Source organism: Arcicella rigui (genome assembly GCF_034929435.1).
In the GTDB taxonomy this organism is placed as follows: Bacteria; Bacteroidota; Bacteroidia; order Cytophagales; family Spirosomataceae; genus Arcicella; species Arcicella rigui.
Genome location: NZ_JAYFUM010000022.1, coordinates 57,672 through 115,342, shown reverse-complemented (window position 1 = coordinate 115,342; position 57,671 = coordinate 57,672). Strand labels below are relative to the sequence as shown.

Sequence of the window (57,671 nt, the reverse complement as noted above, 5' to 3'; positions counted from 1 at the left end):
AGCCAAATTAGGTTTCAAAGCATTAATTTGTGGTACTTTGGCAAGTTATCTTTCCGCTACTTTAGCAGGATTACTTTTGTAAAAATACGTACTACGCATAAAAGCCTGACGATTCTTGATTTCGTCAGGCTTTTTTTATGGACTTGAATAGAGTTTTCTACTCCTTGATATTATCTAAATTATAATGTAAACCACGATTTTCTTTTCTGGCTCTGGCATCTTTGATAATGAGGTAAGCTACATTAATCATATTGCGGAGTTCGTTGATTTGAACAGAAATTTTTGATTGACGATACAATTCTTCGTGTTCAAGATAAATCAATTCCAGACGGTCGTAAGCTCTTTTTAGTCTTCGGTCTGTTCTTACGATACCGACATAATTACTCATGATAGATTCTAATTCACGAGCCATTTCTGTTACCAATACTAATTCTTCAGGATGCGTCGTTCCTTCGTCATTCCAATCTGGAATATTGGTAGGAAGTATATTGTCTTCAAAAATTTCAATGGATTTCAAAAATGCTCGATGTGCATATACAATGGCTTCTAAAAGTGAATTAGATGCCAAACGATTTGCCCCATGCAAACCTGTTGACGAACATTCGCCAGCGGCAAACAAGAAATTAATATTCGTTTGCGAGTACTCATTTACTTTGATACCTCCACACAAATAATGCTGGGCTGGCACAACGGGAATCATGTCTTTTCCTGTAATATCCAAACCGAGATTATCTTTACAGTACTGGTAAATCATCGGGAAATGATGTGTAAAATCCTCATGGTCGAGATGGCGAGTGTCTAAATACACATGGTCCACGCCATTTTTCTTCATTTCAGAGTCGATGGCTCTTGCTACAATATCACGTGGAGCTAATGACAGGCGTTCGTCGTACTTTTCCATAAAAGTACTTTCGTCCATATTTTTCAAAATACCGCCATGTCCACGCACAGCTTCTGAAATCAAAAATGAAGGTTTTTTGCCGGGTTGATACAAAGAAGTAGGATGAAACTGAATAAACTCCATGCCTTCTACTAATCCTTTGGCACGGTATGCCATCGCAATTCCGTCGCCAGTGGCAATGGTTGGGTTGGTTGTACTTTGGTAAATCTGCCCGATTCCGCCCGTAGCCAACAGCGTAGTTTTAGCTAAAAATGTTTCGGTTTTTCCAGTAATAGTATTAAAAATATAAGCTCCGAAACACTTTTTATCGGGTGTATCTTTGGTTACTTTTTCGCCCAAATGATGCTGCGTAATTAGGTCGATGGCAAAGTAATGCGTAAAAAAATCTACACTTTTAAAAGATTTTACTTTTTCTAATAAAGCTCTTTCGATTTCGTTGCCTGTTGAATCTTTATGATGCAAAATTCTTTGGTCGGAATGTCCTCCTTCTTTCACTAAATCATAAGAGCCGTCCTCTTTTTTATCAAAGTTTGTTCCGTAGGCAATCAGTTCTTTTAGGCGTTCGGGGGCTTCTGTTACTACAATTTCTACTGCTCTTTTATCCGACATAAAATCGCCCGCCACCATTGTATCTTCTATGTGTTTTTCAAAAGAATCTTCATCTTTCCAAACCGTAGCAATGCCACCTTGTGCATATTTCGTATTACTTTCTTCGGCGATGGTTTTTGTGATGATTGCTATTTTTACATTTTTGCGTTTTTCTTCAAAGTATGTAGCAATTTTGGCTGTATAAGAAAGCCCAGCGATACCTGAGCCGATAACTAAAAAGTCGTATTGGGGCATAATGATGAAAACGGCTTGCCGCCCGCATTTAATGATTAAATTAAAAATACAATGTCACGAATGAACAAAGTTATTTTAAAAACTTCTTTATTAATATTTTATAATGATTTAATAGCTTTATTTCTACCAAAAACAAAGGTAATTTTGCTTATTCTAATAAAATGTTTCAGATAATTGTTATAAAATTGACATTACATTAGGCAAAATGTTTCATTTTTTATGCAAAAAATATCATTCAGATTGCTATAAATCAGCATAAACAATTCATAAATATTGGAGAAATTTATGAAAATTTAATGAAGTAAGTTTACTTTAATAATTTCAAATTCCAGTCGTAATGATTAAATTCGGCTAAAAAAAATGGAAATAGCGAATCACTTGTAAATACCCTAAATAAAAATAGTATATGGAAGAGACAACACAAAGTAGTGGTATTTGGAAGATTACGACAGGTTTTTTGGCAGTAACAGTGTGTGTACTTGGTTATTATTTAAAGAATGCAAATACAGTAAAAGAAGAACAAAAAATTGAAATTACGAATAAAGTACAGGCTTTAACCCTCACAAAAATTCGCTTAGATTCATTGAGTTTACAATTAGACACCAAAATCGCCCAGATAAAATCATTGGGCGGACAAGTGGATGATTTACTGGCAGCAAAAAAACAATTAGAACTCGACAGAATTCAGCTGAAAAAAGACAGTATTTTTTCAACCACTCGTTACGAAAATAAAATTGCAGAATATCTTCGCTTGATTCAAGCTAAAAATACTGAGCTTTCGCATTTAAAAAAGGAAAATGTAAGACTGGCAGATAACACTAAATTATTGGCTTCTGAAAATGCCAGTCTATTGACTGAAAATGCACAACTAAAATACTTTAGACAAGTACTCAGCGATTCGCTTGATAATTATTACCAGAAAAACCTTGAACTTACGGCTACCGTGAACAAAGGTGCGGCTTTGCAGGCTCAAATGGTACAAGCTATTGCTGTTTCAAGTAAAAATAAGGAGCGAAAAGGTGGTTTATTTCGTGTGGCAAAAGTAGATAAAATGAAAATTGCTTTTCAACTTTTGCCGAACGCCATTGCTAAAGAAGATAATAAATCTATTTTTATAAGAGTAATTGACCCAAAAGGAAGTATTCTGTACGACTCGAATGTTGGCTCTGGCAATTTTGATTTGATGGGAAAAGAATCCGTTTATACCATTAAAAAAGACATTACTTTTCAGCGAAAAGGACAAAGTGTAGAGATCGTTTACGCCAAAGGCACGGGAATTCAATACCAAGTCGGGCAGTATGAAATTGAATTGTACTGCGAAGGTTTTAAAATTGGAGAAGGACATTTTGCCATCAAATAATATTCAAATTGAAAATTTACCCTTTCTCTATGAAAGGGTTTTTTTATGGAGAAATCATTCAAAACATTCGCATTTAAGCCTAATGAAGTAGTAGCGTCTATTGGTGCGAGTGGTGGCGTTTGGGAAATTTACTTCGCCTCTCAGGTCGAAAACCTTACATTTTATTTACAAGACATCGACGAAAATCTGTGTAATCAAGAAGAAATTGAGGCAGGAATTACTTTTTATGAAAAATTCCTCAAGAGAGCAATTTCAGGAAAATTTTTCTCCGTCATCGGCACAGAATACCAAACCAAACTCCCCTATCATACTTTCGACAAAGTACTTATCCTCAATAGTTTTCATGAATTTTCATTTCCTGATGCTATGCTTCAAGACATTGCCAACATCTTGAAACCACAAGGCATACTTTTTATAGAAGAACAATTGGCAAGCTACGAAGGCGAAATTCATGAAGGTTGTTTAAAAGCACTCTATCGTGAACCTGTACTGATAGATTTTGTTATACAATTCGGTTTTACTCTTCTGAAAATTGTTGATAAAGGTAACGCCGTAAAGATTTTTAGTTTTCAAAAAAAATAAGGCTGAAAACCGAATTTTCAGCCTTATGAAAAACAAAAAGAACTTCTCTAAAACCATTATTTAAGCATCAAGGCTGAATTGCGAATTAGGATTATTAAAGGATTTTTTTCAGTTTTTAGCTTTACAAAAACGTTTTTAGTGAAAGTATTCATCCAAATTCCCAAATACAAAATTGCCTTAACCCTTTCGTTCACAATTAATTCAGCATTCATAATTCGGCACTCATACTTATCTCCCCATCCAACCACCATCAACTGTTAAGATTGTGCCATGCACATAATTTGAAGCTTCGGAAGCTAAGAAAACCACTGGGCCTTTGAAGTCTTGTGGCTCACCCCAACGATTAGCAGGAATACGACTCAAAATAGCAGTACTTCTTTCGGGGTCGTTGCGTAAAGCTTCGGTGTTGTCTGTGGCAATATAACCGGGAGCAATTCCATTTACATTTACACCTTTGCCAGCCCATTCGTTTGCCAAGGCTTTTACTAAACTCGCCAAAGCACCTTTCGAGGCAGCGTAGCCCGGCACGTTGATACCTCCTTGAAAACTTAATAATGAACAAGTAAAAATGATTTTCCCACTTCCTTGTGCAATCATGTCTTTTCCGAATTCACGTGCCAAAAGAAATGGCGTATCTAAATTGATGCTCAAAACACTGTCCCAGTACTCATCTGAATGTTCGGCAGCAGGATTTCTTTTGATAATTCCTGCATTATTCAGCAAAATATCTACTTTAGGATTTTCGGCTTTTACTTGTTGAATAAATTCATAAACCTTCTCACGATTGGATAAATCAGCCTGATAGGCTTTAAAATTTCGTCCTAAAGCCTTCACTTCTTGTTCGATGATACTTCCTGAAAGTTCCAAAGAGCCAGCAACTCCAATAATATCTGCACCAGCTTCAGCCAAACCAAGAGCCATCCCTCGCCCAATACCTTTGTTACAACCTGTCACCAAAGCGATTTTTCCACTAAGGTCAAAATTTTTAAAATTATTCATTTGATGGATTTTTTCGTTTAAATCAAATTTTTAGAAGCCTATATGATTCAGTGCATTTTGTACAAACAATTCATTTTTATCAGTCATAAGCAGACTACTTCATAAAGTAAGTTTGATTGATTTTTTACTTCATGTCGCTGGTATTTTAATTTCGTTTTGGCTTACCCAATAGCTATACAATTACAATCCACGTTTATAAAATACAATCACCGATTATGTCGAACTATCGGCAATTTCATCCAATCATTTTAGCAAATGTGTTAAGCAAACAGCCCATGATTAACTCAAGGAAATACTTTTGCTCGAAGCCAATTGATAAAAATGAATTGAGTGATTTTGCCCGATTTTTTAAAGCCCAAACAGGTATAAAACCCTCAGAGTATCGGCACTCCTTTTAAGTTTAACATTTGCTTTCGTTCCCATTCCAAGAGAGTTGTTCGTATTGAACAACTCTTTTTTTGTAGATTATTTTAGGATAATATTTTATCAATTAAGTATGAATGATTGATTATGTATAACATTGATACAATATTGATAAAAAATTATACTATACCAATATTAATTTTGTTTAACAAATTATTGCAATTATTCAATAAAAAAGCCAACTCTACTGGTAATAGAGTCGGCTTTGGATGATTTTCAAACTCGCTAAAATTCAAAAACAGCCCAAACTATGAAAAAAAATTTTATTTTTAGCTATCCGAGAGCTAAAACTTTTTATTCGGTCATCATAATACTGCTTTCATTTGCTCAGTCATTTGCCCAGAGTATTAGTGGAAGCGTCAGAACAACAAATGGTGAAAAACTATCGGGGGTAAGCATTGCCATCAAAGGCACAACCAAAGGAACAACAACCGATAAAGACGGAAAATATGTGATTGAGGCACGAAAAAACCAAACGCTTATTTTCTCTTTTGTAGGCTACGAATTACAAGAAGTAGCTGTTGGCGATAAAAAGCAATTAGATATTACCTTGAAAGAAGCAACCGAAAGCCTCGAAGAAGTAGTCGTAACGGCAGAAAACCGTTCGGTTTCGGCACAGCGAGTACCTATTACCCTCGACTTGGTTACGGGCAAGGCTATACAAAAACAGGGTATTACAGATTTAGTTCAACTGCAAGCCATTGCTCCGAGTTTGAATATTGTCACGAATACCATTTTTAATCAAATTAATGTTCGTGGTGTGGGAAGTAACCAAGGTGCTGCCGAACTTTCAGACCAAGCTGTTACGGTTGGAATCGACGGTGAGTACATTAATAGACCCGTAGCCCTAAACGCTGCATTGTTTGACCTCGACCGTGTTGAAGTCTTGAAAGGACCACAAGGTACACTCTATGGACGTAATGCTACCGCTGGAGCAGTAAATATCATTGCTAAAAAACCTACTCAAACTCGTGAAGCAGATTTGGGGCTAAGTTATGGAAATTACAATTCCTTGAAACTGAACGGAATGGTGAATCTTCCTTTAGGAAAAATTGTAGCGGTACGTGCGGCGGGTATATTGAATAAGCACGATGGCTACCGTGACGGAGGTGCAGTGGGAAAAATTGATAACGGAAATATGTGGGCAGCTCGTTTGGGCTTGACTATAAATCCGACCAAAGCGTTGTCCATGTATGTAGCGGGCGAAATTAGTAAAATAGACCAACAAGCACCTTCGCAATATGGTGTTCCGATGGCCAATATTACTGAATTAAAAGATAAAGAACCTATTGCTTGGACAACCCCTTTACCAAATGATTACCCCGTTGCAACGGCTGGTTTTATGAAAATAGACCAATCGGCTATCAGGGGAAAAATCGCCTACAATTTTGGCAAAGCAATTTTAAGCTATACCGCAGGTTATCGTAAAGTAGCTATGACTGGCTATCAGCCTCTTAATGGCTATGTACCAGAAACCAATAGTTTTCATAACGACATTGCATCATCAACGCAAAGCCATGAACTAAGATTAAATGGCGAAACAGCTAAATTGAGCTGGCAGGTGGGAGGTTTTTATGGTGATGAAGACCAAAATACCGCTCGTGGGCTATTATTGGTTTCGGCAGCAGGGGCATTTGGTGGACAAGTTCCTTTTCTAAACTTCTTCATCAGAGATGTAAATTCAAAAACATCAGCCATTTTTGGGCAAGCCACTTATAATGTCAATGAGAAATTGGGCTTTACACTTGGTATCAGAAATACTTCTGACAAAAAGGTTTTAGGTGGGGGAAACTTGGCATCGGCACCTTTTGGTCCACCTTCTATTATTCGATTTTTCTACCCAAATGTGCCTACTTCTCCTACGCAGGCAGGTATGAAACCATTTGAGGGAATCCCGACCGAAGGCAGTTGGAACAAGACTACTTGGTTGGCTGGATTGGAGTATAAAATAGATGCCAATAAAATGTTGTTTGCAAAAGTAAGTACGGGTTATAAAGCCGGAGGATTCGATAATTTAGGTCAGTATAATCCAGAGAGCTTGGTGGCATACGAAATAGGTACTAAAAATAAGTTTGCTAATAACAAATTACGTTTGAATGCTTCGGCTTTCCACTATGACTATAAAGACCAACAAGTGACTATTTTTATCTCGACTGCCATCGGTGGCGCTATCCAAAATGCGGGAGTTAGTACTGTAAAAGGTTTAGAAATAGATGGAGAATATGTTGCAACGAGAGCCAATAGATTTAGATTTTCTGTGAACTTTTTGGATGCGAAATACGATGACCTAAAAACTGTAGCTAATAGAGTAGGTGCAGCAGTAATTGAAAGAAATCTTGCGGGAAACGTAGCACCTATGGCACCTAAATGGACCCTCACGGCAGGCTATAACCACGATTTCAAAATAGGAAAAGGCATTTTAAACGCAGGTATTCAAACTTTGTTTAAGTCGGATTATTATACCACCGCTTTCAATTATGCCATGGATAAGCAAAAGGCTTATACAAAAACAGACATCAACTTGACTTACACAACCCAAGGAGGAAAGTTTGATATAGGCGTATTTGCCCAAAATCTTGAAGATAATCGTATCATCACTTATTCAAGTTTTAATGGTGGTACTATCAATATTTATAACTGGATATTTGGCTCGCCAAGATTAATTGGGGCTCAGTTGAACCTCCATCTGTAATAAAAATAGGGGAGAAGTTTATGCTTCTCCCCATTAATAAACAACCTTAATTGATAAAAACAATGTCAAACGCCCAAAACCGAACCGCAGGAATACCACAAGGAATCATCATTGCTTTGGTTAGTATTTTACCCATGATGGCCGTAATTACACTTATGCCCGTCGTGCCCACACTTCGTAATCATTTCAAAGATGTTCCTTATATCGAAACGTTGGCTCCGTTCGTGATTTCTGCCCCTGGTTTGTGTGTGGCTTTGTTTTCGCCGTATGCAGGATTTTTGGCCGATAAAATCGGTCGTAGAAAATTGCTCATTATTTTCTCAATTCTTTACGGAATCGGTGGTGTTTTGCCCTTTTTTGTAGAAAGTTTCAGTGCATTAATTGCAGGAAGGCTCATTTTGGGTATTGGTGAAGCATTTATCCTTACCATTGCCAATATACTTTTAGGCGATTATTTTGAGCAAAGCCGCCGAAATACGTGGTTGATGATTCAAAGCATCATTGGGCCTGTATTTGGTTTCTTTGTTATCAATAGCAGCGGGCAACTCGCTACGGTGGGTTGGCAATATCCGTTTTTGTTATATGCCATTACGCTTCTTATTCCCATTGGTGCGTTTTTCTTTATCTATGAGCCTACTGAGAAAGCCTCATCGCTTGCCAATGTTCAAAATGGTTCGCTTCAATTTTCGAAGAAATCTTTAGTCAAAGTTTTCTTCACAACTTTCATTGCTTCGGTTCTCTACTATGTTTATACCTTACATTTTTCTTTAGCCTTAGATAAAATAGGTATCAACGACCCTAAAGAAGTGGGTAAAATCACGGCAGTGGCAAGCCTTATGCTACCACTTGGGGCGGTTATGTTTAAGTTATTGGGTACTAAAAGTAATCGAATTCAGTTTGGAATTATGTTTACACTTATCGGTATTGGCTTAATCGGAGTTGGTATTTCTACCGACTTAACTTCGGCCATGATAAGTGCCATTATTCAACAAACAGGTTGTGGTATGGCAATTCCCGTACTGATTGCCTATGGTTTGCGTTCGGTGCCTGTCGAATACCGTGGTCGTGGCATGGGTGTGTGGAGTAGTGGATTTTTCTTAGGCCTTTCCACATCGCCGTTTATTGTGGGTTCGGTCAGAAGTCTTTCGGGCGATATATTAAAAGCCTTCGTCATCTTTGGAGTCGTTTGTTTGGTGATGGTCGTACTTAATTTCATTTTCGATAAAGAATAATTCTTTGTAGGTAAAAATCAGTTATATAATAATGAGTTCAAATATCAAACGTGCTGTAAGTCTTTGTAGCTACCAGGAAGAGTTTTTCCTAAAAAAAAGGAATCTTGACGACAGTGGAGTGGTAACTGTAGCAACTGGCAGCGAATTCGTATGTCAATTTTAATCTAACTAATGCTGAAAATGAAGAATAGATTATTCATAACGATAATGGGCTTTATCTTAATTGTTAGCGGGCTAAATGCCCAAATGCCGACAAAGAAAGACCGTTTAGACGAGGTGGGGCGTAACAATAATATGATTCCTCATTTGCAAAAAAAAGGAAATTCAAAACAACTTATTGTGAATGAAAAGCCTTTTTTGATTTTGGGCGGAGAATTACATAATTCGTCTTCTTCAAATGCGAACTACATGCGTCCAATCTGGGAACAACTGAAAAAGAAAAATCTCAATACGGTCGTGGCACCTGTTTATTGGGAGTTGATAGAGCCTACGGAAGGAGAATTCGATTTTTCTTTAGTGGATAGTATGATTGTTGGCATTCGAAAGCAAAATCTAAAATTGGTCATATTGTGGTTTGGCACATGGAAAAATGGCTATTCTACTTATGTGCCAAGTTGGGTAAAACATGATTCGGATAAATACCCTTATGCCAAGGATAAAAACGGAAAAAATCTTCAAATCCTTTCTGCTTTTGGTGAAGAAACAATGAAAGCAGATGCACGTGCGTTCAAAGCTTTGATGAAACACATCAAAGAGTTTGACCAAAAGGAGCAAACTGTTATCATGGCTCAAATCGAAAATGAGGTGGGTTTATTTTACACACCCCGTGATTATACAGCCGATAAATTGTACCAATCGCAAGTGCCAACAGAAGTACTCAACTACCTAAAAAACAATAAATTACAGCCAGAGTTAGAGAAAATATGGAAAGCAAATGGCAGTAAAACAAAAGGTATTTGGGAAGAAGTCTTCGGTAAAAGTGATACTACTACCACCAACTGGAAAAATTTAAGTTTCTTGACCGAAGAGTTATTCAGTGCCTATCACTACGCTCGTTTTATGGGTGCGGTGGCCGAGGCAGGAAAATCAGAATATCCGATTCCTATGTACGTTAATGCTTGGATAAAACAGCCAAAATTGGGCTATCCTGGCAAATACCCAAGTGGTGGGCCAGTACCGCATACCTTAGATATTTGGAGATTGGCAGCTCCTGCCATTGATTTGATTGCCCCAGATATTTATATTCCCGATGCCAATGCTGTAATAGAAACTTATAGAAGAGATGGTAATGCCGTTTTTATTCCTGAAATTGGACATAACAGTACGGCTACTTTTGAAGCCATGTATGCATTCGGAAATCAAGAAATAATAGGTTTCTCACCTTTTGGCATTGATGATATGACACCAGAAGAAGACCCATTTACGCCTGCTTACAAGGCACTTTCAAAGGTTAAAGATGTTATTTTGAAGTATCAAAGTACTGATAAAATGGCAGGAATATTATTGGATAAAAATAAGCCTATCCACAATTTCGACTTAGGCGATTATTCCATTCAAGCCAATATTGGCAAAACAATTATTGATTTTAATTTGGTTTTTGCGGGTTTTCCTTCAAAAGACCCAAAGCCAGAGGTAGCCGGTGGAATACTCATTAACATTGGTAAAGATGAATTTATTCTTATTGGAAAATACTTCAATATTGAACTAAAAGCAAAAACGCCCAATCCTGCCATGCCATTTTTGGACATTGAAGTGATGGAAGAAGGCTATTTTGAAAATGACATTTGGAAAGTAACTCGTAGGCTCAACGGTGATGAATCTTTTACGAGTATGGGCGGAGATGCTGGTTTTGGCTTTAAAAAAGACCCAAGTATGGCAGCGGTTGCGTTTCCAGCAACCGAAGAGTTTAAAGTTATACGTTTTAAGGTTTTCAGATATAAATAATTAGAATTTTAACTATCATGATAATGCATTTTTCTATTTAGAAAACCTTAATTAAATTTTCTTTTTTTAAATATTCAATAACCATAATATATGTCTTTAAATATCAAACGTGCTGTAAGCCTCTACAGCTATCAGGAAGAATATTTCCTAAAAAAAATGAGCCTTGAAGATTGCATCGCTGCGGCTGCGGCTACGGGTGCAACGGGAATTGAAATTGTAGGTGAACAAAGTGTGCCGGGCTGTCCGAAAATTCCATCAGAAGCATTCATTGAGCAATGGTTTGGGTGGATGGATAAGTACAAGGTTACGCCTGTTGCCCACGATATGTTTTTAGATTATAACAAGAAAAAAGGTCATTACTGGTCAGACGAAGAAGCGGTTGAGTCTTTCAAAAAAGACATACTTTTTGCCAAAGCCTTGGGGTTCAAAATCATTCGTGTGATTGTGAATACTACGCCGCAGATTATTGAAAAAGTATTACCTTTTGCCGAAGACCACGACATCAAATTGGGCATCGAGGTACACGCACCTTGGAATATCAATAGTGCATGGATGTTACGCCACTGGGAAGTGATGGAACGCACAGGTACAAAACACTTTGGCTTTATTCCTGATATGGGTGGTTTTACCCAACGCCTGCCTCGTGTGCAAGTAGAGCGAATGATTCGCAACGGTGCTGACCCCGAAATAGCCAAATACGTTTGCGAACAACACGAAAAAGGCGTAATGGCAGAATACACGGTTTACGAAGTATCTAAGATGAGTAATAGACGTATAGATATGGCCGTAGCAGAGCTTTCACGCCATACACCTTTTGTCAATCCGCTCAGTTTAGTGCCGCATATCGACAGAATTATACACATTCATGGCAAGTGTTTAGAGATGTTGGAAGATTGCACAGAGTACAGTATTCCCTACAATGAAGTAGTTGCCGTATTACAAAAACATGGCTACAATGGCTACATCGCTACCGAATACGAAGGCAATCGCCATATCCAAGATATTTATGAGGTCGATAGCGTAGAACAAGTACGAAGACACCAAGAAATGTTGAAGCATTTGGGATGTGGGATTTAATCCAAAGATGAAAATAATGTTTATAAGATTTTGGAAAAGGAAAAATCCCCAATCCCAAATCATAAATCCAAAATAGAATTATGTACGAAAAATATATGATTGTGCCAGAAAAGGCAAAAAAGACCGAAAAAGGCTTTGAAATAGGAGCAAGATTGCCTTATTACAGAGGTGTTTCGCTTTCGATGGTCGAAGAAATTGAAGTTTCTTTAGATGGCGAAACTTTGCCACAAAGCGATGTAGCTATCACGGTTCATGGCAATACCTATAACCTTGAACAACGAGAAAATGAAACGGATGACCGCTGGGAAATGGGCGAAGTAGCGACCCTTTCGGTGGCTAAAGCAGGTGATTTGTCCGCAGGTGAACACACCATTGGACTAAAAATCAACCTCCGAATTGGCTATATGCCTTTTCCGAGTATCAGAGTTTTCGAGAAGAAAGTAAATTTTACCTAAAACTTAACGCAAATGAATATAGAACAAGAAATGCAAGCCTTGCGTGAAGAAATAAGTGCTTTACGTAAAATTGCTAACCGAGCCAATGACCGAGGAGAAGTTGAAAATTTGTTTAATCGGTATATGTATTACCACAATGCTTTTCAAGACCATCATATCATTCCGATGTGGGTAAAAGAAGGTACTGAAGGCATTCATGCACAATACACCAATGCAGGAATTTACAGCACCTATGAGAGCGTAATTCGCTACCATCAAGACCGCCCCACCCCTGTTGGAAAGCTGATTTTACACTATACCACTACGCCAGTGATAGAAGTAGCAGGCGATGGCGAAACCGCCAAAGGTGTTTGGATTATGGCTGGTTGTGAATCGGGATTGAGTACGAAAGAGGAAGCCGCCAAAATGCCCGATTTTATGTTTTCTCCGCAAGAAGTACAGGGCAAAAAAGTATGGGCACACTGGGTTTGGTGTAAGTATGCCGTTGATTTTTTGAAACAAGATGGCGAATGGAAAATCTGGAAATTTCGCTGTTTTGAGTTGAGCAGAGCTCCTTTTGAAGAAAACTGGATAAGTTTTGCCGAGAAAAACACCTTTGCATTCGACTTGGATTTGATGTATTTCGGCGACGACGGCAAGCCCGTTTTTATGCCACCAGCCGAGTTGCCTGTCAAAAATCCGTATTCGCCTTATCGTCCAGATACCATCCAAACGCTAGTACCCGAGCCACCAAAGCCCTATGCCAGCCATGATGGAAGCTTTTATTAAAATGGAAGATTTGAAGGTATGAGAATTTGAAGATTTGAAGAATAAAATGCAATTAAATGCTCAACTCTTCAACTCCTCAATAAATAGAAAATAAATGAAAATAGGAATAAGCCTTGATATGGTGAATGTTCATCACCAAGAACCCAACCGTAATCGCTACGAAAGCAAGTATTATTGGGATGAGCTATACCCCATGATAGCCACAGCAGGTTTTAGGGCTGTTGAGATTCCGTTTGACCCCTTCTGGATTTTCAGAGGTGGCTCGGGTGTGCCTTTTACCAAGTATTGTATCGAAGTAAAATTTGAAACAGTTGCCAAATTTGTGACTCATTTGCAAGCAAACGGCATCGAAAAAGTGGCAGGGATTCATTTCAATCCTACCATTTTTATGCGTAACGAAAACCTTGATTTTTACTTTGGAGCTTCTGGCTATTTCGGAGGGGAAGCCATCCGTTATGCCGCCGAGTTGGGTTGCGACTACATAGCCATTACTCCCACGCCGCCTTATGGTTTGGTACAGCATTATCATGGCAAAAACCCAAATTGGGAGGGCGATTTTATGAACCGTACCATTCAGTTAATCAATGGTTTTGCAACAATTGCCCAAGAAAAAGACATCAAAATTTCGCTTAGAAATGAGTACTGGAGTGTGCTTCGTAGCCAAGATTACCAAACGTTTCTGTCGCAATTAGATGATTCAATTCATTTTAATATTGATTCGGCAAATTTGAGTATTGCAGGTCAAAATTCAACTGAATTATTAAAAAATAATGCCAGTAAAATTGGTTCAATTTATCTAACCGACACAGCATTTATGGATGATAATGAAACCTGGAAAACACCTTTGCCCGAATATCCACAACACCGTGCTACGCAGGTTTTTAAAGATGTAGGTTTAGGAAAGGTTGATTTGAGCGGATTCTGCCAAACGCTCAAAGAAATTAATTATGATGGCTGGGCAATTGTGAGTAATCGCCAAACCCGTGAACCCATGCGTGCTTTGCTGAGAAGCAGAAAAACGATTTCGGATTTGGGAATTGAGATTTCGGAATAAAACATAAAAGAAAAATTTTATTAATGATAAAAAAGAAAAATATGGAACAAATCCAAAATCATAAATCCGAAATCCCAAATATAAAATATTCTCACATGAACCACTGGAAAAACATTCCTTACCAAAGGATTGACAACTTCCGTGAGTTTTATTACGAAGACAAAACCAATTCGGCATATTACACCGACTGGGACAGAATCCTTCGTTACCAAAAAGCCTTGGGATTCAATGGAATAGAGCTTGCTCCGTGGGATTTTCCAGAAATGTTACCTCTTTTTGGTTCTCCCCAAGCCTTCAAAGATTTTGCAGCCGAGCGTGGCGTTGAAGTAAGTGGAATGTTTCATTTGATTGACAAACCCTACGACCGAACGCACCATAAACAAACGCTTGAAGAAAGTAAAAAAGCCGTGGATTTGTTGGTTGAATTTGGTGGTACTCAGCTAAATTCTGCTCCGATAAACAACTATTATGGTGTAGGGCCTTTGAGTCGTGACCAAATCAAAGCATCGGCCGAAATCATTACCGAAGTGGGCAAATATGCTACTGACAAGGGCGTACAAATTGGGATTCATAACGAGTTTTTCTTGGCAATCAACAAAGACAACCACCGTGAATACCTCGAACTCACCGACCCACGCTATGTGCATTATTGCCTCGACACGGCACAAGTAGCTTTACTGGGCGAAGATATATTGGAATTTTATGATACCTATCACGACCGTATCTGTACGTTCCACTTGAAAGATACCGCTACGCCCGCTTTACCCGATGACATACGCTACAGTCGAGACATCGAAATTGTGGACGATGGCACACGTTGGTTTTGGGAACCTGGCGAAGGCGTACTCGATTTCAAAGGTTTGTATCAATTACTCAAAAAGTATCAATTCAAAGGTTGGGTAACTGTTGAAACCGACGGCACGCCCGACTTGCTGGCTTCGATGGCACTTTCGAGGTATTATATTGATAATCAACTAAGTGAAATTTATAACTAATGCTTTAAGCTGTAAGCATTAGGCTATAAGCTAAATTAACGAAGCCTATCGCATACAGCTTATTGCTTAAAGCAAATTACCATGGGTCCTTTAGACAAATATATTTTAAGAGAAGATGCCTTAGAAGCCACCGAAAATGGCTTTCAGCTCAAATTTCAGTCGCATTGGTATAGAGCCTTGCCTCTTTCTTGTATGGATTTTAGCCTAAAAATAAACGGGCAAGAAATCGACAAAAGCCAATTGAGCATCAAGGTAAACGGCAACGAATATACCTATGAGCAACTCCCCGAACTGGACAAAGAATGGTTGTTTATCCTCGACAGAGGAGCTTTAGCCGTAGCCCAGCCATTAGAAAAAGGAGAAACGTATCAGGTAGAATTCAAATACGACCTTTATATCCCTTACATTTTGGTAGGGCCACAAGGTAATCCATTAATGGCAAGTAGTTTAGTACAGAAAAATTTGGTATGTCAGTAGAAGTTTATGGATAAAAACCAGCAAGCATCATCTCAAATCGTTCCTCAATTTTAATGGGAATATTGCGTGTTAAAGGCTATGTACATTTAATTTTTGAATAGCCTTTGCTTTTGCCAAACGAACAATATGTTCGACGGTCATGTAGCGTTCCATTTCAGCTTTTTCGTCGGGAGTAAGTCCAACGCTGGTATTTTTATCCAACAAAATGGCTACTCGTTCTTGTGCTTTAGCAGAAGATTTGTAGGCTAAAACTTTACGAGGAGAGAGGCTTGCTAAAAAAATTACCAACTCATCATATACCGAGTTATATTCTAAAACCATAGTTGTGTTTGTTCTTTTTCTTTATAAAAATAGAGCATTTCATGTAAAGTTAAAAACTTTTTAAAATAATACAGATGAAATTAGCCACCTCCCTTTTTTCCTACGCATACGAATGGAACTCCGGACAATTTTCGTTGGAAGACGTAATTGCCGAAACTCGTAAACGTGACTTAGGTACCGGTTTAGAAATAATTGGCTTTCAAAGCCTTAGAGGATTTCCATACATCTCTGACCAAACCGAAAAAGAAGTAAAAAACCTCCTTGACAAGTACGAGTTTGAGCCAGTGGCTTTAGATGCCAACATTGATGTGGCTATCAAACGCCACACCAAAATGAGTATTGATGAAACCGTAGAATACATCAAACCTCAGATTTTGGCGGCTCAAAAACTCGGCTTTCCTATCCTGCGTTGCCAAACTACCGCACCAGCCGAAGTCTATCAAAAACTCGTGCCTTTTGCCGAAAAAGCTAACGTCGTGATGGGAATAGAGCTACATACGCCTTACAGCGTTGACCACCCTTCGGTAATTAAAATGGCTGAAATGTTTGGACAAATGCAAACCCACGTGTTGGGCTTTGTGCCAGATATGGGTACTTGTATGCGTGCCATTCCGGAGGCGTTATTGACCAGCTTTAAAACGGCAGGTGTCACCGACGAGATGATTGTCATTACCAAAGAAATTTGGCATAAAGATATTCCAACGCCAGCCAAATTTGGCGAATTGGCCCAAAGATTAGTTCCAATGGGGGCTACGCCGCCACAAATTGGCCGCCTGAATATGGCATTTAGCATGAATGGCCGTCAGCCCGTAGAAAATTGGAAAGAAATCATGCCTTATGTTGTACACGTGCATGGTAAATTCTATGGTTTCGATGAAAACGGCGATGAGCCTTCGATAGATTACCCTGCCATTTTCAAGGTTTTCCACGAAGGAGGTTACAAAGGCTACATTTCATCAGAATACGAAGGCTCGGCATTTACCGATGAGTTTGATGCTTTCGACCAAGTAGAAAAACAGCATAAACTTTTCAAGAAAATTATTCAAACAATACATCCATAGTTAGTTGGTTTTGGGCTGTGCCCAAAAAATGTTCATTGACTTTAATGCCAAAAGTGCTAATCATGGTGATAAAAACAGCTTTTTTAGTCCCTGTTTTTTCGATAAAAATACGTCTTTTTTTATTTAAAATTTCAGCATAAGCTTTATCTATGGTAAACTCGGTAAGCGAAAATTTGATTTCACACAAATTAATACAATTGTCTTGTCTGTCAAGAAGTAAATCTATTTGTGTTCCTTCTGTGTCATTTTTGCCTACCAAACGCCAAACCGAAGATTCGGTATAAACACCCGCAATGCCCAAGGCTTTTTTGAGTTGTGCTGTATGTTTGAGACAAATCGTTTCAAAAGCCAAGCCCGACCAGCCTTTCCAACTACTACTTTGCGAGCGTTTTTGCCAAGTGCCTTCGCCAAAAGCTTTGTTGTTTTCCATGAATTTCAAATAAAATAAAGAGTATTCATCAGTCAATTTGAAAATGCTGTCTTTTACCGTTTTGCCAAAAGGAATGTATTCGGTTACAAAGCCAGACTCGGCGAGGTCATCGATGATTTTGGTTAAACCACTGCCCGACGACAAGCCACAGGTTGCTATGATTTGGTTGCGACTCATGCCTTCGGGCTTATTGGCCAGTGTTTTGACAATGAGGCTGTGTTTTTCTGAATTACCAAAAAGTGCCGTGTAAAGGTCTTTAAATTCGGTACTGAGCAGTCCATCTTTAGTAAAACAAAGTCTATCAATGGTTTGGATGACGCTTTCGCCTGTTTTCATTTCTTTCAAATAGTGCGGAATGCCACCTAATACCATGTACAGTTGTAACAGTTGGTAGCGGTCGAGACGAATGTATTTGCTTTGCAAAAAGAGTTCTGTTTCCTGCAAATTGAATGGCAATAGACGAATACGGCGGGTGATTCTGTTGTGTAAACCGCCTTTGTTTCTAACAATATTTTGTATCATCCAAGAAGCAGCCGAGCCACAGATAACCACCACAAGATTATCTTTTTTAGAAGCCCAAGTATTCCAAAAATGGTCGAAAGCAGGTAAAAAACCTGATTTATGGGAATCAAACCAAGGCAACTCATCTAAGAAAATAACCTTTTTAGCGGTTGGTTCTGAGGCTAATCGCTTTTCTAAAACCTGAATAAGTACGTGAAATGCCTGTAACCAATTTTTAGGGGTGAGTAAAGGTAAATCAAAGGTTCGAGCAACGGTGAGGCTAAAATTCTCTAATTGAGCATTTGTTGAAATGCCGTTTAAACCTGTCAGCTCAATAAGTAGCTGAGATTCATACACAGTTCTTATTAAGTAGGTTTTCCCAACTCGTCTGCGACCATAAACCGCAATGAGTTCTGCTTGAGAGGATGCTAAGGCTTCTTTTAAAATCGTAATTTCTGTTTTTCGACCAATTAATTTTTCCATTTTACACTTTTGGCAATTAATAAAAAGTATTTACCGCCAAAAGTATTATTTTTTTTCACTTTTGGCAATTAATAAAAAATATCTTTTGCCAAAACTAAAGTGTTTAAACCCAATTTTATAATAAAATGAACAATCCTCATGAAAATGCTGCGATGTTTAAACTAAAATACGCTCCGCATATTGGTTCGTTTACGCATTCGGCAGGAAAAGACCCTATCGACCAAATCAATTATATGGCCGATTTGGGTTTCAAAGCCCTCGAAGATAGCGGCTTCGTGTCGCCCTTGGTGCAGTTTAATTCTACTCGCATGGGCATTGGGATGTGCAGCCAAACGCCTGAGATGCTCAATAAAATTGGCGAAACCTTGGCAAAAAGAGGCATGGAAATGGGCACGTTTGTATTGACCCCTACCAAATGGCCGCCCATCGAATTGGTCACTTCGGGCAAACCTGAATATTTAGAGGAATTTCTTACTAAATGCAAAAGCGGTGTAGAAGTTGCCAAGCGTATCAATGCCAAATTTGTAACCATTACGCTCGATTGCTTCGACCGCTCTTTGCCTATCGAAATGCAAACGGCTCATGCCATTGATGCCCTCAGAAAAGCCAGTGATATTTTTGAGCCTATCGGCGTGACAATGGCGATAGAAACCCTTGCCGACCACCACGAGCTTTTCCTCAGAACCTCGGCACAGGCGTATATGTTGTGCAAAGCCGTGAACAGAGATGCCTGTAAAATTTTGTTCGATATGTATCATTTGCAAAAAAATGAAGGCAGATTGATATACCACATCGACATGGTTTGGGATGAAATCGGCTATTTCCAAGTTGGCGATGAACCAGGGCGATGCGAGCCAGGAACGGGTGAAATCAATTACAAAAATATCTTCAAACACATTTACCAAAAGTCGAAAGCCAGTCAGAAAGATTTCATTTTGGGCATGGAACATTTCAACTCAATTGATAGCATTGAAGGCGAACAAGCTTTATTAGAAGCCTATAAACAAGCTGATAATTTTTAAAAATGAATACTTTCAAACTCAAATACGCCCCCCATTTTGGGACATTCGCTTCGGCAGGAAGCGACCTTATCGACCAAATTAAATACTCGGCCGACTTAGGCTTTACCGCTTTTGAAGACAACGCCTTTTCGGGCGTACCCATGCCCAATTTGATGGGCATAGGGATGCTCGGACAAACGCCTGAGTACTTAGATAAAATTGGCAAAACGCTTTCCGACTTAAATATGGAAATGGGAACGTTTGTGATGGGGCCTGTCAATTGGCCACCCAATGCAGCGTTTACGTCGGGTAAAGAGGAATTTAGAAATATCTTTTTAGACAAATGTCGTCAAGCCGTAGAAGTAGGCAAACGCCTCAACGGCAAATACGTCACCGTTGTGCCAGATGCCGCAGACCCTACGTTGCCGTATGAAATCCAAACGGCGAATGTACTGGAAAGCCTCAAAAGAGCCGCCGAAATTTTCGAGCCTCATGGCATGGTAATGCTACTCGAACCGCTCAGTTTTCCGCCACAAGTCTATCTGAAAACTTCGGCACAATGCTATTTATTGGCAAAAGCCGTGAATAGCCCTGCCTGCAAAATCCTGTTCGATTTGTTTCATTTACAACAAAACGAAGGGCATTTGCAACGCAACATAGATTTGGTTTGGGACGAAATCGGCTATTTCCAGATTGGCGATGTACCCCAACGTTTTGAACCCGGTACAGGCGAAATTAACCACGAGATAGTATTCAAGCACATTTATCAAAAATCATTGGCAACAGGCAAAAACTTCATTTTTGGCATGGAACATTACAATTCGGTGGCAGGAATAGCAGGTGAACAAGCCATGTTGGAAGCATATCAAAAATTAGATAATACTTTAAACTGATGCTATGAGTTTTTCATTCACAAATATAATTCAATTATGAAAACCGACATTCTAATAATAGGTTCTGGCCCAGTTGGGGCTACTTATGCACGAATTATTGCAGAACAAAAACCGCAAGCCAAAATCTTGATGGTTGATGTAGGACCAAAAGTTTCTGACGCCATTGGGCAACATGTAAAAAATATCAGCGACCCTAAAAAAATGGAAATGGCTCAAATCCTTTCACAAGGACCTAAAAAAACGCCATACCCCATGATTTCAGTAGCCGAACGAGCATTGGCTGTTCAACGTGGCGAATTAACGCCCGATGTTTTGGCTCGTGCAGGAACGCATTTGGTTTTAGACCAACCAGAAGAAATCAAGACAAACGAAATGCCTTCAATTTCTATGTCAACCAATGTTGGAGGTATGGGAATTCACTGGACGTGTGCTTGTCCAAGACCGGGAAAAGGCGAACAAATTACTTTCATTCCCGAAGATGAAATGGAAAAGGCTTTCACCGAAGCAGAAAAAATTCTACACGTCACTCAAAAAGCCTTCCCGATTTCGGAAGAAGGAGAAACGATTCTGGCTATTCTCAATCAAACCCTTGGCGATAAACATTCACCCAAGCGTCAGGCTCAACCTATGCCACTGGCTTGCAAAACCGACAGCGAGCATAACAGATATTGGACAGCCACAGATTTGATTTTAGGAGATACCCTCAATCATCCTAATTTTGAACTTCGCTCAGAAACCTTGTGTAAAAAATTATATCATCAAGACGGACGAATCACTGGAGCTGAAATTGTGTACCTACCTACACAAGAAAAAACTATCGTAGAAGCCAACATCGTCATTGTAGCAGCCGATGCACTACGCACGCCACAATTGTTGTGGGCATCGGGTATCAGACCCAAAGCCTTGGGGCATTACCTCAACGAACACCCATTTGTCTTTACTTTTGTTGAATTAGACAAAGATTTGGTGAAGAATCACTCACAAAATCCGAAAGTCGAGTGCGACCCCAGCCAAATCCGAAATCCGAAATCAAACGACCCAACCGTAGGCGTATTCTGGGTTCCTTTTGACGCTCCTAACCATCCTTTTCACGGGCAAATTATGCACATGGATTTATCGCCTATGAAAACAACCGTCACCGACGACTCAAAACATATCGTCGGTTTAGGCTGGGGATGCCTAAAAGAAGCAAATTTTGAAGATAAAATTGTATTTTCTGAAGTAGAAAATGATTATTTTGGCATGCCAAAAATGAATTTCAAATTCAAGTACACCGAAAAAGACTTAGAAGCCATCAATGCCGCAAAAGCATTTCAGCAAAAAGTGGTGAATTCATTCGGAAAAGAAATCAAAGACGGTGGACAAACTTTGATGCCTCCGGGTACTTCCTTGCATTACGAAGGTTCAACCAGAATGGGCATAGAAAACGATGGAGAATCCGTTTGTGATACTTATGCTAAAGTATGGGGATTTAATAATTTATTTGTAGGCGGCAACGGAGTTATTCCAATCGCTACGGCATCAAACCCTACGCTGACAAGTGTAGCTTTGGCGGTGCGTTCGAGCGAGCAAGTTATTAAACAAATTAATCAGTAAAACCATGAAAGAGAGCAGTCATATTCCGATCATAGATGCCAATCAGTTAATTACCAACTTGCATAAAGAATCGAAGAGTTTTATTGCTTTCACCACCAAAGTTCACTCCAATTTTCATATCAATCGTATCGAAGATTATATGAAAATTGTGGACTTCCCGACTCAATCCGACATTGTACCTCGACGAATCTCGGTTTATAGCTTCTTCTTTCTGACCAAAGGGCGAAGTATCAGAAGTAAAGGCTTAGATAGCTATGATTTCGGAGAAAATACTTTCTTTTTTCTCCCTGCATATCAGATTACAACGCACCAAGAAATATGCTTTGGTAGCGAAGGATATTACTGCCATTTTGATATGGAATTGTTGAATGTTGACTATAAGACCAAAGACCTAATCAATGAATTTACTTTTTTGGAATTCAACGCCAATCCAATTGTTATGATTGACGAAGAAGCCAAAATACGAATTATTCCTTTACTTGAAAGGCTCATTCAAGAGTACAAAGCTGGCGAAAATTGTAGGTTTGATATTTTAAGAATGTACTTGATAACGGTCTTTACCGAATTAAAAATATTTGTTGGTTCTTCTAAACCAAACATTTCTAATTCTGCTTTTCTGATTACCGAACAGTATAAAAAGTACTTATCGCAGTACATTTATGAAAAGCAAAAAACTACCGACTACGCTGAAATGATGGCGATTTCGCCCAATCATTTAAATAAATGTGTAAAAATGACTTTAGGAAAATCAGCCCATGATTTACTCAAAGAAATGCTTTTACTGGAAGCAAAATTTTTATTAAAACAGTCAGATTTGAATATTTCTGAAATTGCCTACAAAATAGGAAGAAATGAAATTAGCGACTTTGGGCGTTTTTTTAAAGCCCAAACAGGTATGACGCCCAGCGAGTACAGACTTACTAAATTGATGTAATTGTTTTGTAAATCATTTTCAGTACTCTACGAAAGTTTTAGATTTCAGAAATTGAATAATACTTCTAAAAAAATCGTTTTCAAAAGCTTGTCATTTTGGGACTGTTCATTAAACTGTGTCAATCTAATTTAGAACTTAAAAAGGTTTACTTTTACTTAGACACAATTTTATGGACACAACAGACACATTTGATTTTGAGACTTTTAAGCAAGAAGCGATAAAAGGTCTTTATTCTGGCAAACCTCTAACTGGAGAGAATGGTATTTTTGCACCGATGCTCAAACATTTTTTAGAGACGGCTTTACAGGGAGAATTAGACAACCATTTAGTTGCCAATAAATCTGAAGGTATTAACAATAGGAAAAATGGTTTGTCAAGCAAAATTATCAAAAGTAGTGGTGGTAGTTTTGAACTGGATACACCTCGTGATAGAGATTGTAGTTTCACGCCTCAAGTAGTTGCTAAACGTCAATTAGTTTTAACTGATACTTTAGAACGTCAAATTATTTCGTTATTTGGGCATGGGATGAGCTATTCCTCTATCAATGAACAGTTGGAAGAGCTTTACGGTTATCATCTCTCTGTAGGCGAACTATCAAACATTACTGATAGAATTATTCCTTTGATGAAGGAATGGCAATCCAGACCTCTTGCTAGAGTTTATGCGGTAGTTTGGATGGATGCAATGTTCTATAAAGTTCGTGTTGATGGGAAAGTCTGTTCCAGAGCCATGTACAGTGTAATCGGCTTAGGCTTAGATGGTAAGAAAGAAGTATTGGGAATATATCTTGCAGAAACAGAAGGACTGGGCGTCCCCGAGCTAAGTTCTGGCTTTCAGTACTTACAGACTTTAAACTAAGAGGAGTTGAGGATATATTAATCAGTTGTGTAGATGGTCTTAAAGGTTTCCCACAAGCCATTGAAGCGGTATTCCCTAAAACCCAAATACAGCTCTGTGTGGTTCATCAGATTCGTTATTCATCACGCTTAGTAGCAGACAAACATTTAAAAGAGTTCATTAATGATTTAAAGCTTATTTATAAGGCTAGTACTCTTGATATTGCCGAAGAATCCTTGGCGATGCTATCAGAAAAATGGAGGAAAACTTACCCAAAAGCCGTTGACACATGGACGAATAATTGGTCTAACATTTCGACTTATTTTCAATATTCTTCGGAAATAAGAAGGATAGTCTATACTACAAATACGATAGAAGGCTATCATAGACAGATTAGAAAAATCACTAAAACCAAGGGAGCTTTCACCTCTGATAATGCTCTTTTGAAATTAGCCTATCTGGCAATTCAAAATATGAATAAGGTTTGGAATACTACAACTAAAAATTGGAGGGACATCCTTGCAGAATTAATGATTACATTTGATGATAGAATTTCGCAAGTTGATTTATTGAGTTAGGGGGCTAGCCCCCTAACTCAATAAATCAACTGACACAGTTGAGTGAACACTCCCGTCATTTTGTGTTCAAATGCAAAGTGACAAGCTTTTTTGAAAAATACCCTTCCCTCCTCTTCAATTAAAATAATACTTCCAAAACCTTCTAAACAAAATACTTCATCCTAACGTTAGGCAAATAATCAACTGCCAAGAAGTAATTTCAGAGCAAAAGCCTTTTGTAGCAAAATCTCTTGATAATTAGCACTGTACGAAGGACTGTGAAATTATTGGGTTCGGATTTCGGGTGTCGGAAATCGTTTTTATAAAATTTTTGAAATCAGAAAATCCAAATCTGAAACAGCTTTAAAATTTTCGTACCTACTAACTGATAATAAACCGATTATTCATAAAGTAATTTAGCTAAAGGCTTAATATTTTGGCAAATATGACTTTTATCATTGCTTTCTTGCGTAATTTTGCAACATGATTGAAAGACCAATAACTGACTGGTTGCCTCTGACCAAAAAAGAGGTAGAAAAACGTGGATGGGATGAATTAGATGTAATTCTAATTTCAGGAGATGCCTACGTGGATCATCCAGCCTTCGGAACGGCTGTGATTGGGCGTATCATCGAAAGTGAGGGTTTCAAAATTGCCATTGTGGCACAGCCCAACTGGAAAGATGATTTACGTGACTTTAAAAAATTAGGAAAACCAAAATACTTTTTTGGCGTAACGGCTGGCTGTATGGATTCGATGGTGAATCATTATACTGCCAACAAACGTTTGCGTTCAAACGATTCATACACGCCCGGTGGCGAAGCAGGCTATCGTCCCGACTACGCTACTACGGTTTATACCAAAATCTTAAAAGAACTCTATCCAGATGTTCCCGTACTGATTGGCGGTATTGAAGCATCCCTTCGCCGTGTTACTCATTACGACTACTGGCAAGATAAATTGTTGCCAACGATTCTTTATGATTCGGGTGCTGATATGTTGGTGTACGGCATGGGCGAACAGCCTCTTCGTGAATTGTTACGTTTGGTAAAACAAGGAGTACCTTTAAATACCATTCGTAATGTAAACCAAATTGCCTACTTGCAACCAACCGCCGAGCCACTCGGACAATTTAATAATTGGGATACGGTAGAAATTTCAAGCCATGAAATTTGTTTGCAAGACAAAATTAAATACGCTGCCAATTTCAAAGTAGTTGAAGTAGAGTCGAACAAATGGCAAGCCAACCGAATTATTCAGAAAGTTGGCGATAAAACATTGGTGATTAACCCTCCGTTCAAAACAATGGAGGAAAAAGAAATGGATATTTCTTTCGATTTGCCTTACACTCGTTTGCCACATCCGAAGTATAAAAAAAGAGGACCAATTCCATCTTATGAGATGATTAAGTTCTCGATTAATATGCACCGTGGTTGTTTTGGTGGATGTAGTTTCTGTACGATTTCGGCACATCAGGGCAAATTTATTGCTTCACGAAGTGAAAAGTCGATTATGAAAGAGGTTGACCAAATAGTAAATCATCCAGAATTCAAAGGTTATATTTCAGATTTGGGCGGGCCATCGGCGAATATGTACAAAATGAAAGGAAAAGACGAGTCGATTTGTAACCGTTGCCAAAGTCCGAGTTGTATTCACCCTGTTATTTGTTCAAATTTAGATACTTCGCATACGCCTTTAACGGAAATTTACAAGAAAGTAGATGCCCATCCCGGCGTAAAGAAAGCTTTTGTGGGTTCGGGAGTACGTTATGATTTATTGGTGGACGATTTCAACAAAAATAACCAAGACCATAACCACGATATTTACTTAGAACAATTGGTTACTCGTCACGTTTCGGGTCGTTTGAAAGTTGCTCCAGAGCATACTTCCGACGATACTTTGAAAGTAATGCGTAAGCCTTCGTTTAAGTATTTCAGAAAGTTCAAGGAAAAATACGACAACATTCAGGCGAAACATAATTTGAAACAACCTTTGATTCCTTACTTTATTTCCTCGCACCCTGGATGTGAAGAAGTAGATATGGCAAATCTTGCTGCTGAAACAAAAGATTTAGGTTTCCAATTAGAACAAGTACAAGACTTCACTCCTACGCCGATGACGGTTGCCGAAGTGATTTACTATTCTGGCGTGCATCCTTATACTTTACAGCCCATCAAAACGGCAAAAACGAAGGAAGAAAAACAAAGTCAGAATAATTACTTTTTCTGGTACAAGCCTGAATTTAAAGACTGGATTCGCAAGCGTTTGCACAAACTCAATCGTCCAGATTTAGCCGACAGACTGTTAAAAAGCCAAAAACAAGCAGCCATTGATAAAATCATCGGAGAAAGTGAATCATCAAAAGCAAAACAAAAAAAGAGAAATAATTTTAAACGATAGACATTGATAGATATGAATTTTGAGTTTTGAATAATGAAATTTCATTATTTGAAATCTATTTTGTATCATTAAAAAACGGTCGGAAATTCATTTTTCTGACCGTTTTTTGATTTTAAAAGTTTAAGAAGATTCATGCTTCAAATATTCCTACACAATTATTTTAGAAGTTTAAAGTCGTTTATCAATTAATATTCACCATTTAAACTTCACCTTGTAATTCTTTCATTAAATCAACCAAAGAAATAGTTTTTACTCCTTCAGTAGAAGGGTAACTTTCTTTTCCGGGATAAACTACGTAGCGTTTTGTAGCTTTTATGTCTTCACAGCCCAAATAAAAACCTTTGGAAACCGTCGGTGCTAAAGAACGTTTTATTTCAATGGCATATCTTTCTTGATTGTTAATCTCAATGACTAAATCTATTTCTGCTCCTGCCGAAGTTCTATAAAACCAAAATGTTAGCCCTTGAGGTAAACAAGAAATGATATTTTCAATAACGAAACCTTCCCAACTTGCTCCAACAATTGGATGCCCCAACAAATCGTCTTGCGTAATAAGGTTTAGCAAAGCATGAGTCAGTCCACTATCACGAATATAGACTTTAGGCGTTTTGACTAACCTTTTCCCAACATTTCCAGACCACGGCAGTATAGTTCTAACAAGGAATAAATCTTCTAATAATTCAATGTATCGTTTTACGGTTGGAATGGTTATTCCCAAACTTGCTCCTAATTGTGCTGTATTTAATTGTCCTCCATGATGATGTGCCAACATTGTCCATAACCTGCGTAATGTTACCGCAGGAATCCTTGTTCCCAATTGTGGAATATCTCTTTCCAAATAAGTACTGATAAAATTTTGTCGCCATCTAAAACTTGCTGATTCTGTTTTAGCAAGAAAACTATCTGGAAAGCCCCCTTTCAGCCAAAGCATATCAATACTGTTTTGGCTTAGAGAGTTGACTTCTAAAGCTGTCAAACCTGTCAATTCTTTGTATGCAATCCTTCCAGCCAAAGATTCCGAAGACTGTTTCAAAAGGTCAAGTGATGCCGAACCTAAAATCAGGAATTGAGCAGTTCTGAAACCTTGCCTTCTTCTGCGGTCAATTACTCCTCTTAATATTGCAAATAATTCAGGTACACGCTGGATTTCGTCCAAAATAATAAGTTTTCCCTTATGTAATTCAAAATAGGCTTCTGGGTCATTTAACTTTGCTTGGTCAATAGGGCTTTCCAAGTCAAGATATATCGGTTCAGGGCTTAGCGATAAAGCTATCTCTTCCGCAAGCGTTGTTTTCCCAACCTGTCTCGGTCCTAAAATACTTACTGCTGGAAATTCTTCGAGCAATTCAATGATTTCAACTTGGCTATTTCTCGCAATCATCCTTGTAATTATAATATTGTAATTTATATTTGCAAGGACAAATATATTAAAATACTGATAATTAGTAGCCGAATGAACGAAAAACTACAAAACTAATCTTAACTAAAACAATCCAATACCAGACCAGCATTTTCAGTATCTCCTTTATCTCTTCTATCAACTCTCAATTTTATTTCTTTGATTTTTTTAATTAGAAAATCCTTCTTAAATTTGCTTAAATTTATTTAGTCTAAATAAACAAAATAATTATTAAAACAATAAATAAGTAGAAATATCATTGTTTTGTAATTAGATGTTATTTAATATAGATGGTTTAATGTAAGTTCAATTAAAAAAGAGGGTCAAATACAATTTATTATGAAAAAACTCATCATTGCAGCTTTAACGATTTGTAGTTTTGCTGTAAAAGCCCAAAAAAATACACTTTTAGAACAATCTTTTTGGAGAAATCAGCCAAGTGTTGAAGTCGTAAAAGCCGAAGTAGAAAAAGGTAATAATCCATTTGAATTTAATCGTATGACGATGGATGCTGTTGTGATAGCTATCAATTCAGGAGCACCCAACGAAACTATCAAGTACTTATTGAACCAACCAAAGCTTGAAGTAAACAGAAGTACACACGAAGAAAGAACTTACTTGCACTGGGCAGCCAACAGAGGAAACTTTGAAATTATGGAGGCTTTAGTGGAAAAAGGAGCGAAAGCAAATATTAAAGACGAAAACGGTGTGACGCCATTGGCTTTTGCTGCGATGGCTGGACAATTGAATGTTCAAGGCATTGAACTTTTTGTAAAAGCTGGTGCAAACCTTAAAAACGACCTTAACAACGACGGAGCAAATATTCTTTTATTGGCAGTTGCCAACGATAAAGACCTTGTACTTACAAACTACTTTATTTCCAAAGGTTTAGACATTAAGAGTAAGGATAAAAACGGCAATAATATTTTCAGTTATGCGGCCAGAGGTGGAAATATCAACATCTTGAAAGCTTTAATTCAAAAAGGAGTTGCTGTACCAGAAAACGCTTTACTGATGGCAGCTCAGGGCGGTCGTAGAGGAGCTGGTGCTACGCTTGAGGTTTTTGAATACTTAGAAAGTTTGGGTTTGAAACCAACAGCTACTACCAAAAGTGCTGAAAATGTTTTGCACTTTATTGTAAGAAAACCAAACCAAAAAGATATTATTGAGCATTTCTTGGCTAAAGGTGTGAACGTAAACCAAGCCGACGAAGAAGGTAATACTGTTTTTGCTTATGCGGCAGCTTCAAACAGAGATTTAGCTACTTTAGAATTATTATTGGCTAAAACTACGAATATCAACCAAGCCAACCAAAAAGGAGAAACGCCTCTTGCTTTGGCTGTGAAAAGTAATTCGCCAGAAGTGGTGAAGTTTTTATTAGATAAAGGTGCAGATGTGAAAGCGGTAAATACCAATGGCGAAAACTTATTGGCATACCTTGTACAAGCCTACCCAAGTAGCGAAGGAAGAGGTGGTTTTGGACCAAAACCAGAAGACTTTGATGCAAAATTAAAAGTACTTCAAGAGAAAGGTTTGTCGGTAGCTACGCCACAAAAAAATGGCAATACACTTTTCCATTTGGCAGTATTGAAAAATGACTTGGGTATCTTGAAACGTGTTCAAGCTTTGGGTATCGACGTAAACGCTAAAAATGCAGAAGGCATTACGGCATTGCACAAAGCGGCTATGATTGCAAAAGACGATAACATCTTGAAATACCTTTTATCAATCGGAGCGAAAAAAGAAGCTGAAACAAATTTCAAAGAAACAGCGTTTGATTTAGCAAGCGAAAACGAAACTTTAGCTAAAAATAAAATATCTATCAACTTTTTAAAATAAGTTAGTATTGAGAAAGTTGTGAATTGTGAGTTAGTGATTAGTATTTAAAATATTAATTATCGAATTTTTAAGGTAAATAAAGCCTGTGTCTAAATTGTATTGATTAATATGATAAATCATTTATTCACAATTCACTAACTCACAACTCACTATAATTCACTCAATCACAACTCACTAATTCACTCAATAACACATGCGTAATTTCTGTAAAATTGGCTTTTTTGTTGTGCTATTAAGCCTTGTTCAATCCTTTACTTCCTCAGCACAAACTACTAAGTACAAATGTATGATTCAGATGACCAATTACATGGGCGAAGGAGCATACATCGTGGTATCTATCGTGGACTCAAAAGGTGGTTACGACAAAACTTTGTACGTGTTGGGTTCTGATAAAAAATGGTACAAAACCCTCAAAGAATGGCATAAAGCTTACTTGAAAAAACCAAGTAACATCAGTGCTATTACGGGTGCTTCGGCAGCAGGTGGCGATAGAAGTGTGGTAGAACTTGAAATTGAAAATTCAAAACTGAATTCAAACTATAAATTACGCTTTGAAAGTGCGGTTGAAGACAAACCATATTATGTAAAAGACCTTGAAATTCCGTTGACTACGGATGGGCTTTCTGCTAAAAGCGAAGGCACAGGGTATATCCGCTACGTGCGTTTTAGTGCTAACTAATCAGGTATCAATCTATGACAATTTCAATCTGGAGATACAGCCACTTAATACTGGCTGTATCTTCTTTTTTATTCCTTGCTCTGGCTTCAATAACGGGTGTAATTCTTGCTTTTGAACCTATCGTCGATACAGTAAATACACATCAAGTTGCTGACTTTAAAAGTATTACTTTATCACAGACGCTTCCACAATTAAGAAAGAAATATCCTGACATTAGCGAGTTAAGTGTGGATGCTCATCAATCGGTCATCATCAAAGGCAGTAATATCGACGGCAACAATAAAGCAGTTTATGTAAATCCGCTTAATGGCAAAGTACTGGGCATTCCTTCGCCCAAAAATGAGTTTTTTCAGTGGACAACCGATTTACACCGCTCTCTTTTCATCCACGAAACGGGGCGTTTTCTGATTGGTTTAACGGCTTTTTTATTACTCCTTATTAGCATTTCGGGAACGATACTTATCATTCAAAGACAAAGAGGCGTAAAGCGATTTTTTACCAAAATCGTCAAAGAAAATTTTGCTCAATACTATCACGTAGTATTAGGACGCTTGTCGCTGATTCCGATATTAATAATTGCTCTGACGGGAACGTATCTTTCTTTGGTAAGATTTGAGCTTATCAAAAGTGAAAAAGTATCTTTAGACATAGACTTTGATGCCATCAAATCTTCGCCAGCACAAAAGCCCGAAGATTTTGCCATTTTTAAAAACACCAAACTGTCGGAAGTAGAAAGTATAGAATTTCCTTTTTCGGAAGACGTAGAAGATTATTATACTTTCAAATTGAAAGACAGAGAATTGGCGGTCAACCAAATTACGGGTGAAATTTTGGCAGAAAAACAGTATCCGACGGCTCAGTTATTGACTAATCTTAGTCTTGATTTGCATACGGGTAGAACGGGTTTTCTGTGGGCAATTGTTTTAGCAATTGCTTCTTGCAACATTTTGTTTTTTATTTATTCTGGCTTTGCGATTACTTTTAAACGAAAAGCAAAAGGCATCAAAAACAAGTACAGTGCCGAAGAAAGTAAATTTATTATTTTGGTAGGTTCTGAAAACGGAAGTACTTTACAGTTTGCTTCGTCGGTACATGAACAGTTGATTCAAAGCGGTGAAAAATCATTTTTAGCTGAAATGAATCAGTACCGAGTATATCCCAAAGCCGAACATTTATTGATAATGACAGCCACTTATGGCTTAGGCGACGCTCCGACCAATGCCCAAAAATTTGCTTCATTACTCACAAAATATCCACAACCAAATCCAATTCGTTTTTCAGTTTTAGGCTTTGGTTCGCACGCTTATCCAGATTTTTGTCAGTTTGCTTTTGAAGTAAATCAATTATTGAATCAGCAAAATTGGGCAAAACCTTTGGTCGGCATTCATACCGTTGCCGACAAATCCCCAGCCGACTTTGGTTTATGGGCTGAGGCTTGGACACAGCAAACAAACTTGCCTATTTCTTTGAAAATTGAAAGTCCTAAAGCAGAAGAACTAAGTACTTTAAAAGTGCTTCACCATACAAAAGATACTTTTTCGGAAGATACTTTTATGCTTCGCCTTACTCCACAAGAAAAAGTAAAAGTTACTTCTGGGGATTTATTGGCGATTTATCCAGCCAACGACCACCGAGAAAGATTGTATTCGATTGGATTGATTGACAAAGAAATTCAGTTGAGTGTTAAACTTCATCCCAATGGTTTAGGCTCAAATTATTTGTACAATTTGAATGTGGAAGAAACGATTTCAGCCAAAATTGTAAGGAATAAAGCTTTCCATTTTCCTAAAAAAGCAAGTTCTGTCATGATGATTTGTAACGGAACGGGCATTGCTCCTTTTCTGGGTATGATTAGTCAAAATAAAAAGCAGATTCCTTTACAGCTTTATTGCGGTTTCCGTACTCATACTTCTTTAGAAATTTACCAAGCATCACTCAAAGCATTTCAAGAAAATCAGCAATTACAACAACTGCATATTGCTTTATCCAGAGAAGGAACGAAACAATATGTGGGCGATTTAGTAAAACGAGATACCGAACAATTTGCCGAAGTGTTACAAAACAAAGGTGTCATTATGATTTGTGGCTCGCTGGCGATGCAAAAAGATGTAGTTGAAGTACTGGATACTATTTGTCAGGAAAAAATTGGAAAAAGTGTAAGCTACTTCCAATCGCATGGACAGATTTTGATGGACTGTTATTAATGGTGATTAAGTAAATTGTGAATTAGTGATTTTATCAATACTCATGGCATGACTGTTGGGTTCAAACAAAGCTGTGACTTTACAGGTTTACATAAACAAACTTATTTTCTCCCATCTTACAATAATAAGAAAATTCATTAACCAACACGACATGAAAAATCCCAATTTGCTTATTATTATCAATTTAATTGCCTTTATAGCTGTTTTGGTAATGAATACTTTAGCCAATTCTTTGCCTTTGAACGGACATACGCCGGGACAATTATCAGATATGTATCCCAACTTATTTGTGCCAGCCGGCATTACTTTTTCCATTTGGGGCGTAATTTACACTTGGTTATTGGTATTTATGGGCATACAAGTAGTGGCACTTTTTAGTAAGACGGTAAGCGAAAAAGTGTTTCCTTGGGTTTTGCGTTTAGGCAATTATTTTGTTCAAAGCAGTTTGCTCAACATCGCTTGGCTTTTTGCTTGGCATTGGCAATTGATGGGTTTATCGGTGTTGATAATGTTTTGTTTATTGGCTACACTACTCCATACAAGTATTGCTGTTGGTATCGGAAATGCTAAATACAATACCCAAGAAAAATGGCTTGTCCATGCCCCTTTCGGGATATATTTGGGTTGGATTTCCATTGCAACCATTGCCAATATCACCGCTTTTTTAGTCAGTATCAAATGGCAAGCTTGGGGAATATCTGAATTTCATTGGACTACTACCATGATTATCATAGGCACAGTCATTGCCCTTTTTGTGGTAGTAATTCGTAATAATATTTTTTATGGGATGGCAGTCATTTGGGCTTTAATTGGCATTACTATCAAAAGAGAAAACATAGCAGACCCTATCTCAATGGCGATTATTCCATACACAGAAGTTTGTATCATAGTCTTGATAATAGGCATTGTTTTCCGTTTGAAGAAATGGCTGAGTTATTGAGCGAATGAGTGATTGAATGATTTGAGATTTTTTAGCCCTTGTTAGTAACCATAATGACAAGGGTTATTTTTTTCACTGCAAATGGCAGAAAGGAAATTCAGTCTATCTTTTTTTTCCTCCGAATTGGAGGAAGAAATTTCAGCGTAGCATTTTGTCGCTCCGAATTGGAGGAAGAAATTTCAGCGTAGCATTTTGTCGCTCCAAGTTGGAGGAAGGAATTTCAGTGTAGCATTTTGTTGCTCCGAGTTGGAGGAAGGAATTTAAGTGTAGCATTTTGTTGCTCCAAGTTGGAGGAAGGAAAATACCGTTTAATAAATTCTGAGAAAGAAAGCTATTGTTGAGTTTTTATCTTAGAAGGTAAAGGCGTATTTTAGGAGAAGTGTTTGTTATTCGTTTCCAATTACACAGCATTAGGATATAAATAGCACAACCAGCAGTAGTAATAACGCAAAACAATACAAAAAGTACGACAAAACTTTCGCATATTAGCGAGTTAACTACAAGCAAACCGAGAGACTACAAATGACAAACGACCCAATTTTAAATAGCTTTTTAGACAGAAAATTTAAAGGAAATAAAACTTTTAAAATTGACAAGCTTATTGAAAAAATAAAAACAGGCGAAAATATTCCAAAAGGAACACTTGTAATTATGGCTTCGGGTGACACTCAATTAAGACTGAAAATTTTAGAAAAAGAAACGCCAAACAAAGGATTCTCAACGCCTTTAATTTTAAATGAATTTGCAAAGAGTAAAAACATTACACCTAATTACTTGCATTGGTATTTAAGTTTGAAAGAAGTTAGAGAATATTTAAGCACTTATTTAGTTGGGACGGTTTTTTTAAGAATACCAAGAAAAATAATTGAGGGTATTTTGATTCCAGTTCCTTCACACAACTATGTAGAAACAAAAGCAACAGAAGTAATAATTAAAAAAGAAAATTCTATATTTCAAGACTTAATAAATCAATTCTACAACGACTACCTATTAAATGTTAAAAATGAAAGATATGCAACCGCAATAATATTAGCAGGTGCAGTAACGGAAGCAATTTTATATCAAGTGTTATTGGAACAAGACATTGACAAAAAAAAATTAGAAGACGACAGAAGTTTGGGATTGGGAAAAATGATTACCTATATTAAATTATTAAAACTTGATAAAGAATTTAATATTCCTGTAACTCATTTGACAGATTTACAAGGCAAAAGAAATAAAGCCGTTCACGTAGGACTTGCAGTAAAAAATGATAAAGGTTTTGACAAGTCGGATTTAGAATGTTTTAATCAAATAATTAAACACTTTGGAATTTAAAAAAATTACCAGCAGCTAAAAATGGTTTTGCGTCAGGTGGGCGGAAGTGCAAAATTCAACTGCAGTTTTTCAATTGAACTTTAGTAATAAAACCAGCTTTTGTGCTTCGATTTCCCACCCGAACGCAAAGTCCCGAACCGTTATGGGCAAGGCTAAAAGACAGACAACTTGAAAGCAAAAATATTCTCACATAGACAACTTATTGGGACGACAGATTTACAAGTCGGTGACGAAAGTATGGGCGAAATTTTCGGAGAATTTACTCCGACAGAAATATACTTTGACAAAATGCAGAAATATGTTTGGGAATTTTGGCAAACAAATAAACCAGACTGTCAAAAGTGGTATTCTTTGCGACTAAATGTTCAATTAGAAAATGGAGTTTTTCTCCTTCCTCAAGGTGGCTATACAATTGGCGACATTAAAGAACTACCTAACGAACCTAAACGTATTGATATAGCAGGAGTAGACAATAAAATTCTTCAAGACTTTTTACAAACTAACCCTCCAAGACCTTTTGTTGAAGAACCTTGGAACGAATTACAGATAGAACAGAAAATTGCATTTGAAGACGAACTAAAAAAGGAATTAGGCATAAATGAGAAATCATTCCTTAACATTATCAGAAAACCTGAGAAACACATTTTGTTTGACAGTGAATTTTCTGCTTTTTGCCACGACCAAAGAAATGACGATGTTTTGTTTGAAATTAGGAAACCCAAATTTGAAAAGCAATTTGCATTAGTTCATTTAACTTGGACAAATAAAAAAGAAAAAGAAGATTATCCTAACACGACTTTTTATTCAGACTTTGATGACTTTAAATATTCAAGAATGTATGCTGACAAAGCTGTTGCCGTAGCCCTTGTCTCCACGGGCTAAAATTATTGTCCGTGAAGACACGGACAACGGTATAAAATGCCTACCGCTAATAAGGGTTACCAAACTGATACGAATATCAAGTAAATATCACTTATACATTTCTTAATATTACTAAATTTTAAAACTAATTTTAAGTTAAAAAGGGGAAGGCTGAAAACCATTTAGAGTAGGCAACAAAATAAAATTATGGATTGGTCATTTGAAAATGTTGTTACAACAGAAGAAGAACTTCGAGCTATTTTAGGACATCCTAACGAAATAGTTACTCGAAAAACAATCAATTATATTGATGAGAATTGCCGAAGCTTTATTGAAAATTCTCCATTTATAACTATTGCTTCTTCTGATTTGAATGGCAATTTTGATGTATCACCTAAAGGAGACCTTGCTGGCTTTGTAAAAATATTAACTGATAAATTATTATCTATTCCTGATAGACCCGGAAATAAGAAAGCTGATACTTTTACTAACATACTTCAAAATCCGAACATAGGTTTGATTTTTTTGATTCCAGACGTTAGAGAAACATTGAGGGTAAACGGCACGGCTAAAATAGTTACAGATAAAAAGGTTTTAGAGTTATTGATTTGTGATGGTAAACTACCATCATTTGCTATCATTGTAGAAGTCAAAGAAGCATTTATGCACTGTTCTAAATGTATGATTAGGTCAAAGCTATGGAATAACAATAGTAATTCAACTAAGGTTTCTGTTCCTTCTTTAGCAAAATCAATGGTAGAACATACTAAACTTGACATCACATTGGAAGAAATGGATGATTTGATAAAAAATGACGAAAAAACGAATTTGTATTAAAACGATCTCTTACAGATACAAGTGTTAAGCAAAGCGTCACTTATACCCCTATATCTAATATTTGTTTTGAAACTAAAATTTTAAAAAATCCAAGCCACTGGCTTGAATCAGTAAATATGTTGCAAAGATGGGGCTTTAGTACAACTTTCTTTTTAAGTGTAGATAACATAATTTTGCGTCATGGACATTTACAACAAGAACGGCAGATTTATTTCAATCCTTTCGGATTATGGTTTTAAGGCAACATTTGGAAATGAGGCAGACACAACATTTCTCAAAAAGGCTTTACAAGCCTTGATAAATTCGCCTGTACCAATAAAATCGGTTGAGTTTGTCAAAAATGACATTTCTGCAATCACTATCGACAGTCGAAGTGGAATTTATGATATTGCTTGTGTTGATGAAAACGACAATCATTTTATTGTTGAAATGCAGTTGAGTGAGTACCCAGAGTTTATTCAACGTATGAAATTTTACGCATTACATCGCTTCAATACATTAGTAAAAAAAGGCGAATACAAATTTGAAAATCTACCAAGGATTTACTGTATTGGTATTTTAGCAAAAAGCATTTTTCCTCAAATTACTGATTATCATAATATTGCCATCCTTCGTAACATAAAAAATGAAACTATTGACGACCAAATGGCGTTTGTAACGGTAGAACTTGACAAGTTCAAAAAGGATGAAAATGAAGTAATAACCGATTTGGATAAACTGATTTATACAATGCAAAACTTACATACAGTTACCGAAACATCACAGTTCCCAACCTTTTGGAACGAAGATTGGTTAAAAAAGGCTATTTCAGAGGTGGACATCCGTAACATGACACCTGAACAAAAGTTAGCCTACGAAATGGCAATTTCAGCGAATGCTCTGGCTGTCAAAAATGAGAATAAAAAAATAGAAGAGGCTAAAAGAACACTTATAATAGAAGCTGTGACCAAAGCATTGAAGCGTGGAAAACTCAGTATTGAAGAAATTGCAGAAGACAATAATGTGACAATTGACTTCGTACTTTTTGTTCAAAAAGAATTATCAGATAGCCAATGATGAAATAGTATAAAACACTTGTTTGCAGCGTTCTAATCAGCCCCCACTATTCCAAGTTGAAAAACTTGGAACAATAAATAAAATTCAGACTTAGTCTGCAAATAGTATTACTCCTTCACATGATACTTTGAAACATCAATATTGGGTGTCGAGAAAATTGTGCCTTTGTCGGTAATCAAAATAGCTTGATAGTCTGGATATTTTTTGAGGAGTTTTAAGCCTGCTTTTTTGCCTAAAACCATGATAGAAGTACTAAAACCGTTGGCGGTTTCGGCACTTGGACCTAATACGGTTACGCTACAAAGTCCTGTGGCAGGATAGCCCGTTACGGGGTTGATGATATGTGCATATCGTTTGCCATTGAAAACCACAAATTTCTCATAACTTCCCGAGGTCACTACGGCACTTTTTACCAATGGAATAATGGCAAAAATGGTATCTTTTTTCATGGGATTAGTAATCCCCACCGACCACGCTCTGCCGTCTGGATGTTTTCCCCAAGTACTCATATCGCCCGAACCGTTTACAATGCCTGCTTTGATGCCTTTTGCCAACATCATTTCTCGGCATCTGTCGGCGGCGTAGCCTTCGCCCAATGCTCCAAAGCCAATTTTCATGCCTTTACGTTTCAAGAAAATGGTAGAGTTTTCTTTGTTTAATTCTATGTTTTCGTAACCTACTTTTTCCACTGATTTTTTGATGGCTTCGGGGCTTGGCATTGCTTTCATTGAACCGTCGAATTTCCAAATTCTGTCCATTGCCGCAAAGCTAATGTCAAAAGCTCCGCCTGTAATTTTAGAGAAATGAATTGCTCGTTCCGTCAAAGCAAATACTTCTGCATCTACTTTCACTGGCTTGATGCCTGCATTTCTGTTTACTTCTGATACTTGTGTATCGCTTTTCCAATCGGAAATTAGGTTTTCGATTCTGGTGATTTCGGCAATTACGCTATCAATATTATTTTCTGCCGACAAAGTATCGTTGGCGACAATCGTAATATCAAAGCGACTGCCCATTAGTTTAACTGCTCTTTTACGAAGTACCTGAGCAGAAGTATTGAAGCTAACAATGAGGACTAAAAAGAAAAGTATTTTTTTCATTAGGAAAAAATAAGTGTCTGCTGACTGGTAATTTCAATAACGTACAAGCCACAAACGTCTTATTTATTTAGATTGATTTTAAATTAATCATCAAATTTAATATCAATTTTCAATCTAATTACCTTTTGCTATTATTTAAGCATTAGATTTTTGTCAACTTTTCGGAACATAAGCCCCGATGGATACTTTACGATGACGCAGGTATTTATAGAGGGTCATTTTAGAAACGCCTATTTCTAAAGCAATTTGATTAACGCCCATTTTTCCTTCTCGGTAATAGGTTTCTGCCAAAATTGCTTTTTGTTCGGCTTCTTTGGTCATGCCTTGTCTTCGTCCGCCTTTTCTACCTCTGGCTCTGGCGGCTTCCAAGCCTGCTTTGGTTCTTTCTCTGATTAAATCTCGTTCAAATTCGGCAAAACAGGCTGAAATGTTAAAAAACAAACGTCCTTGAGGCGTAGTGGTGTCGATGGCATCGCTGATACTTTGAATCCCTACTTGTTTTTCATTCAATTGAGCCACTACTTCTAATAAATGTTTCAACGAACGCCCTAATCTATCAAGTTTATAAACCACTACTATATCGCCTTTTCTAATCTGACTTAGCATTTTTGATAGCTCTACCCTATCGGTTTTTGCTCCCGAAGCGGTTTCTGTAAAAATAATTTCACAGCCAGCTTTGTTGAGGGCATCCGTTTGTAAGGCTAAATTTTGGTCTTTAGTACTAACTCTTGCGTATCCTATTTTCATGAGTGGCTTTTTGATGATTAATTTTTCTTGAATCTATACAAGTACGGTGCTTTGTTCTGAGCCCCCGTAAACTTCTTTTCGAGTCGCTCTAAAACATTGAGGTCGAGCATTTTTTTCTGAAAATTACTTGGCGTAAAAGCTTTATCATAAATGGCTTCGTACAGTTCTTGTACTTCACGCATCGTAAATGTTTCGGGCAATAAATTAAAACCAATCAGTTTTTCGTCAAGATGTTGGCGAAGTGCCTCAAGAGCAAAATGTAGAATTTCATTATGGTCATACACCATTTGTGGAATGTCCTTAAAACTTCTCCATTCCAAAAATTCATCAAATTCGCCCTTTTGCGGATGTACTTTGTTAATATCTACCAAAGCATAAAAACCTATACACACAAATCTACTGGTAATCCATGCGGTTACTTCTTCATCAAAACGTTCGGCATCGAAAAGTGGTAATTCCTTTTTCATTACTTCATTGAACGGACTGCCCACGATACGGTTTTCGTCGCCAAAAACCCTAAACTGCTCTAAATAGATATTTTCTAAATTGGTTCTTTCTTTCAGAACCCTTGCGGCGGCTTGGTCGATACTCTCTGTTTTTTTGATATAACCACCGGGCAAAACCCAACTATCTTGTCCAAATTTGAATTTGGAAATCAATACTTTCAACTCTTTCTGCTCGTACCCGAAAATCACAGAATCCATCGAAAGCTGAGAGATATAATCCTCAATCTCAAATTTCTTCATTAATGCTAATTTTTATCTAATCTTTTATACAAAGGTAAGATGAATACTTGTATTTCTAATCGCTACAAATACTCATACAGGATAATGCTTCAAGGGTAAGGCATAACACAAATTTTATGGCAAAAGACGGACAGAGTAACTTTACTTATGATTAAGGTTTTTAGAGAAAGTTGAAGGTCAATGGAAATTAGTGGACCAGTCGGTTCACACAATCAAGAAGTAATAGTAATATCAAAAAAGACTGCCATTATTGAGCAGTCTTTTTTTTTACTTCGATACTTTTAAATCTCTAAAATAACCTTCCGTTCCTACATCTACAAAAAGCCCCAATGCTCCTGAAGTATTTTCGCCTAAAGGTTCGTTGACGATTAAAGAAGGTTGTGTGTTATCATTGAGAAACAATTTTGCTTGCTTGCCTTTTACTACGATTTTGATAGTTATCCATTCGTTCAAACCCATATCGGCATAAGATTCGTACATTTCGGGCTTTTCTTTTCTAAGACGATTGAATTTAAAGTCAGGAAAAGAAAAATACTGAATCGAATGATTACGGCGTACTTGGTCGTCGGCTCTGCCGTTGGTCGGGCGAATGTAAATACAATCGAATTTTGAGTTATCGGCATTGATATGATACGCTAAACCAATAAAGCCACGGTCGGAAGGTGAAGCCGTTTTTAATAATCTACTCAATACTTTTACTTCAATTGTTCCTTCTTGAAAATCAATATTTTTGATACGTACAAATGTGGCTTCATCTACTTTCTTCACCGCCGAATCTTTCACAACTTTTAGTACTTTTATTCCATTGAGTTTCTCAAAAGACATTGATACTTGATTGGCTATCAAATTATTAGGTTCTAAACTGACCGTTTGAGCCAAAAGGTTTTGATATAAAAAAAGGGTAAAGAGTAATATCTGTAAATTTTTCATCTTTTAGATTAACAATGTTTTTTTACTTATAAACGCCTTTATTTCTTCAAAAAAGGCTCAATACTTGCCCAAGTTGCAGGAAAGTTTTCTAAAAAACAACCGTGTTTTTAAAGGCTTGAATACTGTTTTCAATAATGTTCTTTATTGAGTTTTTTGTCACCATACATAACACTTACCATACCAAAATTCAATTCAGCTAAAATATGTATTGTAAATTAGTTTTGGCTGAAAATAAAAAATAGAGCCACTTAAAATCCATTTTTTGACTATACTCACCCCTTTCGGCGTAAAAAACCCAACGAGTATTCAAGTTCAGGCATCCAAAATGAACTGACAATGTATGACTTCATAAAGCCCTAATTAAGCATAGAGAATGTTACAATATCATTCTTCTTTTTATACTTTAGTCGCTTAAAATTTGCGAAACAAGTATTTTAAAGATAAAACCATGATACTCGACGATTCTTTCAACTTTTCGGTAAATACAGGCAAAAGAACAACTTTTGATGCTATTGTGGTAGGCAGTGGTATCAGTGGCGGATGGGCAGCCAAAGAGCTTTGCGACCACGGACTTCATACCCTTGTACTGGAACGTGGAAGAAATGTTGAACACGTCAAGGATTATCCAACTGCCATGCTTAATACTTGGGAATTTAAGCATTTGCAACAGTTACCGCTCAAAACCTTAGAAGAAAATCCACTCATTAGCCAAGCCGCAGGCTATGGTGAAGATACCGAGCATTTTTTTATCAAAGATGCCGACCATCCATATATCCAAGAAAAGCCTTTCAATTGGGTTCGGGGTTATCAAGTAGGCGGAAAATCTTTGATTTGGGGACGAGCCTGTCCCCGTTGGAGTCCTTTTGAATTTACTTCGCCAGCTCGTTTGGGTTATGGCATGGAGTGGCCCATTCATTATAGCGATGTCGCTCCGTGGTATGCTCATGTAGAAAAATTTATTGGTGTTTGTGGAAATAAAGATGGCATAGAAACCATGCCCGACGGCGAGTTTTTACCTCCATTTGATTTTAGTTGTGTTGAAGAATCTATGCAGTCGAAAATCAAGGCGAAGTACAAAAATCGATATATGATTCAAGGGCGTTGGGCTCACGTAACCCAACCTACGGCATTACATCAACAACAAGGTCGTGCATTTTGTCAAGCTCGGAATAAGTGTATGCGGGGTTGTCCGTTCGGTGGCTATTTCAGTAGTAATTCTTGTACTTTACCGTGGGCATCCAAAACAGGAAAACTCACCGTGCGTCCACATTCGGTCGTACATTCTATTATTTATGACGAACAAAAACAAAAAGCCATCGGCGTAAGGGTCATCGACAGTATTAGCAAAGAAATGACAGAATTTTATGCTAAAATCATTTTCATGAATGCCTCAGCCCTGAACAGTACGCTTATTTTAATGAATTCTACCAGTAAACGTTTTCCGAATGGTTTAGGAAACGACAGCGGTACTTTGGGCAAATACGTTGGTTTTCATAATTATAGAGGTACAATTAGCGGAGATATAGAAGGTTTTGAAGATAAATATACTTTTGGCAATAATCCGTCTGAGTGCATGGTTCCTAATTTTAGAAATATTCACCAACAAGATACTGATTTTGTGGGCGGATACATGGCATTTATGGGAGCAAGCAGAAGTAGAGGAGTACACACAGAAGCTGAATTTGGTGCAGATTTAAAAAATGCCATGACTCAGCCCGGCCCTTGGAGTACTTATATTTATATGCAAGGCGAAACCATTTTAAAAGAAAGTAATCATGTGTATCTGAGTAAAACCGAAAAAGACCAATGGGGAATTCCCTTGTTAGTCACTTCTGTGGATTATGATGATAATGATGAAAAAATGATGAAAGATTTCTTAGTACAAGGCTCAGAAATGTTGGAAGTAGCTGGTGCTAAGAACATTGAGGCAAGTGATAGAAAATGGTCGCCCGGCTTGGACATTCACGAAATGGGTGGTTGCAGAATGGGTGCAGACCCTAAAACATCTATGTTGAATAAATGGAATCAGTTACACGCTTGTAAAAATGTTTTCGTAACCGACGGAGCTTGTATGACCAGTACAGGTATTCAGAGCCCTTCTATTTTTTATATGGCACTTACAGCCCGAGCAGTATCCCATGCCGTAAAAGAATTGAAGCGAGGGAATTTGTAGAGAATAGACATCTCATAAGTATCAAGAAAAACAATGGTAAAAAATGTCATTGTTCCTCCCATTTTTAATTCACTTCATTAACTTATACTTTATGATGAGTATTGCCATTGCTACAACTGGGAATACTCATCTTACAATTAACACCCTTTCAAAAAATTGTATTATACCAAGAAATTTACCGTATAATAAGTTTTTTGTGATTATAGAATAGAATGTTTTTGGTTTTTTAGAAGAATCAGTAAATTGGTTTTAAAATACTATCATTCAGGCATTTATATTATTTCCGAAATTTATTAATTAGAAAATCTCATTTAGTATTCAAGTCACATAATATTAAGAATATCAATTTTACAATCACTTTGCTTTACAATAGAAATTTACTTTAACCGATAATTATATGTACACAAAAGACCAAATCAAAAATGCCATGACCAAGAAAGGATATGCTTGGTTCAATGATGAATCTAATAAATCTTATGATATAAATATTGTGGGAGTAAGGAATAATAGCCCAAGTGTTTATAAGAAAATTACAAACGTTTTTGATGATTATTTAACCGTTTCTTACAAGGATACATCAGGAAAGTGGAGTTTTTTTAGCTGGATGATAACCTCTGACCCTGGTAAAAAAGCTGCTCTAAAATTTCAGAACTCAAAAGGCGTAGCCAGATTAGTTCCGGGACAATATAGGGGAGTTTGGTCAATTGATAAACACCAAGGAAAATACGATGCTCTTTGCCAAAGAAACGGAAATGTTACCGTCTGGAGAGATGCCAATAAAGACCTTGTTTTTGACGAAAAAAAGACTGACACAGGTAAGTTTGGAATCAATATTCATAAAGCAGGTCAAGACACGATGTGGGTAGAAAATTGGTCAGAAGGTTGCCAAGTATTCAAGAGAGCTAAAGATTTCGACGAGTTCATGAAAATCTGTAAAATTGCATCAAAACTTCATGGTAATAAATTTACTTACACTTTATTAGAATCAACAGATATTGTATAAAATCAGAGCTTTTAATAATTTATACTTCCGAGGGCTATCAATACTTATTCCGTTGATAGAGTATTTTCACATAATACAAGCCAAGAAGTTATTCATAAACACCCTAAAAAACAATGAAAGAGTACAAAATAGCGAAAGGTTGGGCAATCTTTATTTATGTTGGTGGAGTATTACTAATCGCTCTATTTTCTTGGCTTCTACTTATGCCTTTTATTCCTTCTATGAAGGGCGATATTTCTCCCGCATCTTACTGGTTTCTCACACCAACTGCATTAATTATGATTGCTTTAATGGTTGTTGGTATTATTGATACCATGAAAAGTAAATTTGTGATTGATGAATATCAAATCTCTATGGTTAGTACTTTTTCAAATAGACAATTAATGTTGGATGAAATCATGGGATACAGAATCACAGATAATTATATCCTGATTGAATCAAACAACAAATTAAAAAAGCCAATCAAAGTCAGTACTTACCTTGAAGGAAATGAGGAAATTCTGTTATGGTTATCAAGACATTTCTCTGACCTTGACATTGCTAATGCCAATCAAGAAAAGAAAGAAATATTAAATAATGAGAAATTTGGATTGCATATTAAAGACCGTGAAGAGCAACTGAATAAAGCTAAAAAAATCACAACATATCTTAATTGGATAGGGCTAATTATTGGGTTATGGGTCATATTTTTAGCAAACCCTTATGAATACTCCGTATCAGTCTCTATGATTTTCCCCGTTATTTGTCTGTTTGTAGTAAAATACTTTAAAGGTTTGATCAGAATTGACGAAAAAAAAGACTCTGCTTATCCCTCAATTTTTTTAGCAATATTAGTTCCAAGCTCAGGACTTTGTCTAAGAGCCATACTTGACTATAATATTTTTGATTATTCAAATGTCTGGAAGCCCACAATTCTCATTACCTCTATTTATCTCGCAGTTTTAACTTTTAGAAACAAAGAATTTAAACTTAATAAAGCTAAGGATTATTTTAGCGTTTTATCTATTGCTCTTTTCATATTCGCTTATGCTTATGGGGCAGTAATTGCTTTAAACTGTGTATATGACCCGTCTGTTCCTGAAAAGTTTAATGCAATAATTATAAGTAAGAGAATTGATTCTGACAAATTGACTACTTATTATTTAAAACTAACACCATGGAGCTATCAAAAAAGTAATAGCGAAGTGACAGTAACAGAAGAATTATACAATCGACTAAACGAAAAGGATAAAGTAAATATTTATTTTAAGAAAGGGCTATTGGAAATCCCTTGGTTTGATGTATCAAAGTAAAGATTGTACAATCAAGTTTTGGATTAAAAAAAATAATCGATAGTAATTAATGCTATCGATTATTTTTTTAATAGCACTTTAGAGCTAAAATAATTAAGAAAAACAATTTTAATCACTGTGATAAATTTGCAATTTCGGTATCTGTTAATGTTCTATTGAAGACGGCAAGTCCACCTATTTGACCTTGGAAAAAATTCCCCATCCCCGACTTTAACAATACCGCTCCCACGGTAAAATCTGAACCATTATTTCCCATACCATCTGGAAAGTAATAAGGGTTTTTAGATACAACTAAGCCATTGGGATAACCTTTAAAACCTTTAGTATTTTTAATCAGTTCTGGTTCTCTTACTTCAAACTTTCCGTTCAAATATGATTTAATATTATTACCATCATAGGTAAATGCAACGCACTGCCATTGGTTCTTCTTGACGGTATCTTTACTGGCAGAATAGTCAATAGAATATGGAAATGGTGGAGTAGCTTTACCTGAAGAAGAGATATGCCCACATACTTGGTTTTCTCCATTGTAATATGGTAATGAGACAAAAAGTCCATATTGCCTTTTTCCTCCATCTTGATATTCATTCCACATACCTCCAACAAAGCCAGTTCCTTCTTTCCACTTTACCCATGCCATTAGAGTAATGCCTTGCTGTTGTCCATAAATATTTAGTTCTTTGGTTTCTGAATTTGGTAATGATAAAAAAGCTTTATTACCAAACATTGTTGAATAGCCTGAAATTGGCCCTTCGTTTACTCTTGGAAGTGTTCCATCTTGTTCAGTTAAGGGGTAGTCACCTTTCCCTGCGGATCTTCGTGGCTCTCCTTCATTTTCTTTAAAGTCCCACAAAGCAACTAATCCATTTGTAGATAAAATCTTTTTCCTGTAAGTATCATCAAATGTTTCTGAAGCACAAGATGTAAGTATTAACAGAATAAATGGCACTAAGCCTATAAGGTTTGTTTTCATGATATAGATTATTAAGATTTAAAACTTTTCTATATAAAAATAGTCATTTTACAGAGAAATATGGGTAGAATCACAAAGTTAATTTACCGTTAACATAGATAGTTTAACATAAAAATTTGTGTGTTTGCTGTCCTTAAAAAATAAAGGCATTTAGGAATTAATTTCCTAAACGCCTTTATTTTTTGACACTTATGGTATTTTTATAAAATTAATACTTTAAAGATGAACCAATATAAGCTATGGATTCAAAAATTCAGGAAGATATGTATTTCCCTACTTCAAATCCCTCTTTATTTCTTACTCAAAGAATTAATCCAAGTAGCGATTTTCTTTACATCACCTTTTGGTAAATGTGCCATTGATGGCATTGGTGTTGCAAATTCTGGCCAGTTTGATGGTTTTGGTTCGTAAATCAAAGCCTCAATTTGTGCTACTGAGTATTTGCGTTTAGCAATCTCTTGATACGATGGACCAACGGCACGCTCGTTTACTTTATGACAAGCCAAACAAGTACTTTTGCTCAAAAGCTTCATCGCTTCTGCATCGCTAATCACTGCTCCTGCAGTTTTTACTTTTGCTTTCTCGCCTGCTGCTGTTGGCATTGCTTCTTTCATTTGATTGTCTGGCGTATTCAATTTAGCTCCTGCATCTACACGCTCACGTTGTTCACGAGTTTTTGGCGTTACTAAAGTGATGTTTGCTTTTGCTCCTTGTGGAATACTGTTTAGAGTATAATAAGCTGTACCATGCAATAAATTCAGATGTGAAGTAGCTGATAATACGCCTTCTGGCTTAATGTCATGGATATAACCTTCACGTAAATTATCTACTACGATACGTACTTTTAAGCCGTCTTCGCTTGCTTTTGCACCTCTTACTGCATTGTCTTTTCTATCTACAATTGGACTTCCGTAAACTGGGTGGTACTTGTAAGTATAACTTGAAACATCGTAGTTATTTACGTTTTCAGCAGTTTTCTTATCTACTGGTAAAGTAAATTCAATTTCAAAACCGTCTGGCATAGCTCTTACGGCTTTCATTTCGAAAGGTACTTTTCCTGAGAATACTAATCTTTCTAAACCGAAGGCTTCTTTTCCTGTTGAACCCCAACCACGGTTTGTTCCGCCTACAAACATTGAATTGTCTGTTCCCCATGACATTCTAAGAACACCCGAACGGAAACCGCTTCTAAAATCAAATGAAGCTCCTTGATATTTTCCGTTTACTTTTTCTAAGAATACTCTGGCGATTTTAGACATCCCTTCGTCTCCTACAAATACTTGTCCTGCAAATGGCCCAAAACCTCCTTTGGTATCGTCCGTAACGATTTCAGAAGTAGAAACGCCCAATACTCCGTGAGGTAACCAAACGGCTGGTGACTTGATGCCCATGTTTGGATAAGTCTTTGTTGCCATTTCGTAAATCGTAGTCATTGGCTCGTTTTTCACGTACTCAGGTTTTACTTTTGGGTCGTCACGTGGGTCAACTTTTGCGTAAATCATATCAGCACGCATTTTCACTGGAGATTCTGGACGAGAAGCCCAAGCTAATGAAGCTGGATGTCCCATAAAATCACCTTCTTCTACGTGTGAAATAAAACCAGAACCTTGCCAGTCACCTTGGTTATCGCCATAGAAAAATTGTCCGTCAACCATACCAATTCCGCAAGGAGAACGCATACCTGCTGCGAATGGTGTCATTTTTCCGTCTTCGGTAATCTTCATTGTCCAACCTCTCCAAGGCACAAAAGATTTTCCTGCCCACCAGTCAGACGCACCGAAACCAACGTTTCCAGTTACATAGAAAGAACCATCTGGGCCAATTTTTGGGCCAAAAGAGTACTCATGGTAATGTCCTGAAATTGGCCAAGAATAAACAGTTTCATAACGGTCGGCTTTACCATCTCCGTTTTTATCTACCAATTTGGTCAATTCGCCTCTTTGGGCACAGTATAAACTTCCGTTTTTGTAAGCCAAACCCAAAATTTCATGTAAACCGCTCGCAAATTTGCGGAAAACTGGATGACTTGAATTCGGGTTTTCGATGATATATACTTCACCACGACGAGTAGAAGCGGCTACATCGCCATTGGGTAAAGTAACCAAACCACCTACTTCCAAAACGATTCCTTCGGGAATCGGAAGCTTTACAATTTTGTAATAATCATTTTCGGTAGGGCCATCTTGTGCAAATGCCCCAGTTGTCATTGCCAATGCTAAACCAATTTTGGTAAACGACTGACTCAGCGACTGTGCTATATTTTTGATATTCATTTGATTTTCAGATTTAAAAAAACGCTTGTAAGTAGTTTTTTGAAAAATGAACAATGTTGATATGCGAATTCTTAGCCTTAGAATCGAATTACTCATCATTCATCACTCACAACTCTCAATTTGGAGGTATTACCACATTACAGAGTATTGTACTTTGTCTTTTACAGGAACAAGTAATACAGTGTTGTCACCGATTTTCTCGATGCTTGCATCCGCTGCCTTGATGTAATAGCTTTTGCCGTCGATGGCATAAACATCATCTGAAAGTTTAGTGATATTCTTTCCGATGGCTACACGACATTGCAAAGAAGCACTTGCTGGCGTTTTTAGGCTTAAAGTACGAGAAAGATATTTTCCTTCAATCACTCTGATTTGGTCTTCTACTTCTGTACCATAAATTTGATAACGGAAAGTAGGAAGATTATCAGCATCTACATCATAACCTAAAGTACGGAAATTTGCACTTGCTGGCGTTGAGCCGCTCAAGTTTGTTTTAGCATCTGCCGAAACAATTAATGGAGTATCTTCTAAAGCCAAGATTGGTCCTCTTGGACGAGAAGAACCATCTCCTCTGTCGTCCCACATTGGCGTTGTATCTAAAAATTCGCCTTTCCAGATTTGAGCAATCGCTCCGTTATCCAAATCAAAAGTATAATGTAATTTATCTGGGCTACCTACATTGATAGCGTGAACAATACGTTTTTGTTTATCTGTATTTCTGAAAATATCCGAAAACGAACGTAATAAAGTTGACTCTTTAGCATCCAAATAAATAGGGTCTGAGGGAACACCTGCCAATACTGAACCCAAAGAATGGAAAGGAACAGATCTAAAGCTTGGTCCTTGTACGTACATTCCTAAGATTGGAGAAACCCAACCGTCTGTTTTATACACGGTAATTTCTACTGGAACATTCCCTGCTGGTAAATCCATTTCAGCAGTACGTTGGTCACGTGAGGTAGTCCAAGCATCTGGCAATAAAGTTTTGCCATTTACTTTTACATAATACTTACCGCCAGCTTGGAAAATAAATTGGTGTTTTCCAGCTTCTGGAATTTTCAAAGTAGCATTGAAAATTTGAGCAAAATCGTTGGTTTTTGTGCCTACTTCCCAAGTAAGTTTTTCTAAAGTACCTGTTGCATCAGGTTTTTTACTCAAGAAATCTTTGGGTTCTCTGAAATTACCATAGAATACTTTCCATGAAATATCAGACATTTCCGCAGGTTTTCCACCAAAATTATTGATTTTGAAATTACGGAAAGCCACTGGGCCGTGGTCTCCCTGAATCATAAATGGCCCTGTTGGAGCTTCTGTTTCAGAAATTGGGCCGCCTGTTGGGCCTGTCAATTCTACATTTTCTTGAATCGTAAAACCATTCAATTTTACGTACAATACTTTTGCGTTAGCGATTTTCTTGCCAGTAGCATCAAAGCGAGGTGCTTGGAAAGAAATATCTAAATGTTGCCAAAGACCCGGAGCTAAACAAGCATTTAGGCGTGGTGCGTGTCCATCATAAAGGATTTCTTTACCGTTTTCATAACGACGACGTTTGTAAATACCTCCACAGTCGCCCGTAGCAGGATTTTTCACGCCCCAGCTATCCAATAATTGGATTTCATAACGCCCCATCAAGTAAAATCCTGAATTAGAGTGTGTTGCCATCATAAAATCGAAAGAAACATCAACATCACTAAATTCAGCAACCGATTGTAGATTTGAGCGATTCTCTGGATTGGGAAGATTCGCCAATACACCTTTACCTGCGGTAAGGGTCATGGCTTCAGGTTTTGAGATGTCAGCCGTTACATCACCAGCAATTTGCCAGTTAGTTTTGTCTGAACTTTTCCAGAAAGACATATCGTCTAACGGAAGGGTTTGTTGTGCGGTCGAGAGCAAAGGGAAGCATAATGCTCCCACCAGCCAAGCCTTTTTCATAATTTGTAAATTGGACATTGTATTATGTTACTTTTATAAAGGAGGGATAAATATACAGACTGAAAACTTTAGTCTTATCCTTTATTATATAAAATAGTATTTGTGCGTATTATACTCATAACAGGCAAACGTGTATCTTTACTCGAAATTGTAAATAGTATTTTTCATGGGAAATAAACCTTTTATTGCCCCAAATGCCTCGGTAATGGGGAACGTAATTTTGGGAAATGATGTGTCTGTTTGGTACGGTGCGGTGATTCGTGCAGATGTTGAAAAAATTCAAATTGGCGACCGTAGTAATATTCAAGATACTGCCGTGCTACACGCCGACCCCAACGACCCAACGATTATCGGAAACGATGTCACCGTTGGACATGGGGCAATCGTACACGGGGCAACGGTGGGCGACGGCTCGCTTATCGGGATGCGAGCGACTGTTTTAAACAAAGCCGTTATTGGTAAAAATTGTATTATTGGAGCAAACGCCTTAGTGCCAGAAGGAATGCAAATTCCTGATTATTCTTTGGTGGTGGGGATTCCTGCCAAAATCATCCGACAAATTTCGCCCGAACAAGCCGAAAAACTTACTTTAAGTGCCTTGCATTATGTAGCCATGGCAAAAAGACACGAAGCAGGTGAATTTCCGTTGATTTAGTTTTTAGCTTTGAGCTGTGAGCCTTGAGCTTTGCTTTTAGCTATTAATCTGTTGCCGTTGTCCGTGTCCTCACGGACAACACTTTTATGCTGTTACCCTTGCTCTACGGACAACATTTGATACAATCCCCTATGCCGTTATGCCGTTGCCCGTGTCTCCACGGGCAACAAACAACAAACTCGGTAATCTCAACAAACTTTATAATAACAGTATTTTACATCATCAAAAACCTAAACTAAAAAAAGATATGCAATTCACAAGTATACAAATAGGTGTGCCATATTTTTACACTGCAACTATCCTTAAATGGCATAAACTACTCAAGCATGATAAATACAAAGATTTTATCATCAGTAGTTTACAATATTTAGTATCACAAAAGAAAATCAAGGTATTTGCTTTTGTGATTATGCCAAATCATATTCATTTAATTTGGACGATGTTGGCAATGAATGGGAAAGAGCTACCCTCTGCCAGTTTAATGAAATACACGGGACATCGTTTTTTAGAAGACCTATCAGAGAATCATCCACAAGTATTGCCTTTTTTTGCTGTGGAAGCATCTAATAGAAAATATCATTTTTGGCAAAGAAACAGTCTTTCAATCGCTCTTTATTCTCCAAACGTTTGGCAACAAAAATAGACTATATCCATAACAATCCCTTAACTGGTAAATGGGACTTAGCCGACTTACCAGAAAATTACAAATACTCTTCGGCTAAATTCTATGAACAAGGGATAGATGAATTTGGAATATTAACACATTGGCAGGAATGAATTTAAGCTAAAGTACAGCTACTGTCTGTTGAGTTGTTGCTCGTAAAGACACAGGTAATTCCCATTTCCAAGTTGTAGCCCGTGGAGACACGGGCTACGGCAACACAGTTTTTAGCTTTTAGTTTTGAGCTGTGAGCCTTGAGCTTTGCTTTTAGCTATTAATTTTAATTTCTGACTCTTATTTCTTGAGTCTTTACTCTTGCATCTTGTGTCTTAATTCTTGCATCTTAAGTCTTGCATCTTATATCTCAACTCTTACATCTAAAAAGCTTCACAGAAACATACAATTATTAATTTGAAATATAATACCTTTAAAGTGAATACTATCAGAAAATCCACTTTAAAGGTATTATCGTATTCAGCCATATTTCAATTAATACTTTCAAAACAATCAATTCAATGAAACACAATTATGCCATGCGAGTATTGCTGGGAATCCTGCTTGTGGCAGGTTATTTTCCTTCGGTACTTGCCCAATCAACCAAAAAGCATCTTCCCATTATTGATGTTCACGTACACGCCTCTAAGGCAAACCCCAACATCCCCGACCTCTGTCCTTGGTTTTTGAAAAGTATGCCCGGTGCTGACCCAAAACAAACTACATCACCATCTATTTTCAGTAATGAATGTCCCGACCCACTCAAAGCAGCTAAAACTGATAAAGAAATGCAGGAAGCCCTGCTTGCTACTGCCGAAAGACTCAATGTAACGATGATTGTGAGCGGTGATGCAAGCATTATTCATAATTGGCATAAGGCTGCTCCTAATCGCATTATTCCTTCATTGGGGATTAGTAATAGCAAAGACATGACCGTAAAGGCTTTTGAAGATTCTTTAACGGCTGGTTTTTATAAAGTAATGGGAGAAGTTGCTCCTCAGTATCAAGGTATGTCACCAAGTGACCCAAGTTTGGATGAGTACTTTGGTGTTGCCGAAAAATTAGGCGTACCTGTGGGAATTCATATGGGAACTGGTGGAAATGGTACGATAAATATTACTAATCCTAAGTATCGTGCTTCGCTTGGTCGTCCGTTTTTGTTAGAAGATATGCTTGCCAAACACCCTAAGCTAAAAATCTGGGTTATGCACGCTGGCTATCCAATGGCCGACGAAATGATTGCCCTTATGGGTGCAAATGCTTATGTATATGTAGATTTAGCAGGATTTATTTGGAGTTACCCTTTAGAAGAAATTCACGCTTATTTACGTAGATTAATCCAAGCGGGCTTTGGCAAACGTATCATGTATGGCACTGACTTAATGATTTGGCCAAAATTGCTTGAAACATCTATACAAGTAATTGAAAGTGCCAATTATTTATCAGAAGACCAAAAGAGAGATATTTTCTTTAATAACGCCGTTCGCTTTTTCAACTTAGACCCTAATAGGTTTAAGTAAAGCATTTAGTGCTGTTACCCATGTTCACGAGTAAAGGCATTGACACAGGCAATGGCAAAAGGGTATCACTCCCAAGTTGTAGCCCGTGGAGACACGGGCTACGGCAACACAAAGTTTAAGTAAGCATATTTTATATTGTTGCCGTTGTCCGTGCATTCACTGACAACGGCATTGAATATTGTTAGATTTCAATTGTCATAGAAGCCATTGGAATACCTTTGCCTCCAGCCATAATTTTGGCAATTTTCCCTTCCTCAATTAATAAGTTTACAATGATTAAACTTGGTGATTTAGGTTTCATAAACCAGCCCTGCTCAATTAAAAACTGTTCTTTTTTTAGTCCGATTTTATCGTACAAATAACAAGCAAGCGGCCCTGCTGCCATCCCTGTTCCTGCTTCTTCCAAAATGCCATATCGTGGTGCAAACATTCTTGTTGTGGCTACTCTTTCTTTATCACTGGTTTTTGTAGAAAAAACATAAAATCCTATTAAATCAAACTCCTCACTGATTTGACTGATTAAATCATAGTTTGGGACGATGCTCTCTAAGATTTCATTATCTACAACAGGAATGATAGCAAAGGAATTACCAGTATTGACGATTGAAATAGAGGCATTACTTAGAATATCATCTTCTCTTAATCCCAATGAAGCCAATATTATTTTACCATTTTGTTCAGAAACTTCTGTATATATGGGTGGCTTTTGTTCCATAAATGCCAAATCACCTTGTATCAGAATCTCTCTTTTTCCATCAATGGTTTCTTTTGAAGCATGCTCACTTGTAATAAATCCTAATTGCGATAAATACGAGAAAGTTGCAATAGTGGCGTGTCCGCAGTGAGCAATTTGTCTGGTTGGCGTGAAAAAATCAAGTTTAAAATCTGCCATTTTTGATTTTGAAACAAAGGCTGTTTCAGAAAGACCAACTTTTGCTGCAATAATTAATTTCTGTTCATTGCTTAGTTCGTCAGCATTCAGTACAACACCTGCGGGGTTTCCTCCTTGATTATTGTCCACAAAGGCACTGATAATTTGTACTTCTATTTTTTGAAAATTGTCCATTGTATTTGTTTAGTTGGATGATTAAAATAATTACCAACAATGGACGAAATGGATGCAGAAAAGACGCAAAATTATTTTTGATTATTTTGATAAGCTATGAGATTGCCCTTAGTATCTGTTTCCACATTTTTACAATCCAAAATAAGCTCTTTCAATTTGTCTCTGCCTCTTTGTACTCTTGTTTTTGCTCCTGAATAAGAAATATTTAACTCATCTGATAAGCTGAGTTGGGAATGATTATCATAATAAGTAAGTAGGATAGCTTGTTTATATTTTTCGGACAGTTTGCTGATTTTCTGATTGATGCAATTGCTTAATGAAAGATAAAGTGGCTCTTCATTTTCTTGTTCAGCAAAATCGAAGCCATCAATTTGAGTCTCCAAATGAGTTTTTCGGTAATAGTCTGCTACTGCATTTCTTGTTATTTGATACACCCAAGCAGTAAGTTTAGAGCAATCCGAAAGTGTATGAATGTTAAGTTGAATTTTCAAGAAAACGTCTTGCAGAATATCTTCACTCGTGTCAATATCCTTTACTTTACTGAAAATAAATTTTTTCAACTCATCATGTAAGTCTATCCATATTTCTTGAATTTGTCTTTTCATCTTTGCTTATGAGGTTACTTATTAATACTGTTGCCATTGTCCGTGTCTTCACGGACAAATATTTTCACACAGTTAGCCCTGTCTCCACGGACAACATTTGCTAACCCCCATCAATCCGCCCTAAAGCAGACATAAAGATAAGCGTCTATTACTTGTCCATTCTTGATACAGGCTTTTTTCTGAATACTTTCTAAATGATAACCTGCTTTTTCTACTACTCGCATCGAAGCTTTGTTATACTCGAAAATACCTGCCCAAAGACGCACGATGTCGGGAAAATGTTGAAAAACATAATCTGTCATTACTTTGACTACTGCCGACATGATGCCTTTTCCCCAATGACTTTCTCCCAACCAATAACCAATTTCGGCACTGCTTCGATAGATGTCATTGCCCAAAACAATACCTATCCCTCCTACTACTTCACCCTCAATTTCTATGGCTAAAGTATTAAAAGGTGCTTGGCTATTTTTATTGGCATCAACCCACCAAACCGCATCATCGAGCGTATAAGGATGTGGAAAAACATCCCGAACATTATTGAAAATCTTGATATTATTGGCGTGCTTCACCAAAGCCATTTCGTCACCCTCTTGAAAAGAACGCAAAGCAAAAGCTGTACTTTGATAAATGTATTTGTTTGGAGTATTCATAATGTTGATAAAGGCAAACAAAAGCGAGAAAGGAAGGCTCTTCTTTGTTTTTATGCCGTTGTCCGTGTCTTCACGGACAACAACACAGTTTTAGCCCGTGGAGACACGAGCAATGAAGGTATTTGCGAAATATCTATATCTACAAGCTGTCAATTTCATTTTCAGAAAGACCTGTCAACTTCATAATGTCTGCTGTTGAAAGTCCCATTTGTTTGGCAGATTTCGCAACCTCTAATTTCGCTTCCAATCTTCCCTCATCAAATGCGGTTTCAATGACGCCTTTTAAATCACGGTATATTTTTAGGCTGTTTTCGTAATTGTCCAACTCTGCTTGTCCGTATTTGGCAAGCTCTGCTTTTTCAAAAGCTTGGGTAAATACTTCATCGCTAAAGATGGTTGGAATACTCTGAAAGTCTTCTAAATATTTGATAAAGTACAACCATTTATCCAAACGGGTTTTTAAGTCACTTTCTGTGTGCTTGAAATTGGGCATTTCAAGATAGATATAAGTTAGCTTGTCGTAGAAAACCTTGCCGTGTTGGTTTTTGAGCTTAATGGTATGAACTACTTCATTTTTTTCGGGTTCGTTTTCGTAATCGTCAAAAGTAAAATCCAAGATGCCAACGCAATAAACGGCTTTCAATTTATAGTTCCATTCGCCTTTTTCTGCTTGTTCACGAATAGGAAAAGTTGAGTAATAAATCGTGCGTTCTTTGAAGTAGTTCTGTTTTGCCTTTTGCAATTCTACAATGAATTTCTCCCCCTTTTCATTTTCGCAGTAAATATCATAAATGGCTTTTCTGTCGGCGTCTGTTTGTCCTAATTGTTCCGTGTTTTTAAAATTGAGACTAATGATTTTATTCGTTAGAGGCAAAAGAGCGTTTAAAAAGTCAATAAGCAGAGGCTTACTGGCTTCCTCTCCGAAGATTTTCTTAAATCCGAAGTCCGTAAATGGGTTGATATATTTTGCTCTCATCGCTTTGTATCTAAAACCTTTAGACAAATTTAATCAATTTTGTAGATGTTTGTTGGGTTGGTTACAAATAACCAAATAATCGCTTACTTATGCCGTTGTCCGTGTCTTCACGGACAACAACACTGTTTTAGCCCGTGGAGACACGAGCAATGAAGGTATTTGCGAAATATCTATATCTACAAGCTGTCAATTTCATTTTCAGAAAGACCTGTCAACTTCATAATGTCTGCTGTTGAAAGTCCCATTTGTTTGGCAGATTTTGCAACCTCTAATTTCCCTTCTAATTTTCCTTCCAATCTTCCCTCATCAAATGCCGTTTCAATGACGCCTTTTAAATCACGGTATATCTTTAGGCTGTTTTCGTAGCTGTCCAACTCGGCTTGTCCGTATTTGGCAAGCTCTGCTTTTTCAAAAGCTTGG

At 37.3% G+C, this 57,671-nt stretch carries 49 protein-coding genes and 1 pseudogene (2 of these 50 cut by a window edge); 33 read left to right on the top strand and 17 right to left on the bottom strand.

Annotated features, from left to right (window positions below):
• Positions 1–82, top strand: the 3' portion of a protein-coding gene (locus VB248_RS17745; protein WP_323298155.1) for a NupC/NupG family nucleoside CNT transporter. It extends 1,160 nt beyond the left edge of the window; the window shows 82 of its 1,242 coding nt (coding positions 1,161–1,242); its start codon lies off the left edge, out of view; its stop codon occupies positions 80–82.
• Positions 83–157: 75 nt separating this feature from the next.
• Here VB248_RS17745 and nadB read toward each other — a convergent pair whose 3' ends face one another.
• Positions 158–1,744: an L-aspartate oxidase gene (gene nadB / locus VB248_RS17740; protein WP_323298154.1), complete on the bottom strand. Its 1,587-nt coding sequence runs from the start codon at positions 1,742–1,744 to the stop codon at positions 158–160.
• A 406-nt stretch (positions 1,745–2,150) separates the two neighbouring features.
• On the opposite strand from nadB, the gene VB248_RS17735 reads away from it, so the two are divergent.
• Complete coding sequence (locus tag VB248_RS17735) at positions 2,151–3,104, top strand: hypothetical protein (RefSeq protein ID WP_323298153.1); 954 nt, start codon at positions 2,151–2,153, stop codon at positions 3,102–3,104.
• A gap of 45 nt (positions 3,105–3,149) precedes the next feature.
• Positions 3,150–3,686 carry a class I SAM-dependent methyltransferase gene (locus VB248_RS17730; RefSeq protein ID WP_323298152.1) on the top strand — a complete coding sequence of 179 codons (537 nt, stop codon included), beginning with the start codon at positions 3,150–3,152 and terminating at the stop codon, positions 3,684–3,686.
• A 228-nt stretch (positions 3,687–3,914) separates the two neighbouring features.
• Here the strand turns inward: VB248_RS17730 and VB248_RS17725 are convergent, their stop codons facing one another.
• On the bottom strand, positions 3,915–4,685 hold the full coding sequence (locus tag VB248_RS17725; RefSeq protein WP_323298151.1) for an SDR family oxidoreductase: 771 nt from the start codon (positions 4,683–4,685) through the stop codon (positions 3,915–3,917).
• 673 nt (positions 4,686–5,358) lie between these two features.
• Here VB248_RS17725 and VB248_RS17720 point away from each other — a divergent pair.
• The 9 genes from VB248_RS17720 (at position 5,359) to VB248_RS17680 (ending at position 15,802) form a co-directional block, all read left to right on the top strand.
• Entirely contained in the window at positions 5,359–7,800 is a 2,442-nt protein-coding gene (locus tag VB248_RS17720) for a TonB-dependent receptor (RefSeq protein WP_323298150.1), read from the top strand.
• Positions 7,801–7,862: 62 nt separating this feature from the next.
• Positions 7,863–9,032, top strand: a complete 1,170-nt coding sequence (locus VB248_RS17715; protein ID WP_323298149.1) for an MFS transporter — start codon at positions 7,863–7,865, stop codon at positions 9,030–9,032.
• A 180-nt stretch (positions 9,033–9,212) separates the two neighbouring features.
• Positions 9,213–10,976, top strand: coding sequence for a GH35 family beta-galactosidase (locus VB248_RS17710; RefSeq protein WP_323298148.1), 1,764 nt, complete (start codon positions 9,213–9,215; stop codon positions 10,974–10,976).
• 90 nt (positions 10,977–11,066) lie between these two features.
• On the top strand, positions 11,067–12,053 hold the full coding sequence (locus tag VB248_RS17705) for a sugar phosphate isomerase/epimerase family protein (protein ID WP_323298147.1): 987 nt from the start codon (positions 11,067–11,069) through the stop codon (positions 12,051–12,053).
• 80 nt (positions 12,054–12,133) lie between these two features.
• Entirely contained in the window at positions 12,134–12,508 is a 375-nt protein-coding gene (locus tag VB248_RS17700; protein WP_323298146.1) for a C-glycoside deglycosidase beta subunit domain-containing protein, read from the top strand.
• A 12-nt stretch (positions 12,509–12,520) separates the two neighbouring features.
• Entirely contained in the window at positions 12,521–13,276 is a 756-nt protein-coding gene (locus VB248_RS17695) for a nuclear transport factor 2 family protein (protein WP_323298145.1), read from the top strand.
• 94 nt (positions 13,277–13,370) lie between these two features.
• A complete protein-coding gene (locus VB248_RS17690) occupies positions 13,371–14,330 on the top strand; it encodes a sugar phosphate isomerase/epimerase family protein (protein WP_323298144.1) in 960 nt (319 codons plus the stop codon).
• A gap of 95 nt (positions 14,331–14,425) precedes the next feature.
• A complete protein-coding gene (locus VB248_RS17685; RefSeq protein ID WP_323298143.1) occupies positions 14,426–15,325 on the top strand; it encodes a sugar phosphate isomerase/epimerase family protein in 900 nt (299 codons plus the stop codon).
• 81 nt (positions 15,326–15,406) lie between these two features.
• A complete protein-coding gene (locus VB248_RS17680; protein WP_323298142.1) occupies positions 15,407–15,802 on the top strand; it encodes a C-glycoside deglycosidase beta subunit domain-containing protein in 396 nt (131 codons plus the stop codon).
• A 69-nt stretch (positions 15,803–15,871) separates the two neighbouring features.
• On the opposite strand, the gene VB248_RS17675 is transcribed toward VB248_RS17680, so the two are convergent.
• Positions 15,872–16,123: a hypothetical protein gene (locus VB248_RS17675; RefSeq protein ID WP_323298141.1), complete on the bottom strand. Its 252-nt coding sequence runs from the start codon at positions 16,121–16,123 to the stop codon at positions 15,872–15,874.
• Positions 16,124–16,197: 74 nt separating this feature from the next.
• Between VB248_RS17675 and VB248_RS17670 the strand changes: the two genes are divergently transcribed.
• Complete coding sequence (locus VB248_RS17670; RefSeq protein WP_323298140.1) at positions 16,198–17,184, top strand: sugar phosphate isomerase/epimerase family protein; 987 nt, start codon at positions 16,198–16,200, stop codon at positions 17,182–17,184.
• Here the strand turns inward: VB248_RS17670 and VB248_RS17665 are convergent.
• The gene (locus tag VB248_RS17665; RefSeq protein WP_323298139.1) at positions 17,162–18,598 is read right to left on the bottom strand and encodes an AAA family ATPase; all 1,437 of its coding nucleotides are present in this window, start codon (positions 18,596–18,598) and stop codon (positions 17,162–17,164) included. The two genes, VB248_RS17670 and VB248_RS17665, sit on opposite strands and share 23 nt — an antisense overlap.
• Before the next feature lie 125 nt (positions 18,599–18,723).
• Here VB248_RS17665 and VB248_RS17660 point away from each other — a divergent pair, with 125 nt between their 5' ends.
• From VB248_RS17660 to VB248_RS17635, 6 genes and pseudogenes are all read left to right on the top strand, one after another.
• The gene (locus VB248_RS17660) at positions 18,724–19,620 is read left to right on the top strand and encodes a hydroxypyruvate isomerase family protein (RefSeq protein WP_323298138.1); all 897 of its coding nucleotides are present in this window, start codon (positions 18,724–18,726) and stop codon (positions 19,618–19,620) included.
• A 2-nt stretch (positions 19,621–19,622) separates the two neighbouring features.
• Positions 19,623–20,492, top strand: coding sequence for a TIM barrel protein (locus VB248_RS17655; RefSeq protein ID WP_323298137.1), 870 nt, complete (start codon positions 19,623–19,625; stop codon positions 20,490–20,492).
• Positions 20,493–20,528: 36 nt separating this feature from the next.
• Positions 20,529–22,088 (top strand): GMC oxidoreductase, encoded by a 1,560-nt coding sequence (locus VB248_RS17650; RefSeq protein WP_323298136.1) that lies wholly within the window; start codon positions 20,529–20,531, stop codon positions 22,086–22,088.
• 4 nt (positions 22,089–22,092) lie between these two features.
• Positions 22,093–23,022, top strand: coding sequence for a helix-turn-helix domain-containing protein (locus VB248_RS17645; RefSeq protein WP_323298135.1), 930 nt, complete (start codon positions 22,093–22,095; stop codon positions 23,020–23,022).
• Positions 23,023–23,191: 169 nt separating this feature from the next.
• Positions 23,192–24,438 (top strand): annotated as a pseudogene (locus VB248_RS17640) (IS256 family transposase).
• A 462-nt stretch (positions 24,439–24,900) separates the two neighbouring features.
• Complete coding sequence (locus VB248_RS17635; protein WP_323298134.1) at positions 24,901–26,817, top strand: YgiQ family radical SAM protein; 1,917 nt, start codon at positions 24,901–24,903, stop codon at positions 26,815–26,817.
• Positions 26,818–27,016: 199 nt separating this feature from the next.
• On the opposite strand, the gene VB248_RS17630 is transcribed toward VB248_RS17635, so the two are convergent.
• Entirely contained in the window at positions 27,017–28,198 is a 1,182-nt protein-coding gene (locus tag VB248_RS17630) for an ATP-binding protein (RefSeq protein ID WP_323298133.1), read from the bottom strand.
• Between the two features lie 357 nt (positions 28,199–28,555).
• Between VB248_RS17630 and VB248_RS17625 the strand changes: the two genes are divergently transcribed.
• The 8 genes from VB248_RS17625 (at position 28,556) to VB248_RS17590 (ending at position 37,949) form a co-directional block, all read left to right on the top strand.
• Positions 28,556–30,055, top strand: coding sequence for an ankyrin repeat domain-containing protein (locus VB248_RS17625; RefSeq protein WP_323298132.1), 1,500 nt, complete (start codon positions 28,556–28,558; stop codon positions 30,053–30,055).
• 193 nt (positions 30,056–30,248) lie between these two features.
• Positions 30,249–30,734, top strand: a complete 486-nt coding sequence (locus VB248_RS17620; protein WP_323298131.1) for a DUF2271 domain-containing protein — start codon at positions 30,249–30,251, stop codon at positions 30,732–30,734.
• A 14-nt stretch (positions 30,735–30,748) separates the two neighbouring features.
• Positions 30,749–32,938: a PepSY domain-containing protein gene (locus VB248_RS17615; protein ID WP_323298130.1), complete on the top strand. Its 2,190-nt coding sequence runs from the start codon at positions 30,749–30,751 to the stop codon at positions 32,936–32,938.
• A gap of 151 nt (positions 32,939–33,089) precedes the next feature.
• A complete protein-coding gene (locus VB248_RS17610; RefSeq protein WP_323298129.1) occupies positions 33,090–33,878 on the top strand; it encodes a hypothetical protein in 789 nt (262 codons plus the stop codon).
• A 522-nt stretch (positions 33,879–34,400) separates the two neighbouring features.
• Positions 34,401–35,195 (top strand): restriction endonuclease subunit S domain-containing protein, encoded by a 795-nt coding sequence (locus VB248_RS17605; protein ID WP_323298128.1) that lies wholly within the window; start codon positions 34,401–34,403, stop codon positions 35,193–35,195.
• Between the two features lie 168 nt (positions 35,196–35,363).
• Positions 35,364–36,077, top strand: coding sequence for a hypothetical protein (locus tag VB248_RS17600; RefSeq protein ID WP_323298127.1), 714 nt, complete (start codon positions 35,364–35,366; stop codon positions 36,075–36,077).
• Positions 36,078–36,263: 186 nt separating this feature from the next.
• Positions 36,264–36,893 carry an MSMEG_1061 family FMN-dependent PPOX-type flavoprotein gene (locus tag VB248_RS17595; RefSeq protein WP_323298126.1) on the top strand — a complete coding sequence of 210 codons (630 nt, stop codon included), beginning with the start codon at positions 36,264–36,266 and terminating at the stop codon, positions 36,891–36,893.
• 180 nt (positions 36,894–37,073) lie between these two features.
• A complete protein-coding gene (locus VB248_RS17590) occupies positions 37,074–37,949 on the top strand; it encodes an Rpn family recombination-promoting nuclease/putative transposase (RefSeq protein WP_323298125.1) in 876 nt (291 codons plus the stop codon).
• Between the two features lie 107 nt (positions 37,950–38,056).
• Here the strand turns inward: VB248_RS17590 and VB248_RS17585 are convergent, their stop codons facing one another.
• The 4 genes from VB248_RS17585 to VB248_RS17570 form a co-directional block, all read right to left on the bottom strand.
• A complete protein-coding gene (locus VB248_RS17585; RefSeq protein WP_323298124.1) occupies positions 38,057–39,049 on the bottom strand; it encodes an FAD:protein FMN transferase in 993 nt (330 codons plus the stop codon).
• A 153-nt stretch (positions 39,050–39,202) separates the two neighbouring features.
• Positions 39,203–39,796 carry a recombinase family protein gene (locus tag VB248_RS17580; protein ID WP_323298123.1) on the bottom strand — a complete coding sequence of 198 codons (594 nt, stop codon included), beginning with the start codon at positions 39,794–39,796 and terminating at the stop codon, positions 39,203–39,205.
• A 17-nt stretch (positions 39,797–39,813) separates the two neighbouring features.
• Complete coding sequence (locus VB248_RS17575; protein WP_323298122.1) at positions 39,814–40,542, bottom strand: NUDIX hydrolase; 729 nt, start codon at positions 40,540–40,542, stop codon at positions 39,814–39,816.
• 267 nt (positions 40,543–40,809) lie between these two features.
• The gene (locus tag VB248_RS17570) at positions 40,810–41,472 is read right to left on the bottom strand and encodes a LamG domain-containing protein (protein WP_323298121.1); all 663 of its coding nucleotides are present in this window, start codon (positions 41,470–41,472) and stop codon (positions 40,810–40,812) included.
• A 448-nt stretch (positions 41,473–41,920) separates the two neighbouring features.
• Here VB248_RS17570 and VB248_RS17565 point away from each other — a divergent pair, with 448 nt between their 5' ends.
• The 3 genes from VB248_RS17565 (at position 41,921) to VB248_RS17555 (ending at position 45,940) form a co-directional block, all read left to right on the top strand.
• Entirely contained in the window at positions 41,921–43,645 is a 1,725-nt protein-coding gene (locus VB248_RS17565; RefSeq protein ID WP_323298120.1) for a GMC family oxidoreductase, read from the top strand.
• Positions 43,646–44,042: 397 nt separating this feature from the next.
• Complete coding sequence (locus VB248_RS17560; protein WP_323298119.1) at positions 44,043–44,648, top strand: hypothetical protein; 606 nt, start codon at positions 44,043–44,045, stop codon at positions 44,646–44,648.
• 113 nt (positions 44,649–44,761) lie between these two features.
• A complete protein-coding gene (locus tag VB248_RS17555; RefSeq protein WP_323298118.1) occupies positions 44,762–45,940 on the top strand; it encodes a hypothetical protein in 1,179 nt (392 codons plus the stop codon).
• A gap of 112 nt (positions 45,941–46,052) precedes the next feature.
• Here the strand turns inward: VB248_RS17555 and VB248_RS17550 are convergent, their stop codons facing one another.
• The 3 genes from VB248_RS17550 to VB248_RS17540 all read right to left on the bottom strand — a co-directional run bounded on the left by VB248_RS17550 (position 46,053) and on the right by VB248_RS17540 (position 51,139).
• Positions 46,053–46,889, bottom strand: a complete 837-nt coding sequence (locus VB248_RS17550; RefSeq protein WP_323298117.1) for a LamG domain-containing protein — start codon at positions 46,887–46,889, stop codon at positions 46,053–46,055.
• A gap of 314 nt (positions 46,890–47,203) precedes the next feature.
• Positions 47,204–49,186 (bottom strand): c-type cytochrome, encoded by a 1,983-nt coding sequence (locus tag VB248_RS17545; protein ID WP_323298116.1) that lies wholly within the window; start codon positions 49,184–49,186, stop codon positions 47,204–47,206.
• Between the two features lie 129 nt (positions 49,187–49,315).
• Complete coding sequence (locus VB248_RS17540; RefSeq protein ID WP_323298115.1) at positions 49,316–51,139, bottom strand: family 16 glycoside hydrolase; 1,824 nt, start codon at positions 51,137–51,139, stop codon at positions 49,316–49,318.
• Positions 51,140–51,287: 148 nt separating this feature from the next.
• Between VB248_RS17540 and VB248_RS17535 the strand changes: the two genes are divergently transcribed.
• From VB248_RS17535 to VB248_RS17525, 3 genes are all read left to right on the top strand, one after another.
• Entirely contained in the window at positions 51,288–51,776 is a 489-nt protein-coding gene (locus tag VB248_RS17535) for a gamma carbonic anhydrase family protein (protein ID WP_323298114.1), read from the top strand.
• 247 nt (positions 51,777–52,023) lie between these two features.
• Entirely contained in the window at positions 52,024–52,419 is a 396-nt protein-coding gene (locus tag VB248_RS17530; protein ID WP_323298113.1) for a transposase, read from the top strand.
• Positions 52,420–52,952: 533 nt separating this feature from the next.
• Complete coding sequence (locus VB248_RS17525) at positions 52,953–53,951, top strand: amidohydrolase family protein (protein ID WP_323298112.1); 999 nt, start codon at positions 52,953–52,955, stop codon at positions 53,949–53,951.
• 181 nt (positions 53,952–54,132) lie between these two features.
• On the opposite strand, the gene VB248_RS17520 is transcribed toward VB248_RS17525, so the two are convergent.
• The 5 genes from VB248_RS17520 to VB248_RS17500 all read right to left on the bottom strand — a co-directional run.
• Positions 54,133–55,017 (bottom strand): PhzF family phenazine biosynthesis protein, encoded by an 885-nt coding sequence (locus tag VB248_RS17520; RefSeq protein ID WP_323298111.1) that lies wholly within the window; start codon positions 55,015–55,017, stop codon positions 54,133–54,135.
• 71 nt (positions 55,018–55,088) lie between these two features.
• On the bottom strand, positions 55,089–55,622 hold the full coding sequence (locus tag VB248_RS17515; protein WP_323298110.1) for a sigma-70 family RNA polymerase sigma factor: 534 nt from the start codon (positions 55,620–55,622) through the stop codon (positions 55,089–55,091).
• Between the two features lie 110 nt (positions 55,623–55,732).
• Positions 55,733–56,275: a GNAT family N-acetyltransferase gene (locus tag VB248_RS17510; RefSeq protein WP_323298109.1), complete on the bottom strand. Its 543-nt coding sequence runs from the start codon at positions 56,273–56,275 to the stop codon at positions 55,733–55,735.
• Positions 56,276–56,414: 139 nt separating this feature from the next.
• Positions 56,415–57,251 carry an Rpn family recombination-promoting nuclease/putative transposase gene (locus tag VB248_RS17505; protein ID WP_323298108.1) on the bottom strand — a complete coding sequence of 279 codons (837 nt, stop codon included), beginning with the start codon at positions 57,249–57,251 and terminating at the stop codon, positions 56,415–56,417.
• Between the two features lie 176 nt (positions 57,252–57,427).
• Positions 57,428–57,671: the 3' portion of an Rpn family recombination-promoting nuclease/putative transposase gene (locus tag VB248_RS17500; RefSeq protein ID WP_323298107.1), read on the bottom strand. It continues 605 nt past the right edge of the window; the window shows 244 of its 849 coding nt (coding positions 606–849); its start codon lies off the right edge, out of view; its stop codon occupies positions 57,428–57,430.

What these genes read in the sequence shown, in the direction of transcription:
- nadB (WP_323298154.1), bottom strand. Translation starts at nt 1,744, where the DNA reads ATGCCCCAATACGACTTTTTAGTTATCGGCTCAGGTATCGCTGGGCTT.
- VB248_RS17735 (WP_323298153.1), top strand. Translation starts at nt 2,151, where the DNA reads ATGGAAGAGACAACACAAAGTAGTGGTATTTGGAAGATTACGACAGGT.
- VB248_RS17730 (WP_323298152.1), top strand. Translation starts at nt 3,150, where the DNA reads ATGGAGAAATCATTCAAAACATTCGCATTTAAGCCTAATGAAGTAGTA.
- VB248_RS17725 (WP_323298151.1), bottom strand. Translation starts at nt 4,685, where the DNA reads ATGAATAATTTTAAAAATTTTGACCTTAGTGGAAAAATCGCTTTGGTG.
- VB248_RS17720 (WP_323298150.1), top strand. Translation starts at nt 5,359, where the DNA reads ATGAAAAAAAATTTTATTTTTAGCTATCCGAGAGCTAAAACTTTTTAT.
- VB248_RS17715 (WP_323298149.1), top strand. Translation starts at nt 7,863, where the DNA reads ATGTCAAACGCCCAAAACCGAACCGCAGGAATACCACAAGGAATCATC.
- VB248_RS17710 (WP_323298148.1), top strand. Translation starts at nt 9,213, where the DNA reads ATGAAGAATAGATTATTCATAACGATAATGGGCTTTATCTTAATTGTT.
- VB248_RS17705 (WP_323298147.1), top strand. Translation starts at nt 11,067, where the DNA reads ATGTCTTTAAATATCAAACGTGCTGTAAGCCTCTACAGCTATCAGGAA.
- VB248_RS17700 (WP_323298146.1), top strand. Translation starts at nt 12,134, where the DNA reads ATGTACGAAAAATATATGATTGTGCCAGAAAAGGCAAAAAAGACCGAA.
- VB248_RS17695 (WP_323298145.1), top strand. Translation starts at nt 12,521, where the DNA reads ATGAATATAGAACAAGAAATGCAAGCCTTGCGTGAAGAAATAAGTGCT.
- VB248_RS17690 (WP_323298144.1), top strand. Translation starts at nt 13,371, where the DNA reads ATGAAAATAGGAATAAGCCTTGATATGGTGAATGTTCATCACCAAGAA.
- VB248_RS17685 (WP_323298143.1), top strand. Translation starts at nt 14,426, where the DNA reads ATGAACCACTGGAAAAACATTCCTTACCAAAGGATTGACAACTTCCGT.
- VB248_RS17680 (WP_323298142.1), top strand. Translation starts at nt 15,407, where the DNA reads ATGGGTCCTTTAGACAAATATATTTTAAGAGAAGATGCCTTAGAAGCC.
- VB248_RS17675 (WP_323298141.1), bottom strand. Translation starts at nt 16,123, where the DNA reads ATGGTTTTAGAATATAACTCGGTATATGATGAGTTGGTAATTTTTTTA.
- VB248_RS17670 (WP_323298140.1), top strand. Translation starts at nt 16,198, where the DNA reads ATGAAATTAGCCACCTCCCTTTTTTCCTACGCATACGAATGGAACTCC.
- VB248_RS17665 (WP_323298139.1), bottom strand. Translation starts at nt 18,598, where the DNA reads ATGGAAAAATTAATTGGTCGAAAAACAGAAATTACGATTTTAAAAGAA.
- VB248_RS17660 (WP_323298138.1), top strand. Translation starts at nt 18,724, where the DNA reads ATGAACAATCCTCATGAAAATGCTGCGATGTTTAAACTAAAATACGCT.
- VB248_RS17655 (WP_323298137.1), top strand. Translation starts at nt 19,623, where the DNA reads ATGAATACTTTCAAACTCAAATACGCCCCCCATTTTGGGACATTCGCT.
- VB248_RS17650 (WP_323298136.1), top strand. Translation starts at nt 20,529, where the DNA reads ATGAAAACCGACATTCTAATAATAGGTTCTGGCCCAGTTGGGGCTACT.
- VB248_RS17645 (WP_323298135.1), top strand. Translation starts at nt 22,093, where the DNA reads ATGAAAGAGAGCAGTCATATTCCGATCATAGATGCCAATCAGTTAATT.
- VB248_RS17635 (WP_323298134.1), top strand. Translation starts at nt 24,901, where the DNA reads ATGATTGAAAGACCAATAACTGACTGGTTGCCTCTGACCAAAAAAGAG.
- VB248_RS17630 (WP_323298133.1), bottom strand. Translation starts at nt 28,198, where the DNA reads ATGATTGCGAGAAATAGCCAAGTTGAAATCATTGAATTGCTCGAAGAA.
- VB248_RS17625 (WP_323298132.1), top strand. Translation starts at nt 28,556, where the DNA reads ATGAAAAAACTCATCATTGCAGCTTTAACGATTTGTAGTTTTGCTGTA.
- VB248_RS17620 (WP_323298131.1), top strand. Translation starts at nt 30,249, where the DNA reads ATGCGTAATTTCTGTAAAATTGGCTTTTTTGTTGTGCTATTAAGCCTT.
- VB248_RS17615 (WP_323298130.1), top strand. Translation starts at nt 30,749, where the DNA reads ATGACAATTTCAATCTGGAGATACAGCCACTTAATACTGGCTGTATCT.
- VB248_RS17610 (WP_323298129.1), top strand. Translation starts at nt 33,090, where the DNA reads ATGAAAAATCCCAATTTGCTTATTATTATCAATTTAATTGCCTTTATA.
- VB248_RS17605 (WP_323298128.1), top strand. Translation starts at nt 34,401, where the DNA reads ATGACAAACGACCCAATTTTAAATAGCTTTTTAGACAGAAAATTTAAA.
- VB248_RS17595 (WP_323298126.1), top strand. Translation starts at nt 36,264, where the DNA reads ATGGATTGGTCATTTGAAAATGTTGTTACAACAGAAGAAGAACTTCGA.
- VB248_RS17590 (WP_323298125.1), top strand. Translation starts at nt 37,074, where the DNA reads ATGGACATTTACAACAAGAACGGCAGATTTATTTCAATCCTTTCGGAT.
- VB248_RS17585 (WP_323298124.1), bottom strand. Translation starts at nt 39,049, where the DNA reads ATGAAAAAAATACTTTTCTTTTTAGTCCTCATTGTTAGCTTCAATACT.
- VB248_RS17580 (WP_323298123.1), bottom strand. Translation starts at nt 39,796, where the DNA reads ATGAAAATAGGATACGCAAGAGTTAGTACTAAAGACCAAAATTTAGCC.
- VB248_RS17575 (WP_323298122.1), bottom strand. Translation starts at nt 40,542, where the DNA reads ATGAAGAAATTTGAGATTGAGGATTATATCTCTCAGCTTTCGATGGAT.
- VB248_RS17570 (WP_323298121.1), bottom strand. Translation starts at nt 41,472, where the DNA reads ATGAAAAATTTACAGATATTACTCTTTACCCTTTTTTTATATCAAAAC.
- VB248_RS17565 (WP_323298120.1), top strand. Translation starts at nt 41,921, where the DNA reads ATGATACTCGACGATTCTTTCAACTTTTCGGTAAATACAGGCAAAAGA.
- VB248_RS17560 (WP_323298119.1), top strand. Translation starts at nt 44,043, where the DNA reads ATGTACACAAAAGACCAAATCAAAAATGCCATGACCAAGAAAGGATAT.
- VB248_RS17555 (WP_323298118.1), top strand. Translation starts at nt 44,762, where the DNA reads ATGAAAGAGTACAAAATAGCGAAAGGTTGGGCAATCTTTATTTATGTT.
- VB248_RS17545 (WP_323298116.1), bottom strand. Translation starts at nt 49,186, where the DNA reads ATGAATATCAAAAATATAGCACAGTCGCTGAGTCAGTCGTTTACCAAA.
- VB248_RS17540 (WP_323298115.1), bottom strand. Translation starts at nt 51,139, where the DNA reads ATGTCCAATTTACAAATTATGAAAAAGGCTTGGCTGGTGGGAGCATTA.
- VB248_RS17535 (WP_323298114.1), top strand. Translation starts at nt 51,288, where the DNA reads ATGGGAAATAAACCTTTTATTGCCCCAAATGCCTCGGTAATGGGGAAC.
- VB248_RS17530 (WP_323298113.1), top strand. Translation starts at nt 52,024, where the DNA reads ATGCAATTCACAAGTATACAAATAGGTGTGCCATATTTTTACACTGCA.
- VB248_RS17525 (WP_323298112.1), top strand. Translation starts at nt 52,953, where the DNA reads ATGAAACACAATTATGCCATGCGAGTATTGCTGGGAATCCTGCTTGTG.
- VB248_RS17520 (WP_323298111.1), bottom strand. Translation starts at nt 55,017, where the DNA reads ATGGACAATTTTCAAAAAATAGAAGTACAAATTATCAGTGCCTTTGTG.
- VB248_RS17515 (WP_323298110.1), bottom strand. Translation starts at nt 55,622, where the DNA reads ATGAAAAGACAAATTCAAGAAATATGGATAGACTTACATGATGAGTTG.
- VB248_RS17510 (WP_323298109.1), bottom strand. Translation starts at nt 56,275, where the DNA reads ATGAATACTCCAAACAAATACATTTATCAAAGTACAGCTTTTGCTTTG.
- VB248_RS17505 (WP_323298108.1), bottom strand. Translation starts at nt 57,251, where the DNA reads ATGAGAGCAAAATATATCAACCCATTTACGGACTTCGGATTTAAGAAA.